The following is a 57671-nucleotide window of genomic DNA, read 5'->3' as shown; positions in this document are numbered from 1 at the left end:
ACCTCGCAGCAGGCGCACCGCGCGTTCGTGCAGAGCGGCGCGTACGGGGTGTCCAAGGGCGCCCTGGAGTCGCTGGCCCGTTCGCAGGCGGAGGCGTGGTCCCCGTACGGCGTCACGGCCAACACCCTGGTCCCGGGCTTCGTGATGACCCCGCTCAACCAGCGCCTGTCCTCCGACCCGGAGAAGGTGGCCGCGCTCGCGGCCCGCACGATGGTCGGTCGCAACGGTCTCGCCGAGGACTTCGCGGGCGCGGCGGTCTTCCTGGCGAGCGCCTCCTCCGCGTACGTGACGGGCCAGTCCCTCTTCGTGGACGGCGGCTTCTCCGTCCACTGACCGGCACTGTCAGCGCGCCGGTGCGGCCTGCGACGTCGCCCAGTCGGCGAGGGCCCGGGCGCAGGTGTCCAGGGTCTTCGCCGTGGGGTCGAAGGACGCGGACAGGCCGGCCGACAGGGTCAGGGCGGGGCCCTCGGCCGAACCGCCCACCGTCACGGCGCACTCCACCGTGGCCGACGGCCCTTCCGTACCGGAGGGGACGGGAACCGTGAGCACCAGCTCGCAGCCGCCCGCGCGCACGCCCGCGGCGTCGAGCCGGGCGGTCATGGCCTCCGTCAGCGGTTCCGCGTTGCTCTCCAACGACCCCCGTCCCAGCGGGAATTCCTCGTCCACCGCGACGACTCCGATCCCCCGCAGGGTCGTCGCCCGCAGGTGCACACGGCGGGCGCCGAACACACCCGAGCTGTGCAGGACGAACACGGCGACGAGCACGGCCCGTACGGCCGCGCCGAGGTCGGCGGGACGAGCAGGGAGCGGGAAGCGCCACCGGGGAGCCCGGAGCCGCACCGGCGCGGTCCCGGTGGCGAGCGCCGAGAGACCCTCGTGGACCGTCTCTCCGAGGAGCCAGGGACCGCCGGGGCCGAGCATGAGGAGCCGGCCGTGCGCGTCGACCGCGAGCGGCGCGTCGGTGTCCGTACGGCCGAAGGGGAAGAGCCGTACGCCGAGGGAGCCGGCGAGCCGGTTCAGGGAGGGGACGTCGAGGCGGGCCTCGCGGGGGTCGACGACGCTGCCGATCGCGGCGACCTCCCGGCCGCCGTCGGCGGCGGGGTGGACGCGCAGGCCGTGGAACTCGCGCAGGGCCCGTTCGGCGGCCGCGAACAGCTCCGCGCCGACCGTCACCGTGACGAGGGCGGCCAGCATGGCGTCGTCCCCCGCGTCACGGCCGGGCCGCCACCCCGCCTCCGTCAGCACGCCCGTCATGTCTGGTCGTGGAGGATCGCGATGGCCAGCCGGTCGAGGAGCGCCGAGCACGAACGGCAGACGTCGGCCTCCGTGCCGTGCTCGGGGTCGCCGTGCGGGCGGATCTTGCGGGCGACGAGCGCGGCGCCCGCGAAGTGCGGTGCCGCCTCGTCCAGCGTGACCGTCCGTCCGTCGCCCCGCTGCCGGTCGAGGCCGAAGAGCTCGTCGGAGACGAGGGCGGACTCGGCGCAGTAGCCGATGAAGGGCTCGCGCAGGGCGGGCGGGAGTCCGTCGAAGAACTCCTGGACGGCGGGGTGGAGCTGCGGCTCGCCGTCTCCTGTGAGGTTGGTGTGGCTGGTGATGGCCCCGTGGATGAGCAGCGAGGCCGCCGTACCGGGAATCAGGTCAGACATAGAAATCCTCCGCGTCCTTCATGGGGCTGTGGAAGAGGGAGATCATGGCCTCGTGCTTGTCGGCGCCCATGTAGTAGTTGCCGGTGTGGTGCATGAAGAAGAACCGGCCCTGCTCGTCCACGACCATCACCTCGCCCTCCGAGGAGTCCCAGCCCACCGGGAAGAGCCGCACGCCCAGGTGGCGGCTCAGCTCCGCGATCTCCTCGGACGTACCGTCCCAGACGATGACCGGCGTGAAGTGCAGGTACTCCTCGCGCCGTGCGTCGAGGGTCAGGCGGAGCCCCGCGTGCTCGGCGATGAAGTCCGTGGCGGCGGCGAACGGCTCCATCGGGAACCCGTCGTTCCGGCTCTCCTCGGTGATCTCCGCAACGATGGCGGGCACCTGGTCGGCGACGTTCCGGCCGGGGTACCAGCCGTACTCGGCGAACCAGGCGTCGACGTCCGCGGGGACGTTGAGGTGGGGCACAGGGGGGGCTCCTAACCGGTGTAGGCCGTGACGCCGGCCATGTCCAGGGCGATCTCGCACGAGCGACACGGCGGCTTGTACTCGTTGTGCGCGAAGTTCCCACGCCGGTCCGGGCCGATCTGCACGGTGTACATATGCGCACCGTCCATCGCCTGGCGTACGTGGTCACGCGTGCTGATGGACGTGCCGGACGGATCGAGCTGGCGCAGCCGGTCCGAGAGGAGCATGGCCTCCGCGCACTGGCCGTGGCCTCCACCCACGTTCCGGCCTTCCCCTTCGATCACGGCGCGTACCTGATCGTAGATGTCCTGCGCGGCCGGATGCAGGTCGGGCTTGTCGTGGCCCTCCCACTTGGTCGCGCTGGAGTGGCTGGTGACCACACCGTCGTGGAGCAGCCCGCCGGAGCAGGCACCGTTGTTGAGCAGGTGCTCGCCCGTGGGGAACCGTGTCCTGGCCATGTCGATCTGGTGCTTGGGGTCGTCCGGATTGTTCGGGTCGGCCTTCCTCGCCCGGTCGGCGAGGTCCCGGGCCTCCTGGACGAGGGCTTCACGTTGCTGCTCGGGGGTGAGGCGGCTGACGTCGAGCGGGTCCGTCCGGTGGTGCTTCATCCCGCCGGCGGAGCTGCCGTGCCACGGCGGGGCCGGGGTGATGCGGTTGCCACCGGGGTTGTTGCCGGAGCCGCCGTTTCCTCCGCCACCACCTCCACCGCCACCACCTCCACCGCCGCCGCCCTTGCCGCCGTCGTTGTCGTGGTCGCCCTTGCGCTGGCGGGCGAAGCGGTCACGGAGGTCGTCGTCGGTGCTCTTGTGGTCGGCCGAGATCTGCTTGACGGCCTTGGGGAGGGTCTGGCCGACGTGGTCGCCCATGTTCTTGGCGGCCTTGGTGAGGGCTTCGAGCGCCTTGTCGGCGATCGGGTCGATCGCGTCCGCGATCGAGTCCCGGCCCCGGGTGCGACCGTGCGCGGTCTTCGCCTTCGTCAGCTTCCCCGCCGTCTTGCCGTGGATGCCCGCGCTGACGGTGTTGAGCTGGGTGGAGGCGTGGGTGTGCTCGGCGTGCTCGATGTGCAGGTTCTTCAGCCCACCGCCCTTCGAACCGCCGCCCCCGCCGGCCGAGGCCAGGTTCATGGCCTCCTTGCCCGACTGCACCCCGTCCTTGAAACCGTCCTTGCCCGCGTCCTTCGTCTGGTCGAGGTCGACGCCGTCCTGCAGACCGATCGCCACCGCGCCCAGCTGCACGACCAGATCGGCCGCCATGCCCTCGAGGGCCGCCACCGCCGGCTCGGTCATCGCCGCGACGACATACCCGACGGCCTCCTCCACACACTCCTTGATCAGCCGCTTGATCACCTCCTGCGTGGCCCGCATCGCCCCCGCGCCGATCAACGCCGACAGACCACCCGTCACCGGGATCAGGGAGATCGCGATACCCGCCTCTGCGGCCAGGTAGCCGAGCTGCACCACCGCGGCGAGCTTCATGCCCTCGATCGCACCGGCCGCCGTGTCCAGACCACCCGCGATCGTCCGCGCCGCACCGGAGATGTCCTTGATGTGCTTGGACTTGATCTTCGACCAGTGCTCGTTGAGCGCGTCCATCGACTCGCCCTGCCCCGAGGACAGCAGCCGCTCGAAGTGGTTGTTCGCGAGCTGACCGTCGTCCTCCAGATCCTCCGCGAACTCCCGGAGCGCGTCCGCCATCTCGCGATACGCGTCCTCGTCGACGTTCGGCCACGCGACCCCGATCAGATCGAGCAGCGTGTCGGCCCAGTCCGGCACCGTGACAGCCACGGTTCCCCACCCCCGTAGGTGACTCTTTGCAATGCGGAACAGTCCTATCACAGAGGACGTCTGACGGTGAGTCCGAGGTTCCGCGGTGGAACAGCACGACGGCGGCAGGGGAGAGTTCCCCTGCCGCCGTCGCTCCGCTCGGCCGGTCAGCTCTCGCCGGGCTCCAGCCGCAGCGAGATCGAGTTGATGCAATACCGCTGGTCCGTCGGGGTGGGGTAGCCCTCGCCCTCGAAGACATGACCCAGGTGCGAGCCGCAGCGGGAGCAGCGGACCTCGGTGCGGACCATGCCGTGGGAGGTGTCCGAGATGAGCTCGACGGCCTCGCTGTCCTTCGGGTCGAAGAAGGACGGCCAGCCGCAGTGCGACTCGAACTTCTCGTTCGACGTGAACAGCTCCGCGCCACAGGCCCGGCAGGAGTACACGCCCTTGGTGGTGGTGTCCGTGTACTCACCCCGGAACGCGGGCTCCGTGCCCGCCTGGCGCAGCACCTGGTACTCCGCCGGGGTCAGCTCCGCACGCCACTGCTCGTCCGGCTTCTCGACGTCGTACGCCATGAGCTCGCTCCCTCTGCTACTTCGACAGGTGGTCCAGGATCAGCGGGCCGAGGTCCGTGACGTCGCCCGCGCCCATGGTGAGAACGAGATCGCCGGGTCCGGCCATTCCCGCCACGACCTGCGGCACCGCGGCCTTGTCGTGGACGGGCGTCACGTCGGCGCCCGCCGTGCGCGCGGCGGCGATGATCAGCTCGCTGGTGATGCCCGGGATCGGGTCCTCGCGGGCCGGGTAGATGTCGAGGACGACGGACGCGTCGGCGAGGGCCAGCGCGTCGCCCATCTCCTTGCCCAGCTCCTGGGTGCGGGAGAAGAGGTGGGGCTGGAAGACGACGAGGAGGCGGGAGGCGCCGGCGGCGCCGCGCATGGCCTCCAGGTCGGCGGTCATCTCGGTGGGGTGGTGCGCGTACGAGTCGATGACCTGGACGCCCCGCGCCTCGCCCTTGAGCTGGAGGCGGCGGCCGACGCCCGTGTAGGCGGTGAGGGCCTGGGCGAGCTCGGCCGGGTCGATGCCGACGCGGGCGCCGGCGGCGAGGGCCGCGGCGGCGTTGTGGGCGTAGTGACGGCCGGGGACGGAGACGGTGAAGGTGTGCTCGGCGCCGTCGAGGGCGACCGTCACCTCGCTCTTCATCCCGTTCGGGACGATCTTCAGGATGTGGGCGTCGGAGCCCTCGGTCTCACCGACGGTGACGATGTTCAGACCGTCGCGGTCCGCGACCCGGCGGGCCAGCTCGCGGGCGCCCGCGTGCTCGCCGACGACCAGGGTGCCGCCGGGGCGGATCTTGGCGGTGAAGGCCTCGAAGGACTCGTAGATCTCGTCCATGGAGGCGTAGTTCGCGTGGTGGTCCAGCTCGACGTTGAGGACGATCGCGACCTCGGGGTCGTACTTCTGGAAGCTGCGGTCGCTCTCGTCGGCCTCGGCGACGAAGACCTCGCCCGCGCCGTGCAGCGCGTTGGTGCCGGGGCCCGCGAGGTCGCCGCCGATGGCGTACGAGGGGTCCAGACCGAGCTCGGTGAGGGCGACGGCCAGCATGGAGGTGGTCGTCGTCTTGCCGTGCGTACCGGCGACGGCGATCGCGCGCAGGCCGTCCATGAGGGAGGCGAGCGCGTCGGAGCGGTGGACGACGGGGATGCCGAGCTCGGCGGCGCGGGCCAGCTCGGGGTTGTCGGCGCGGATGGCGCTGGAGACGACGACGGCGGAGGCGTCGTCGGCGAGGTGCTCGGCGGCGTGGCCGATGTGCACGGTGGCGCCCAGGGCGCGCAGCGACTCCGCGGTCGCGGACTCCTTGGCGTCACTGCCGGCGACCTTGGCGCCGCGCTGGGCGAGGATCTTCGCGATGCCCGACATTCCGGCACCGCCGATGCCGATGAAGTGCGGCCGTTCCATGGCGGCAGGGATGGCGGGTGCCATGCGGATCTCTCCCCGGGGTGCGTCGTGCGTGGAAGTCCCCAGCCTAGTGGCTCCGGCCGGATGGCCCCGGCGGGCGCCGGACCCGTGTCCGTGCGGCCTGCGGGAACGGGGGCGGCTCGTGTCGTACGGGGCCGGGTCCGCGCCCCCTGCACGGGGCGCGGATCCGGTCGGCCGCCTACTCGGCCGCTTCCTCGCTGTGGGCGAAGAGCTTGAGGACGGGGACCCCCACCTTGTGGCGGGCCCGGGAGGCCCAGTCCCGGTGGAAGAACTCCTCCACGTAGTGCGGGGCGGTGAGCACGATCACCTCGTCCGCCTCCGACTCGTCGACCACCGCCTTCATCTTGTCGAGCGGGTGGTCCTCGACGACCTGGCCGACCGCTTCGCAGCCGGCGTCTCTCAGGGCCCGGAGCGAGTGCTCCAGGGCCAGCTCGGCGGGGACCCTGGCCTCCTTGCCCTCCGGTTCGTCGCCCTCCCGGGCGGCTTCCTTCAGTTCGCCCATGGCGACGTCGTCGATGGCACGCAGCAGTACATCGGCCTGGTCACCACGCGGCTGCATGAGAACGATGAAGGACACGCCCTCGTCGCCGTGCAGGGTGGTGACGAATTCCACGTCGACGGACGTCAGGGGCTTCTCGATCATCAGAACGCTTGTGAACACCTCAGGAGCCCTTCTGCGGAAACCATCCTTCCCCGTGCCCGCACGGGGTCTGCGACAGTAAGTGTGCCCAGCGAACGCTAAGCGGAACGACAAATTCCGCCGATTGTCAGATCCGACGGTAGCGGGTGAAGAGGAAGCCGTCCTGCTCCAGCACGGAAGCCACGGCGAAGCGTGTCGGGACGGCCACCGAAGGGCCTCCGGCGATCCGCTGGGCGCCGCCCGCCGTCATCGTCGGCGAGACCGTCAGACACAGCTCGTCGAGCGCCTCCGCCGCCACGAACTGGCCGAGCAGCCGGGGCCCGCCCTCGGTCAGCTGCCGCCGGAGCCCGCGCTCGGCGAGCACGGCCTTCGCGCGGGCCGCCTCCACGCCCTCGCCGTCGCCCGCCGTCAGCACCTCGGCGCCCGCGGCCCGGGCGGCCCGCACGCGGTCCGGGTCCGCGGCGGCCCCCGTGAGGATCAGGGTCGGCACCAGCGGCTCGGTGAAGAGCGGAAGCGAGAAGTCCAGGTTCAGCGAGGCGCTGACCACGGCGATCACGGGGGCGGGGCCCTGGCCCGCGGCGGCGCGGCGGGCGGCGAAGGCCTCACGCGCGCGTGCGGGGCGGTAACCCTCCAGGCGTACCGTTTCCGCACCGACGACGACCACATCGGCGAGACCCCGCAGGGTGCCGAAGATCCGCATGTCCGCGTCGGAGGAGAGCGGCTGGGAGCGCCCCTCGTGCTGGCCCGCCCCGTCGAGCGAGGAGACCATGTTGGCCCGCAGCCACGCGCCCTCCCTCGCGGGGAGCCCGGGGTAGGCGTAGGCGTCGGCCAGCTCGTCGAGCGACCACTCACGGCCGGAAGCGGACGTCTGCCCGTCGGAGACCGGCACCGAGGGGTGCGACCCGGCGGCGTCCCGCCCGGCGGAGGCCGGCGCGGCGGCGGCCTCGGCCTCGGGAGCTGTCATGTCCGTCACAGGGAGCAGTCGTCGCATCCTGTGAGTCTGACATGGCGCTTACAGTGGGGAACTGTGTCGACCCGCGCCCTCTCCGAAGCCGCTTCCACCCCAGCGGCCCCGCTCTCGCTCTGCTCCCGAGAGCCCCACGTCCCCGCCGACCGCCTCGTCGCGGAGATGGTGCCGCCGCCACGCTTCGACTCCGTACGGTTCGACACGTACCTCCCGGACCCGAACCAGCCCAGCCAGACGGACGCCGTCAAGGCACTGAGCTCCTTCGCCGAGGGCCTGGGCGGAGCACACGCCTCCGGCGCCGGGAAGCGCCGCTGGTTCGCCCGGAAGCCGGCCGCCCCCACCGGGCCGCGCGGGGTCTATCTGGACGGCGGGTACGGCGTCGGCAAGACCCACCTGCTGGCCTCGCTCTGGCACGCGACCCCCGCCGAGCCCGCCCTGAAGGCCTTCGGCACCTTCGTCGAGCTGACCAATCTGGTCGGCGCACTCGGCTTCCAGCAGACGGTGAAGACCCTCGGCGAGCACCGGCTCCTCTGCATCGACGAGTTCGAGCTCGACGACCCGGGCGACACCGTCCTCGTCTCCAGCCTGCTCCGCAAGCTGGTCGAATCGGGCGTGGCGCTCGCCGCCACCTCCAACACGCTGCCCGGCAAGCTCGGCGAGGGCCGTTTCGCCGCCGTCGACTTCCTCCGCGAGATCCAGGGGCTCTCCGCCCACTTCAGGCCGCTGCGGATCGACGGCGAGGACTACCGCCACCGCGGTCTCCCCGAGGCGCCGGCCCCTTACTCCGACCAGGTCGTCACGGAGACGGCGTACGCGACGCCGGGCGCCTCCCTCGACGACTTCCCGCACCTGCTCGAACACCTGGCCAAGGTCCACCCGAGCCGTTACGGCGCGCTCACCGACGACCTCGCCGCCGTCTGCCTCACCGACGTCCAGCCCGTCCCCGACCAGTCGACCGCGCTCCGGCTCGTCGTCCTGGCCGACCGGCTGTACGACCGTGAGATACCCGTGCTCGCCTCCGGACTCCCCTTCGACCGGCTCTTCAGCGACGAGATGCTGAACGGCGGCTACCGCAAGAAGTACTTCCGGGCGATCTCCCGGCTCACCGCACTCGCCCGCGACGCCAAGGGGCTTGTGGCGCAGTAGGTTGGAGGCCGTACCCGATCGAAAGGGATCCACCATGGCCACCGTGCGTCACGCCCACACCGTCTGGCAGGGCGACCTCCTCAAGGGTTCCGGTGTCGTCACCCTCGACTCCTCCGGTCTCGGCTCGTACGACGTCTCCTGGCCGGCCCGCTCGGAGGAGCCGAACGGGAAGACCAGCCCCGAGGAGCTCATCGCCGCCGCGCACTCCTCCTGCTTCTCGATGGCCTTCTCCAACGGTCTGGCCAAGGCCGGCAACGCGCCGACCCGCCTGGAGACCAAGGCCGACGTCACCTTCCAGCCGGGTGAGGGCATCACCGGCATCCACCTCACCGTGCGCGGCGAGGTCCCGGGCCTGGACGCGGACGAGTTCCGGGCGCTCGCGGAGGACGCGAAGAAGAACTGCCCGGTCAGCCAGGCGCTCACGGGCACGACGATCACGCTGACGGCCGAGCTGGTCTGATCATCGGGGCATTCTGACCTCACGTCAGAACACGCGCCACATGAGGCAGTTGTGGCCCGCATGGTTCACGTGTCACCACAGTGCGTGGTACACACATGCGGGTCACGCGTCACACACCTGTCCGCCAGCAGGGAGTTGTTGCCTCAATGTCCGCGACACGACGTCAGATCCTGTCCCGCACCGGCGCCACCGCCGCCGGGATCGCCTTCACCGGCGCCCTCTCCGAGCTCTTCGCCGGCACCGCGAGCGCCGCGCCCGGCGGCCACACGGGACGGGCGGGCTACGGTCCCCTGGTCCCCGACCCCGATGGCCTGCTCGACCTCCCGGCCGGCTTCCGCTACAAGGTCCTCTCCCGGCAGGGCGATCCGCTCCGCTCCGGCGAGGGCCTCGTCCCCAGCAACCACGACGGCATGGGCGCCTTCGCCAGCCGCCGCGGCCGTGTGCACCTCGTCCGCAACCACGAGAACCGGGTCAGCGGGAAGATCGCCGTCCCGACCGTCCCCGGCCTGACGTACGACCCGGCCGCCAAGGGCGGCTGTACGGCCCTGGAGCTCGACGGCCGGAACAACGTCCTCGACGAGCGGGTCGCCATCGCCGGCACGGCCGTCAACTGCGCCGGCGGTCCGACCCCCTGGCGCACCTGGCTGACCTGCGAGGAGACCGAGGACAGGGCCGGGACGAACGGCTACACCAAGGACCACGGCTTCATCTTCGAGGTCGACGGGGCCGACCCGCGCCGCACCGGAGCCGTCCCGCTCACCGCGATGGGCCGGTTCCAGCACGAGGCGATCGCCGTCGACCCGGCGAGCGGGATCGTGTACGAGACGGAGGACGCCTTCGAACGGCCCTTCGGGCTCTTCTACCGCTTCCTCCCCCGCAAGCCGCTCGGCGGCACCGGCTCGCTGCGCGCGGGCGGCGACCTGGAGGCCATGCGGGTGCCGGGCGTGCCCGACCTCTCCGTCGTCCAGGAGACCGGCGCCCGGTTCGAGGGCGTCGAGTGGGTCCCCGTACCGGATCCGCAGGCGGCGGGGACGCCGATCCGGCACCAGGACTTCGGCCCCCGGGGCATCACGCACGCCCAGAAGCTGGAGGGCTGCTACTGGGGCGGCCGCGCCGTGTACTTCGTGTCGTCCTTCGCGCGCACGAACGACGGCTCGGGCGGCACCCACTTCGGCCAGGTCTGGAAGTACGAGCCGCACCGGCGCCGGCTCACCCTGGTCGTCGTCTTCGGCCCGGACACCGACATCCAGCTCCCCGGCGAGTCGCCCGACAACATCTGCCTGGCGCCGAGCGGGGGCCTGATGGTCAGCGAGGACGGCAACGGGGCGCAGCACGTCTTCGGGGTGAGCGAGAAGGGCGAGGTGTACGCGGTCGCCCGGGGCGCGCAGAACATCGGCACGCCCGAGGACCCGGAGTGGGGCGAGTTCGCGGGCGTCACCTTCTCGCCCGACCGGGGAACCATGTACATCAACTGCTACACACCGGGGACCACCTTCGCGGTGACGGGTCCGTGGTGCTGAGCTGACCGTCCCCACCCGGTCGTCCGCGCTCGCGGGCGGCCGGGTTCCGTCGCAGGATCGGGAAGGACGAGCGGCGCGGCGGAAGGGACACGTGGTGGCGGAGAGAGACGGAAAGAGGGACGAGAAGAAGGCCGGCAAGAAGGCCGGGAAGCAGGACAGGAAGAAGGACGGCAAGAGCGGACCGGAGCAGCGGAAGTCCCGGGAGAAGCCCCCGGCGCTGCGGGAGGTGCTGCTCGCCCCCGGGGGCGAGCGGATCGACCTCACCGCGTACGACGCCTCGGCGACCCCGGCGGGCCCCGCCGGCAAGGCGGCCGGGCTGGCCGCCACCGCCGCCCTCGCGCCCCGCCTCGCGGACCTCCAGGAACGCCTGTACGCGGCGAGCACGGCCGGGGACCGCCGGCGGATGCTCCTGGTCCTTCAGGGCATGGACACCAGCGGCAAGGGCGGCACGGTCAAGCACGTCATCGGCCTCTTCAACCCGTCCGGCTGCCGGATCCGCGCCTTCAAGGCGCCGACCCAGGAGGAACGGAACCACCCCTTCCTCTGGCGGATCATGAAGGCGCTCCCCCGGCCGGGCGAGATCGGCATCTTCGACCGCTCGCACTACGAGGACGTCCTCATCGCGCGCGTACGGGAGCTGGTCCCGCGCGCACAGCTCGACCGCCGCTACAGCCAGATCGACCGCTTCGAGAAGTCTCTCGCCGACGACGGCGTGACGGTCGTCAAGGTCTTCCTCCACATCTCGTACGAGGAGCAGCGCAGCCGCCTTCTGGAGCGCCTGGACAACCCGGAGAAGCACTGGAAGTTCAACGTGGGCGACATCGAGGAACGCGCGCTGTGGCCGGCGTACCGGGAGGCGTACGAGATCGCCCTGGAACGCTGCTCGACGGACGAGGCCCCCTGGTACCTGGTCCCGGCGGACCGCAAGTGGTACCGCAACTGGGCGATCAGCAAGCTGCTCCTCGAACACCTGGAGGCGATGTCCCCGGCGTACCCGCCGGCCGCCTTCGACGTGGAGGAGTGCCGGCGGAGGCTCCTGGCGACGTGAGCGGCCCCGCCGGTCCCCGGCGGCGGCCCCGGCCCTGCCCTGCCCTGCCCTGCCCCCCGATGGCGCGTCAGCTCCGTGCGTGGACGCGGGTGCTGCCGCTGTCGAGTCGCGAGCGTAAGACACTTTGATCGGTTAACTTCCGATCGTGAACATTTCTGTACGAAACTTGGCGGCACTCGGTCTTCTGGGCGCCGTCCTCGTCGGCTGCGGCCGGGACGCCGTCGAGAGCTCACCAGCCAAGGAGCCGACCGTCCCCCGCAGCACCGCGCCCCGTGCGAGCGCGTCGCCCGGCGCCGCGGCCGGGCCCGGGCCCGCGGCCGAACCCGCCGCGCCCCCCACCATGGCACCGGGGCCCGGCGGCCTCACCCCCGTGTACACCCGCCGGGCCAGGACCGCGGAGAAGGTCGTCGCGCTCACCTTCGACGCCGACATGACGGCCGACCAGGGCCCCCGGGCCGCGCGCGGCGAACGCTTCGACAACCCGGAGCTCGTCACGACCCTGCGCCGGCTCAAGGTGGACGCCACCGTGTTCATGACGGGCCGCTGGGCGGAGGAGTACCCGGACCAGGCGAAGTCCATCGGCGGCGACCCGCGCTTCGAGATCGCGAACCACTCCTACAGCCACTACGCCTTCGCGTCCCCCTGCTACGGCCTCCCGACCGTCGCCGGACCCGACATGGCGGCCGACGTGCAGCGGGCCTTCGACGCCTTCCGCGACGCCGGGGCCGTCAACGTCGTCCCCTACTTCCGCTTCCCCGGCGGCTGCTACGACGACGCGGCACTGCGCGCGCTCGGCCCCGCCGGGGTGACGGCGGTCCAGTGGGACGTGGTCAGCGGGGACGCCTTCGCGAAGGACGCGGACGCGGTGGCCGAACAGGTCCTCGACGGGGTGAGGCCCGGCTCCCTGGTGGTCATGCACTGCACCCGCAGCGCGGCCCCCGTCACGGAGCGGGCGATCCGCCGGATCGTCCCGGAACTCCGCGCCCGCGGCTACCGCTTCGTGAAGGTCTCGGAACTCATGCGCGGCTGAACCGGCGTTCCCCGGTCCAGGCGGACGCGCGGCCGAACCGGCGTTCCCTAGCCCGAGCAGGCCGTGCGCTGGGCCTCCTGCCATTCGCAGACCGGGCACAGGGTGATGCCCTTCGTGGACTCCGGGTACTCCGTCGGCTCCTGGCACAGCACGCACGCGGCGAACGGGCCCTCGGTCGCCGTCGGGGGCTTCGGGGCGGGCTCCGGGGCGCAGTACGACGTGGACTCGCTCATGGATTCGAGCCTACTCACTCCAGGCGCGCCGTGGCACGGCACGCGAGAATCCCCGTCGCCGCCGCGAGGAGCACCGCACCGGCGCAGGCGAGCCACGGCGGGTCCGCGGTCGCCGTGCGGGCGCCGGCGACCAGCGCGGTCATCGCGTGCTTCGCCGGGGAGCCGGTGGTCACCAGGGCGAGGAGCGAGCCGAGGACGAGGGCCGCGAGGGACCAGCCGGGCGCCCGGACGAAGGGGCGGGAGGCCAGCGCGCCGACGACGGCGCCCGTCAGGGAGCAGGCGAGGGCCGCCAGGAGCCCCGTCGTCGTGGCGGCGGGCGCGGTGACGCCGCGCCGGTCGGCGGTCGCCGTCACCGCGAGGACGGCCACCGCGCCGACGAGGGCGGGCAGGGCGGTCCCCGTGACGAGCGCCGCGAGATGCGCCCGGCCCCGGCCGGCCGCCGCCGCGACCACGTTCCGTGCGGCGGGCGGCTCCTGCGTCACGCAGATCCGTACGGACCAGGCGGTCACCGGGAGGAGCGCGGCGGCGGTGAGGCCGAGCGCGCCGAGTACGGGCTCACCCACGTTCACGCCGACGCCGAGGACGGCCGCGTACAGGAGCAGTGGTGCGAGCCAGCGCTGGGAGCGGAGCAGCAGACCTGTCTGGTAGCGCAGGAGCGCCGTCATACCCGTACGCCTTCGGAGCAGAGGTGGTGGATGTGCCAGGAGGCGGAGAGGAGCGCCCCCAGAAGGTCGTCGGAGTGCTTCGCGTCGACGGTGAGGACGGTGAGGACCGCGCCGTCGTCGCCGTCGGGGCCGGGTGCGGGCGCGATGACGGGGTCGCCGGGGAGCCGGCCGGGGAGCGGGCGGTGTCCGCCGGAGACCGTGATCCGGACGCGCGGCGCCGCAGCGGGTCCCGTGAGGGCCGGTGCCGGGGCCTCCCGCCGCTCGCTGCCCGCGGCCTGTTCCGCGGCCTTCCGCACCCCTCCCGATCCCACCTCGTACACCGCGTCCGACTCCCCCGCCAGCCGTCGCGGGTCGTGGTCGACGAAGACGACCGTCGCACCCGCCGCGCGGCGTTCGCGGACCGCCGCGTCGAGTTCCGCGCGGGCCCCCGTGTCGAGGCCGGTCCAGGCCTCGTCGAGGACGAGCAGGGACGGGTCGGCGAGGAGGGCCTGGGCCACGGCGACCTTCTGGCTCGTGCCCTTGGAGAGCTCCGCCATCTCCGTACGGGCGTGCTCGGCGGCCCCGAAGCGCTCCAGCCACTCCCCCGCCCGGGCCCGCGCCGCCGTCCGGCCGAGGCCCTGGATCCGGCCCAGGTGGACCAGATAGTCGACGGCGGTGAAGGGGAGCGCGACCGGGAAGCGTTCGGGGACGTACGCGGTGCGGGGCGGTCGGCCCGTGACGCGGCCCTCGGTGGGCGCGTCGACACCGGCGAGGAGCCGGAGCAGGGTCGACTTGCCGGTGCCGTTGGTGCCGATGATCCGGACGAGGGTCCCGGCGGGCAGCTCGAGGCCGACCTCGCGGAGGACCCAGGGCCCCCGGAGGCCGTGGCGACGCCCGACCCGCTCCAGCCTCAATTCGAGGTCTTCTGCGGGGTCAGCTCGCTGGGACGGACGACCACGAAGCCCTGGCCCTCCAGCTTCAGCTGCACCGCCTCGCCGGAGCCGCCGCGGATCATCGAGCCGACGGACTGGGAGCGGTGCAGCGAGGTCCGCAGCTGCTCGCTCCAGCCGACGACGGCGTCGGTGTCGACGAAGACCGGGGCCCGGGGGCTGACGGGGATGACGATCGGGGTGCCCTCGCAGATCAGGGCGACCTTGCCGTATCCGGAGAAGACGGAGTTGAAGAGGCCGCCGCCGGTCATGCCGGCGCCCTTCACGGTCTTGATCTCGTAGTGGAGGGTGGGGTCGAAGCAGAGCACGTTGCGGCCGTTGACCGAGAAGGCGTCGCCCTGCTCGATCTCGACGATGAAGCAGTTCTGCGCCTCGTGCGCGAACCACACCTCGCCCTGGCCGCGGACGGCCATCAGGGCCAGGCCCTCGCCGGTGACGGCGCGCTTGAGCAGGCCGCCGATGCCCTGGCCCTTGCGCTCGAACTGCAGATCACCGCGGAAGGCGATCATGGAACCCTGACGGGCGTGCATCTCGCCGTTGACGGTGTACTTGACCGATTTGGCGTTCTGGAGGGTCATCCCCGGGAAATCCGCGGTCTCGGCGAGGTGTTCGCCGGTGAAAAGATCACTCTTCATGAGGGGCATCCTGTCCCGGAAGCTCTCCTTCCTACAAGAATCACTTGTGACGGCAGTGGCAGACTTGCCCGGTGAGCAGCAACGAGACCGATCTTCGCGATGAAAAGCCCCAGTTCGTCCTGCCGTTGGTCGTACGGATCGAGCGGGACGCTCCTCCCTCCCGTACCGACGCCCTGGAGACCGCGGCCCGCGCCGTCCTGGAGATCCTCACCGACGACCGCTCCCTCGGCGAGGGCGAGTGGGCCCGGGTGATGACCGACTGGCAGGACGCCCGGATCCGCAAGGTCGTGCGCCGGGCGCGCGGCGCGGAGTGGCGGCGCGCGAGCGCGCTCCCCGGGATCACCGTCACCGGTGAGGAGGCGGAGGTACGGGTCTTCCCGCCGGTCCCGCTCGACGGCTGGCCCAAGGAGCTGGCCAAGCTCCAGGTCTCGGGCACCGACCTCGACGACCCGGCCGCGCCCGGTCCGGTGCCGGACGGTGCCGCCGTGCTGTGGCTCAGCCCCGAGCTGGACATGTCGGCGGGCAAGGCGATGGCACAGGCCGGACACGGCGCGCAGCTGCTGTGGTGGGCGATGACGGACGCCGACCGGACGGCCTGGCGGGAAGCGGGCTTCCCCCTCGTGGTCCGGACCGCGACGGCCGGGGACTGGCCCGGCCTCACGACGAGCGGGCTTCCGGTGGTGCGGGACGCGGGGTTCACGGAGATCGCCCCGGGCTCGTGCACGGTGGTGTCCGCGTTCCCCCTCCCTGCCGTGTCCGGAACGGAACCTCAAATCAACCTCTGAACGTCCCCCTGTCGGGGTTCGAACGTTTCCCCCGGGGTCATCAGGTGGGTGACTGAGGACCGAAGGAGGGGGACATGACGGAACTCGGCATCGGCATCGGCTGGCGTCCCGAGATCGCTGAGGCGATCGAGGGGCTGTCCGGCGTCGACTGGGTGGAGGTCGTCGCGGAGAACATCTGCGCCGGCCATCTGCCCGACTCGCTGATCCGGCTGCGCGAGCGCGGCGTCACGGTCGTGCCGCACGGCGTCTCGCTCGGGCTCGGGGGCGCGGACCGGCCCGACCCGGCGCGGCTGGCCGCGCTCGGCGAGAAGGCGGTGGCGCTCGGGGCGCCGCTGGTCACGGAGCACATCGCGTTCGTACGGGCCGGGGGGCCGCTGACCGCGACCCCGCAGCTCGAAGCGGGCCATCTGCTTCCCGTGCCCAGGACCCGGGACGCGCTCGACGTGCTCTGCGAGAACGTACGGATCGCCCAGGAGGCGCTGCCCGTGCCGCTCGCCCTGGAGAACATCGCGGCACTGATCTCCTGGCCCGGCGAGGAGATGTCGGAGGGGCGGTTCCTGGCGGAACTGGTGGAGCGCACGGGGGTACGGCTCCTCATCGACGTCGCCAATCTGCACACCAATCACGTCAACCGGGGCGAGGACCCGGCACGGGCCCTGTCGGAGCTGCCGGTCGAGGCGATCGCGTACGTGCACGTGGCGGGAGGCGTGGAGCGGGACGGGGTCTGGCACGACACGCACGCGCATCCCGTGCCGCGCGCGGTCCTCGATGTTCTGGCGGATCTGGCCTCCCGGGTCGCACCGCCGGGCGTCCTGCTGGAGCGGGACGACGACTTTCCGGCGGCGGCGGAGCTGGGGGACGAGCTGAGCGCGATCCGGGCGACGTTGACCGGGGCCTCGGCCGGGCGTCGTGGTGGCGCGGGTCATGGGGTCAGGGCGCCGCGCGGTGGGGCCGTGCCCGCGCGTTCCGCCCCGGCGGCCCGCCCGGTGGAGGCGGCGCAGCCGCTGCTCATCGGGGCCGGTGCGCGGGTCTCCGGCGGACCGATGCCGAGTCCCGCCGCCGTCACGCCCTTCGGACCCGCCACACCCGCCGCACCCGAACCGACGCCGTCGCCCGCACCGACGTCGACGCAGGCTCCGGCCTCTCCTTCGGCTACGGCTCCGGCTCCGGCTCCGGCTTCCGCTCCGGCTCCGGCTCCGGCGCCTGAGGCCGGTGCCCGGCAGCGGGTCGCCGTCGCCCAGGCCGCTCTCCTGTCGGCGCTCGTCGCCGGGACGCCCGTGCCCGAGGGGTTCGACAGCCGGCGGCTCGGGGTGCAGAGCCGGGCGCTCGCGGCCAAGCGGGCCGGGGTGGTCGCCAAGGTCGCGCCCGAGCTGCCGGAGATCCTCGGCAAGGGCTTCCGGCCCGCGTTCCTCGCGTACGCCAGGTCCCGTCCCATGGCCGGCGGCTACCGCCGGGACGCGCTCGACTTCGCCGAGCATCTGCTGGTCGCCGGACGGCCGGAGGATCCGGCGGCACGACGGCGGCTCACGGAGTGGTGGCAGGACCGTTCCGGCAGCCGCCCGCCGGGCCTCGCCACCCGGTTCGCACGGGCCGCCCGTCACGCCCTGGTAAGGAGATGAGGTGCCCGTGAACGTCCTCACCACGCTGTACTACCTCGCCGGCGTCACCGGCATCACGCTGCTGATCGTGCGGGTCGCCCGCACCCGCGGGGGACCCGGCGGGCCCGTCCACGACCGGTACGAGGCCGCCTTCCTCAACGGCGGCCCCGCCAGGGTCGTCGACAGCGCCCTCGCCGCCCTCCAGGCGGACGGCAGGCTGGCCGTCGGCGGCCCCGGCATCGTGGCCGTCGTCCGCCCCACCGCGTACGACCCGGTGGAGCGCGCCGTGCTCCAGGCGCACGCCGCCGCCCCGCACGGGGCACTGCACCACCTGCGGACGGCCGTGATGCGGCACCCGGCGGTCCAGGAGATCGGGGACGGACTCGCGGCGCGCGGGCTCGTCGTCGACCCGGCGACCCGGCGCACCACCCTCCGGTGGTGCGGCGCGCTCGGCGTCGTCGCGCTCTTCCTCTTCCCGGTCTCCGCCCTCCTCACCGTCGTCGACTTCGCCGCCTCCGACGCGGTGTCGGTCCCGTTCGTCCTCAAGGTGGCGCCGGTGCTGCTCGCGGCCGGTGTCACGGCGATGGTCTGCGGCTCGCTCTCCGCCGGGCAGGTCACCTCGGCGGGCCGGCAGGCGGTCTCCGCGTTCGGGCGGGGGCACGCCCACCTCGCGGACGCGGGGCTGCTGGTGGCCCTGCACGGGCTTCGGGCGCTGCCGGACCCCGTCCTGCGGGAGCAGCTCCTCGCCGCCGCCCGGATCTACGGACCGCCCCGGCGGACCCGCGGCCATCGCGGCGGCCGTCCGGCGCACTACACGTCGCCCGTCGCGGACACGCACGACGACTTCGGAGCGGCCGTCGTGTGGTGTGCCGGAACCAGCGCCTGCGGCGGCGGTGGGGGCGGAGGCGGGGGCGGCAGCTCCTGCTCCGGTGGCGGATCGGGGTCGTCCTGCTCGTCCGGGTCCTGTTCGTCCGGGTCCTGTTCCGGGGGCGGCTCCAGCTGTGGCGGGGGCGGCGGCAGCTCGTGCTCCAGTTCGAGCTCGAGTTCGTGCTCCAGCTCCAGCGGGAGTTCCTGCTCCAGCTCCAGCAGCTGATCACCCGTTCGGGTGGCGGGCGCGCCCGGCCTGTCGTACAACTCGGGCATGGTCTGGGTTCCGTTGCTGCTCGTGGCGTGTGTCGTGGCCGGTGTCGGCTGTGCGCGGCTGTGCCGCGCGACGCTCGCCGCGGCCCGGCCCGGCCGCGGTGACACGTCCGGCGGCACCGCGCCGGAGCTCACCGTCGGCGAGGCGGCCTACCTCGCCGGCGGGCCGCTGCGGGTCACCGATCTGACCCTGGTGTCGATGCACCGGGAGCGTCGGCTGCTGCTGGCCCACACCGGCTGGGCGACGGTCGTGGACACCTCCGGACACCCGGGCGACGCCTTGGAGCGGGCCGTGATCGGCGCCATCGGGGCCGGTGGGCAGTCGCCGATTCCCGTCGTACGTCCGGTGGTCGCCGCCACGGACCCCGTACGCCTGCTCGCGGAGCACCTCGTCGAACGGGGGCTCGCCGTGTCCGCGGCGGGCCGCCGGGAGATCGAGGCCGGGGCGCGGACGGTGCGGACCGGTTTCCTGCTGAGTCTCGCCCTGGGAACGGTGTCGGCGCTGCTGGTGCCCGCCGCCGAACGGGCCCCGGTCCTCGCCGGGTTCGCCCTGCCGCTGCTCGCCTCGGGGCTCTGTCTGCTGATCGGGCGGATCGAGGTGTACCCGTACACCCGCTGGGCCTCTCCGGCGGGACAACGACTGCTCGCGGGTCTCTCGCCGGCCGATCCCCTGACCGCTCTCGCGACACGCGGGCCGGGAGTGCTCGAACCGGAGCTGCGCGCGGCGCTGCGCAGCCGGAGCAGGGGGGCCGAGGGGCTGCCGGGCTGAGCCGTCGAGGGGCCGAAGGGCCGCACGGCCGACGGGCTGCCGAACCGAGGGATCGCGGGGCCGAAGGTGGAAAGGCCCCGGAAATGACGCCGGTGCGGCGCGCGTCACGCGCGCCGCACCCGGAGCCGGATCCGGTGTCGCTGGAGTGGCAGGCGATGTTCCCGCCCGCCCTCTGATCTTCCGGATCGAGGGGTGACGCGCCCGGCCGGGAGCCGGGCCGCCACCGGGTTTCGTACGGCCGTCAGGCCAGGCCCGCCACCAGGTCGGCGACGCTCCTGCGGCGACCGGTGTAGAACGGGACCTCTTCGCGGACGTGCATCCGCGCCTCGGAGGCGCGCAGGTGACGCATGAGGTCCACGATGCGGTGCAGCTCGTCGGCCTCGAAGGCGAGGAGCCACTCGTAGTCGCCGAGCGAGAAGGAGGCGACCGTGTTGGCGCGGACGTCCGGGTAGCCACGGGCCATCTTGCCGTGGTCGGCGAGCATCCGGCGGCGGTCCTCGTCCGGCAGCAGGTACCAGTCGTAGGAGCGCACGAACGGGTACACCGAGACGTAGTCGCGCGGGTTCTCGTCGGCCAGGAAGGCCGGGATGTGCGACTTGTTGAACTCGGCGGGGCGGTGCAGCGCCATGTTCGACCAGACCGGCTCCAGGGCGCGGCCCAGGCGGGTGCGGCGGAAGAGGTTGTACGCCTCCTGGAGCTCGTCGCTCGTCTCGGCGTGCCACCAGATCATGACGTCGGCGTCGGCGCGCAGACCGGACAGGTCGTACGTGCCGCGGATCGTGATGTCCTTGGCCGCGAGCTGGTCGAACAGCTCCTGGACCTCGTCGGCGTAGCCGACGCGGTCCTCGGGGAGAACGTCGCGCAGCTTGAAGACGGACCACAGGGTGTAGCGGATGACCTCGTTGAGGTCCTTCGCCTTCTTACCGGCGTTCGGGATCTTTTCGGGCGCACTCATACGCCTATTCTCGCCCGTCACAGGGAGTGCCCCGCACCGGGGTCGGTCCTTTTCGACGTGGCGATGATCTCGTCGGCCGCCCGGTGGGCCGAGGCGATGCAGGCGGGGATGCCGACGCCGTCGTACGCGGCGCCCGCGACCCGCAGTCCGGGCAGGGCGGCGACGGCCTCGCGGACCCGGGCGACCCGGGCGAGATGGCCGACGGGGTACTGGGGCAGACCGCCGGTCCAGCGGGTGACCGTGGTCGCCACGGGACGGGCGGCGAGCCCGGTGGCGGCCGCCAGGTCCTTGAGCGAGGCGGCGACGAGGTCGGTGTCCTCGCGGTCGACCTGCTCCTCCTCGCCGTGGCGGCCCACGGAGGTACGCAGGACGAAGAGGTCGGAGGCGCCGTCGGCGACCCACCGCCACTTCTGCGAGGAGAAGGTGGAGGCCTTGATCGTGTGCCCGTCGACGGGCGGCACGAGGAAGCCGGAGCCCGCCAGGACGGGCATGTCGGTGCGGCGGAAGGCGAGGGTGACCAGGGCCATGGAGGCGTACGCGACCGAGTCGAGCCCCGCCGCGGCGGCGGGCGCGTGCGGGGCGAGCAGCGCCGCGGCGGGCCCGGCGGGGGTGGCGAGGACGACGGCGTCCGCGGTGAGGACCCGGTCGCGGCTCACGACCTGCCAGCCGGTGGCCCCGGTGCGGCGCAGCCCGGTCACGGGGGCGTCGGTGAGGATCTCTCCGCCGGCGGCCCGGATCGCCTCGGCGACGGCCCCGGGCAGGGTGCCGACACCGCCCTCGACGCCGAGGAAGACGGAACCCCCGAGGCCGGTGGCGGCACCCGCGGCGTCGGCGGGGACGGCGGCGCCCGCCCGCTGGACGGCGCGGACGGCGGCGGTGAGCGTGGGGTGGGCGCGGGCGGCCTCGAGGAGGGCGGGGACGGCGGCCTTCATCGAGATGCGGTAGGCGTCACCGGCGTACACCCCGCCGAGGAGGGGTTCCACGAGCCTGTCGACGACCTCGTGGCCCATCCGGGCGGCGACGTACGCGCCGATGGCGATGTCCTCGCCGATCTCGGTCGGGGGCAGCTCGGCGTCGAGGCCGATCCGGCGCACGCCCTCCGCGGAGAGGAGGCCCTCGACCGCGTGGGCGTCGCCGGGGACGCCCATGACGTGCCCCTTGGGCATGGGGACGAGCTCGCCCCGGGACCAGACGGACGCGGTCGTGGTGGCGGGGACCTGGAGCCGGTCGCCCAGACCGACGGCCCGGGCGAGGGCGACCGCCTCGGGGCGGCGGGCGAGCAGCGACTCGGCACCGAGGTCCACGGGGGCGCCCGCGATCTCCCCGGCGAGCAGCTTGCCGCCGAGCCGCGTCCCCGCTTCGAGGAGGGTCACCCGGTGGCCGGCGACGGCCAGCCGGTGGGCGGCCGCGAGTCCGGCGATACCGCCTCCGGCGACGACGACATGGGGTCCCGTGGAGTCCGCGTTCATGGGACCACTCTCTCAAATCGCCCACGGGCTCCCGCTCCGAGGCCGCCTCGCCCCCGCCGCTCCCGTTCCGAAGCCGGACCGTGACCGCATCGCTACCGCGGGAGGGCAACCCGTTCCCGGGCCTCGTACGTCGAAGAGGCGTCGAAGCGGCAACACACTCACCACCCTCGGGGGGACACGATGCGGAGCGCACGGACGACGGCGAGAAGGCGGGCGGCAGCGGCCGCGGCACTGCTGACGGCGGCACTGGTCCTGACCGGCTGCGGCGCGGGCGGCAGCGACATGGGCTCGGACGGCAAGGCGGCCGGCAAGGGGGACATGGGCGCGGCGAAGCCCGCCGACGCGCAGGCGGGCGCCGCCGACGGCTACGCGGGCGCCGAGAAGGCCCCGTCGGAGCCTTCGAAGGCCCCCGCCCGGCAGCAGCAGTACGTGATCCGTACCGCCTCGCTCTCGGTTGAGGTCGGCGACGTGACGAAGGCACTGGTCACGGTCCGCGGCGCGGCGGCGGACGCGGGCGGGCGCGTCGAGAACGAGTCGACGGAGCGGGTCGACGACGGATACGTCACCTCACGCATCGTGCTGCGGGTGCCGCAGGAGCGGTACGACTCGGTCCTCACCGAGCTCGCGGGCACGGGGAAGCTGCTGGCCCGCAAGGCCGACGCCAAGGACGTCACCGAGGAGGTGGTGGACGTGGAGAGCCGGATCGCCACCCAGCGCGCGAGCGTGGCGCGGGTGCGGGCGCTGATGCAGCGGGCGGAGAGGCTGGCCGACGTGGTGACCCTGGAGGGCGAGCTGAGCCGCCGTCAGTCGGACCTGGAGTCGCTGCTGGCCCAGCAGTCCTCGCTCAAGGACCGTACGTCGCTCGCGACCATCACCCTCCAGCTGACGGAGAAGGAGAAGCCGAGGGCCGAGGAGCACGAGGAGGAGGGCCGCCCCGGTTTCGGTGACGCCCTGAGCGGCGGCTGGAACTCCCTGGCCGGCGCGGTGGCCTGGGCGGGTGTCGTCCTGGCGGCCCTGGCCCCGTGGCTCGCGGTGGCCCTGATCGGCTACCTCGTGTGGCGTCACGTCGTCCGCCCGCGACGCGCCGGGCGCGCCACGACCCGCCCGGCGCCCCTGCCGGAGCCCCGGCCGGCGCGGAACGCGGCGGGAGCCGCCATGACCTCCGGGAGTGCCGGGAGTGCCGGGGCTCCGCCGACCGGTACGTCCGCCGGCGCCGACGAGTGAGCCGAAGGGCCGCGGGCGCTGTGAGCCCGGATTGAGTCCCCCCGAGGCGAACCGGGCCTGAAAATAGGGGGATGAGCGAACGACTGGTGGTCATCGGTGGCGACGCGGCGGGGATGTCCGCCGCGTCGCAGGCACGCAGGCTCAAGGGGCCCGGGGAACTGGAGATCGTCGCCTTCGAGCGCGGGCACTTCTCCTCCTACTCGGCCTGCGGCATCCCGTACTGGGTCGGTGGCGACGTCGCCACCCGCGACGAGCTGATCGCGCGCTCCCCCGAGGAGCACCGGGAGCGTGCCATCGATCTGCGGATGCGGACCGAGGTGACGGCGGTCGACGTGTCCGGCCGGCGGGTCCTCGCCCGGGACCTGGAGGCGGGCACGGAGGCCTGGACCGGGTTCGACAAGCTGGTGATCGCGACGGGGGCCCGGCCGAAGCGCCCGCCCCTGCCGGGGATCGACGCGCCCGGGGTGCACGGGGTGCAGACCCTGGACGACGGGCAGGCGCTGCTCGACTCGCTGGACGGGACGCCCGGCCGGCGGGCGGTCGTGGTCGGCGCGGGCTACATCGGTGTGGAGATGGCCGAGGCGCTGCTGAACCGGGGCTACGAGGTGACGCTCCTGCACCGGGGCGAGCAGCCGATGGCGACCCTCGATCCGGACATGGGCCGTCTGGTGCACCGGGCGATGGACGGTCTCGGCATCACGACGGTCGCCTCGGCGGCGGCCACGAAGATCCTGACCGGCGAGGACGGCCGGGTCCGGGCGGTGGCGACGGACGAGCGGGAGTACCCGGCGGACGTGGTGGTCCTCGGCATGGGCGTGGTGCCGGAGACCTCGCTGGCTCGGGCGGCGGGGCTGCCGATCGGGGCGCACGGCGGGCTGCTCACGGATCTGGCGATGCGGGTCCGGGGCCACGAGGACATCTGGGCGGGCGGCGACTGCGTGGAGGTCCTTGACCTGGTCTCGGGCCGGGAGCGGCACGTGCCGCTGGGGACGCACGCGAACAAGCAGGGCCAGGTCATCGGGGCGAACGCGGGCGGCGGCTACGCGACCTTCCCCGGGGTGGTGGGCACGGCGGTGTCGAAGGTCTGTGACCTGGAGATCGCGCGGACCGGCCTGCGGGAGAAGGACGCCCGGGAGGTGGGGCTGCGGTACGTGACGGTGACGGTGGAGTCGACGAGCCGGGCGGGGTACTACCCGGGGGCCGCGCCGATGACGGTGAAGATGCTGGCCGAGCGGCGTACCGGCCGGCTGCTCGGGGTGCAGATCGTGGGCCGGGAGGGTGCGGGGAAGCGGGTGGACATCGCGGCCGTGGCGCTGACGGCGGGGATGACGGTGGAGGCGATGACGGCCCTGGACCTGGGGTACGCGCCGCCGTTCTCGCCGGTCTGGGACCCGGTGCTGGTCGCGGCCCGCAAGGCGACGGCGGCGGTCCGCGCGGCGGGCTGACCCCCACCCGTGTGACGGCGACGCCGCCGCGCGAGGAAACGGCGACGCCTCCGCCCGGTGGAGCGGAGGCGTCGGCCGGAAGCGGGCGGGCGTCAGACGGCCGTCCGGGTGTGGACGTACTCGACGAGACGGCTCAGGGCGTCCGGGTCCATGGACGGCATGACGCCGTGTCCGAGGTTGAAGACGTGCCCCTCCAGGCCCTTCGCGGCGGCCAGGACCTCGTCCGCCTTGGCCTCCACGACCTCCGGGGAGGCGAACAGCACGGCCGGGTCCAGGTTGCCCTGGAGGGCCTTGCCGGGGCCGACGCGGCGGGCGGCCTCGTCGAGCGGGACGCGCCAGTCGACGCCGACGACGTCCGCGCCGGCCTCGCCCATGAGGCCGAGGAGCTCGCCCGTACCGACGCCGAAGTGGATGCGCGGGACGCCGTAGCCGGCGACCGCGTCGAACACCTTCACGGAGGCGGGCATCACCGAGCGGCGGTAGTCGGCCGGGGCGAGGGCGCCGACCCAGGAGTCGAAGAGCTGGACGGCGGAGGCCCCGGCCTCGATCTGGACCTTGAGGAAGGCCGAGGTGATCTCAGCGAGGCGGTCGAGGAGGTCGGCCCAGAGCTGCGGGTCGCCGTACATCATCGCCTTGGTGCGCTCGTGGCTGCGCGAGGGACCGCCCTCGACGAGGTAGCTCGCGAGGGTGAAAGGCGCGCCCGCGAAGCCGATGAGCGGGGTGTCGCCCAGCTCGCCGGTGAGCATCCCGATGGCCTCGGTGACGTAGTGGACGTCCTCGGGGGTCAGGTCGCGCAGCCGGTCCAGGTCGGCGCGGGTGCGGATCGGGTCGGCGACGACCGGGCCGACGCCGGGCTTGATGTCGAGGTCGAGGCCGATGGCCTTGAGGGGGACGACGATGTCGCTGAAGTAGATGGCGGCGTCGACCTTGTGGCGGCGGACCGGCTGCAGCGTGATCTCGGTGACCAGCTCGGGCCGCATGCACGACTCGAGCATGGGGATGCCCTCGCGCACCTTCAGGTACTCGGGGAGGGAGCGCCCGGCCTGCCGCATGAACCAGACGGGGGTGTGCGGCACGGGCTCCCGCCGGCATGCCTTGAGGAACGCGGAGTCGTAGGTCCGCGACTGCTGCTTCGTCTGCTGGCCCGTCGGGCGGTCGTTGGCGCTCACGCCCAGAATCTTCGCATGTGGCGGGAAGCCGCTCGTCCGGGCAGGGTGTCCCTCCCTGCACGGAGGCCCCGTTCCGCCTACTCTTCCCCGCATGGCTGCGGCTCAGGGACATTTTTCCGATCATTCCGACGGCGATCGAGGGACGGACGAAACGGCGGACAGTACGGAGGCGAACCCGGTGCCACCCGCGTTCCGGCGGGCGGTGGAGGCGTTGCGCTCGGCGCGGCTGCGACCCGAGATCGAGATCGACCCGACGAGGCCCCCGCAGCGCCTCGCCCCGTACGCGTACGCGGTGGAGGCGGCCGTCGTGGACGGCGAGGAGGATCTCGCGGACGGCCGACTGGTGCTGCTGCACGATCCGGACGGCCACGAGGCCTGGAAGGGAACGTTCCGGCTGGTGACGCTGGTCCGGGCGGAGCTGGAGCCGGAGATGGCGGCGGATCCGCTGCTGCCCGAGGTGTGCTGGTCCTGGCTGACCGGGGCCCTGGAGGCCCGGGGGCTCGTGTACGGGGAGGCGAGCGGGACCGTCACGATGGCGGGCTCGCACTACTTCGGCGGTCTCGCGGACCGCAGGCCGGCCACGCAGATCGAGATCCGGGCGTCCTGGACGCCGCGCGAGGGTCTGGGCGGGGTGCCGGACACGGGGGCGCATCTGGCCGCCTGGTGCGATCTGCTCTGCCAGATCGCGGGACTGCCTCCGGCGCCGGCGGATCAGGGGACGGGAGCGGCCGGGACGGTGTCCGGCGCGGGGGTCGTCTCGTTGCCCCAGCGGCGGGGGCCGCAGCAGGCCTGAGGGTCCCGGCGGCGTGGACGCGGGGCCCGGCGGGGGTCCGGCAGGGTGGGCACGGGGCCCGTCGTGGTCCCGGTGGCATGAACTCCGGCAGGTCCGAGGGGGGCCTGTGGCGGGGTGGCAGCACACCTCAGGGGCGGGATCAAGCCATTCCCGGGAGTGTCCGAACGGTGTCCGGACACTCCCTCGTGAGGGTGACGGAGCGGGGGCCGCTCGTAGGATGATCGATCACGCGTCCGAATTGCCCCAATTGTTACTCACCAAATCGTGATCATTCCCTAAAGGCGGGCGGCTCAGCTGCCGAAGGAGTCAGTGACCCCTTCACAGCACGGGTTCACCCCCGGTTTCTTCCCCGAGCCGGCTCCGTCCCGCACCCTTCCCCCCAGGAGGCCTGGTGTCCGTTCTCCTCGAGCAGCCCGCAAGCCTGGTCGCCTACCGCCCGAACAAGCCGACGGCCATGGTCGTCGTGGCCGACCCGCGCGTCCGCTCCACCGTGACCCGCCACCTGTGGGCCCTCGGAGTACGCGACGTGATCGAGGCTTCTTCCATCGCGGAGGCACGTCCCCGCGTCGGCAACCCGCGCGACATCTGCGTTGCCGACGTCCACCTGCCCGACGGCAGCGGCCTCACGCTGCTGTCCGAGACCCGCGCCGCGGGCTGGCCCAACGGCCTCGCCCTCTCGGCCGCCGATGACATCGGCGCCGTACGCAACGCCCTGGCGGGCGGCGTGAAGGGCTATGTAGTCACCGGAACCCGGACCAACATCGGTCACCCGACCCGGCCCGGCGCCGCCCCCATCGGCGCCGCGGCCGCACGCCTCGGCCACCGCCGCCCCCCGGGTGCCCCGAGCCACCCGGGCGGCTACCGCGAGCTCTCCGGCCGTGAGGTCGAGGTGCTCCGGCTCGTCGCGGAGGGCCAGTCGAACAAGGCGATCGGCGTCTCCATGGGCCTCTCGGCCCTGACCGTGAAGAGCCACCTCGCACGGATCGCCCGCAAGCTGGGCACCGGCGACCGCGCCGGCATGGTCGCGGTGGCCCTGCGGACGGGGATCATCCACTGACAGATCGGTCGACGAGAAGCCGGCGCCTGTCGACGGAACGTTCCGTCGACAGGCGCTTGCCGTTCACCGATACCCTTGACAGGTGACCGACGCCCAAGAGACCGCAGCAGACACAGCACTGCGCACCACCGGGGGCGGCCCCCCGGACGACGATGTCCCTGCGAATGGGCTTCCGATCCCGTTGCTGGAGCCCCGCGAGGGGATTCCGCCCGTCGTCGAGACCGAGGACGCCCTCGCCGAGGTGATCGCCGCCTTCGCCGCGGGCCGCGGCCCCGTGGCCGTGGACGCCGAGCGCGCCTCCGGCTACCGCTACGGCCAGCGCGCCTACCTCGTACAGCTCCGCCGCGAGGGCGCGGGCACCGCGCTCGTCGACCCGGTGGGCTGCCCCGACCTCTCGGGGCTCGGCGAGGCGCTCGCCGGGACCGAGTGGATCCTGCACGCCGCGACCCAGGACCTTCCGTGCCTGCGCGACATAGGCATGCTGCCGACCTCGCTGTTCGACACGGAGCTCGCCGGACGCCTCGCGGGCTTCCCCCGGGTCGGCCTCGGCGCCATGGTCGAGTCCGTCCTCGGCTACGCCCTGGAGAAGGGCCACTCGGCCGTCGACTGGTCCACCCGTCCGCTGCCCGAGCCCTGGCTGCGGTACGCGGCGCTCGACGTGGAGCTCCTCGTCGACCTGCGGGACGCCCTGGAGAAGGAGCTCGACCGGCAGGGCAAGCTGGAGTGGGCGCACCAGGAGTTCGACGCGATCGCCTCCGCCCCGCCCGCCCCGCCGCGCAAGGACCCGTGGCGGCGGACCTCCGGCATGCACAAGGTGCGCCGCCGTCGCCAGATGGCGGTCGTACGGGAGCTGTGGACGGCCCGTGACGCGGTCGCCCAGCGGCGGGACGTCTCCCCCGGCAAGGTACTGAGCGACGCGGCGATCGTGGAGGCCTCGCTCGCGGTGCCGGTGAACGTGGCCGCGCTCACGGCACTGCCCGGTTTCGGGCACCGGATGGGCCGCCGTCAGCTGGAGCAGTGGCAGGCGGCCGTCGACCGCGCCCGCGCCCTGCCGGAGAGCGAGCTTCCCCAGCCGGGCCAGCAGGTGGCCGGCCCGCCCCCGCCGCGCGCCTGGGCGGACAAGGACCCGGTCGCGGCGGCCCGTCTGTCGGCGGCGCGCACGGCGGTCTCGGCGCTCGCGGAGGAGCTGAACCTTCCGCAGGAGAACCTGATCACCCCGGACACCGTCCGCCGGGTCTGCTGGGAGCCGCCGTCCCCGGCGGACGCCGACAGCGTCGCCGCCGCCCTGACGGGCCACGGCGCCCGCCCCTGGCAGGTCGGTCTGGTGACCCCGCTCCTGGTGACGGCGCTGGCGAACGCCCAGGGCTGACCCGGCGACAGCCGTGAGTCCCCGGCCGCACGCGCGGCCGGGGGCTTCGCCGTCCTACGGGGCCGGGCCGAGGACGCCGTTGACGTCCATGTCGAAGACGCCCAGGGTCTTGCCGTCGACCTTGTGCTGCTTGAGCCAGTGCTTGGAGAGGTTGTGCACGTTCTTGTGCTGCATCTTTCACACCACCGAATGCCCCGCGCAGGCCAGCTTGACCATCAGCTTGTGGGCGCCCGCGACGGCATCGGTGCCAGCAGGAACAGGCACTCCACCTTCTCCGGGTTCTCGACCGCGTACGGTCCCATCGTGAACGCGGCCGCGGACCAGCCGATGAAGGCGACCTTCTCCACCTTGCACTCGTCGCGGATGAAGTCCACGACGGTGTTCAGCTCGTCCCGGTCGCCGTACGAGTTGGTCAGCTGGAACGGATAGTTCGGCGGGCCCGGGGTGAATCCCGGCGGCCTCGGCGTCAGCAGGGACTGCTGGGCCGGGTTGACGTTGCGGGGGTCGTCCATCGTGGGGCGCGGGGAGCGGCCCGACCCCTGGAGGTCCATCATGAAGACGTCGTAGCCGGCTTTCGCCAGCGCCTCGGCCCAGCTGTACGACTCGTGCTGGAGGTCGAAGCCGGCCAGCACCGGGACGCTCCGGCCGTGGAGCATGAGGACCGGTGTGCGCGGCCCGGCGCCGGACGTGTTGCGCCGCTCCCGTACGAAGAGCTTGACCGGCGTGTTCGCGTTCGCTGGGACGGTGGACGTGTGGGGACTGCGTGGTCGGTGGTGACGATCGCCATGGGAGTCCTTTCCGCGGCGGGGCCGGAGCCTCGCGCCCCGGCAGGTGCCACCCGCCGCCGCCGTCGGGCGGCTGCCCCGCGACACGGCCGCCCCTCTGCGCCCATCGGGTGGCGGGACCCGCCGATCAGTCGGGCGTACGCGGGGGGCGCGCGGTCGACGCGGTGGCATCCTCGGGGTGTGACCTTCGCCGCTTGCGCCCCAGGGGCTGGGCAGCCTGGTTACCCACAAGTAGCATGGGGGAAGCAAGCGCACGCTTAGGCGTGTGCCGCAGCAGTGCCATCCCGCACCCTGGAGGAGAGCCATCGTGCCTCGTACCGTCAGGGACGTCGTCTTCGTCGACGGCGTCCGCACCCCGTTCGGCAAGGCGGGCCCGAAGGGCATCTACCACGAGACCCGCGCCGACGACCTCGTCGTCAAGGCCATCCGGGAGCTGCTGCGCCGCAACCCCGGCCTGGACCCCGCGAAGATCGACGAGGTCGCCATCGCCGCGACCACGCAGATCGGTGACCAGGGTCTGACCCTCGGCCGTACGGCGGGCATCCTCGCCGGGCTGCCGCAGTCGGTGCCGGGCTACTCCATCGACCGCATGTGTGCCGGCGCGCTGACCGCCGTCACCTCGGTCGCCGGTTCGATCGCCTTCGGCGCCTACGACGCCGTCATCGCCGGTGGCGTCGAGCACATGGGCCGCCACCCCATGGGTGAGGGCGTCGACCCGAACCCGCGCTTCGTGTCGGAGAAGCTCGTCGACGAGTCCGCCCTCTTCATGGGCATGACCGCCGAGAACCTGCACGACCGCTACCCGAGCATCACCAAGCAGCGCGCCGACGAGTACGCGGTGCGCTCGCAGGAGAAGGCCGCCAAGGCGTACGCCGACGGCAAGATCCAGCAGGACCTGGTGCCGATCTCGGTCCGCCGTACCGACGCCTCCACCGGTGAGACCGGCTGGGGCCTGGTCACCGCCGACGAGCCGATGCGTCCGGGCACCACCCTGGAGTCGCTGGCCAACCTGAAGACGCCGTTCCGCGTCCACGGCAACGTGACCGCGGGCAACGCGGCCGGTCTCAACGACGGTGCCACCGCCTCGATCATCGCCTCCGAGGACTTCGCCCGGGAGCACGACCTCCCGGTCAAGATGCGCCTCGTCTCCTACGCCTTCGCCGGCGTCGAGCCCGAGGTCATGGGCTACGGCCCCATCCCGGCGACCGAGAAGGCCCTCGCCAAGGCCGGCCTGTCCATCGAGGACATCGACCTCTTCGAGGTCAACGAGGCCTTCGCCGTCCAGGTCCTCGCCTTCCTCGAGCACTACGGCATCGCCGACGACGACGCCCGCGTCAACCAGTACGGCGGCGCCATCGCCTACGGTCACCCGCTCGCCTCCTCCGGCGTCCGCCTCATGACGCAGCTGGCCCGCCAGTTCGAGGAGAACCCGCAGGTCCGCTACGGCCTCAACACGATGTGCGTCGGCTTCGGCATGGGCGCCACGGTCATCTGGGAAAACCCCCACTGGGAGGGCAAGTGAGCACCACCGCCGAGCTTCTGAAGGGCGCCGCGGAGCTCTTCCCCGACGAGGTCGTCACCAGCGCCCACGTACGGCACTTCGAGCTGCCCGCGGGTGCGGGCCGGTTCGCCCTGATCACGCTGGACAACGGCTTCGACCACACCAAGCCGACCACCTTCGGCCCGCAGTCGCTCGCCAACCTGAACACGGCGATCGACCAGGTCGAGGCCGAGGCCGCGAACGGTGAGATCACCGGCGTCGGTATCACCGGCAAGCCGTTCATCTTCGCCGTCGGCGCCGACCTCAAGGGCGTCGAGCTGCTGAAGAAGCACGACGAGGCGCTCGCCATCGGCAAGGGCGGCCACGACGTCTTCAAGCGTCTGTCCGCGCTCGCCGTGCCGACCTTCGCGTACTACAACGGCGCGGCCATGGGCGGCGGCGTCGAGGTCGGTCTGCACTGCACCTACCGCACCGTGTCGAAGGCCCTGCCGGCCTTCTCGCTGCCCGAGGTCTTCCTCGGTCTGGTGCCCGGCTGGGGCGGCTGCGCCATCCTGCCGAACCTGATCGGTGCCGAGAAGGCCGTCTCGGTCGTCATCGAGAACTCGCTCAACCAGAACCGCCAGCTCAAGGGCAAGCAGGTCTTCGAACTCGGCATCGCCGACGCGCTGTTCGAGGGTGCCGACTTCCTGGAGCAGTCGCTGATCTGGACGGCCTCCGTCCTCAACGGCTCCGTCACCGTCGAGCGTCCCGCGATCGACCGCGGCGAGGCCTGGGACCAGGCCGTCGCCAAGGGCCGCGCCATCGCCGACTCCAAGGTGCACGGCGCCGCCCCGGCCGCCTACCGCGCCCTCGAGATCATCGAGGCCGCCAAGGACGGCGACCTGCAGAAGGGCTTCGACGCCGAGGACCAGGCCCTCGCGGACCTGATCATGGGCGGCGAGCTGCGCTCCGGCATCTACGCCTTCAACCTGGTGCAGAAGCGCGGCAAGCGCCCCGCCGGTGCCCCGGACAAGTCGCTGGCCCGCCCGGTCACCAGGGTCGGTGTCGTCGGCGCCGGTCTGATGGCCTCCCAGCTGGCCCTGCTCTTCCTGCGCCGCCTCGAGGTGCCGGTCGTCCTGACCGACATCGATCAGGAGCGCGTCGACAAGGGTGTGGGCTACGTCCACGCCGAGATCGAGAAGCTGCTCGGCAAGGGCCGGATCAACCAGGACAAGGCCAACCGTCTCAAGGGCCTGGTCTCCGGTGTCCTGGACAAGGCCGAGGGCTTCGCGGACGCGGACTTCATCATCGAGGCCGTGTTCGAGGAGATGTCCGTCAAGCAGAAGGTGTTCGCGGAGGTCGAGGCGGTCGCCCCGGCGCACGCGATCCTCGCCACCAACACCTCCTCGCTGTCCGTCTCGGAGATGGCCTCCAAGCTCCAGCACCCGGAGCGCGTGGTCGGCTTCCACTTCTTCAACCCGGTCGCGATCCTCCCGCTCCTGGAGATCGTCCGCGGCGAGAAGACGGACGACGCCTCCCTCGCCACCGCGTTCGGTGTCGCGAAGAAGCTGAAGAAGACCGCGGTCCTCACCAAGGACGCCCCGGCGTTCGTCGTGAACCGCATCCTGACCCGCTTCATGGGCGAGATCCAGAACGTCATCGACGAGGGCACCTCGGTCGAGACGGCCGAGAAGGCCATCGAGCCGCTCGGTCTGCCGATGTCCCCGCTGGTCCTCCTGGAGCTCGTCGGCCCGGCGATCGGTCTGCACGTCTCCGAGACCCTGAACCGCTCCTTCCCCGAGCGCTTCACCGTCTCGCCGAACCTCAAGCGCGTCGTCGAGGCCGGCAAGCGCGGCTTCTACGTCTACAAGGCCGAGAACGGCTTCAAGCCGGAACTCGACCCGGAGGTCGCCGCCCTCCTCGTCCAGGGCGACTCCGTCCTGACCGAGGAGCAGGTCCGCGACCGCGTCCTGGACGCGGTGGCGCAGGAGATCGGCCTGATGCTGGAGGAGGGTGTCGTCGCCGAGGCGCAGGACATCGACCTCTGCCTGATCACGGGCGCGGGCTGGCCCTTCCACCTGGGCGGCATCACGCCGTACCTGGACCGTGAGGGCGTCTCCGAGCGCGTCAACGGCAAGCCGTTCCTCGCGCAGGGCGTGGCGAGCGTCCCGGCGTAACGCCTCAGGGCGTACGCGTACGGCCCCGGCACCTTCTCCAGGTGCCGGGGCCGTTCCCGTTCTCTTCGGGGGTGCGGCCGTCAGGGGGTGACGGTCACCCTATGGACCGCCAGCTCTCCAGGAGCAGACCCTCCGCCCCGGCCTTCTGCCGGGTGGTGATCGGCGAGGCCCCGCCGACCAGGGACGCCGCGACCAGGCGCCCGTCGAGGCCGCGCGTGAGGACGGTGTCGAGCTCGTCCTGCGGCTCTCCGGTCTCCGACCACTCGATGCCCTCGCCCTCCTGCTCGCTCGGGTAGGCGGCGAGGGCGAGCCGGCCGTCCGCGGACTGCTGGGCGAGGACCGTGCAGTCGAAGCCGTCGATGAGACAGCGGGTGGCGGCGAGCCGGCCGGTGCCGACCGCCTTGCCGAGGGGGGTGGGCTCCAGGTCGCGCCCGGGCGACCAGGCGCGGACCTGTCCGGCCTTGTCGACGTAGAACAGCGTCGCGTGCCCGGAGGGGCCGGTGACGGCCGTGAGGGTGCCGAAGGTGACCTCGGCGGGCAGGACGTCCTTGCGGACGGGGCGGCCGCCGGACTCCTCCTGGACGTAGCGCAGGAGGCCCTTGTCGGTGGCCGTGAGGAGCTCGACGCGCCCCTCGCCGTTGCAGACGGCGACCGGGGAGGGGTCGGTGCTCCAGCCGTGCAGGTCCCACCAGGGGTGCCAGCCGCCGGCGTCCTTCTGGGCCCGTACGCTCAGTCCGCCGCCCCCGTTGCGGACGAAGGCGTACGCGCGGCCCTGGGCGTCCACCGCGACGGCCGGGTTGCCGGTCCACGGCCCCTTGCCGTTGGAGTGCCCGATGGGGCGCCAGGCCACCGCCGGGCGGCCCGTCTGGAACTGGACGCTGTGCACCAGTTCGACGTGCCCCTCTCCCCCGGTGGTGGGCCGCAGACCGACGAGGTGGACGTAGCGGTCGGCGCCCTGGCCGACCGCGAGGAAGGGCGTCAGACCGTCGCCGCCGAGCGAGACGGGCCCGCTCCAGCCGCCGTCCGGCTCCTCGGTCCAGCGCACCACCTCTCCGTCCCGCGGCAGGTAGGCGCTGAACCGGCCCTCCTCCCCTCTGGTCAGCCATGCGCCCTGGAGCAGAGGGGCGGCGGAGGAGCCGTGAGAACGGTCGGCGGGGGCCTGGGATCGATTCGCCATGGGGGGATCCAGCACTCCGGTCGTCGGAAGGAGTTCGGGTACGAGCCGACTTTAGTCGCCCTCCTGAACGGTCCCTTCCGCGCCTGCGGTATCTCCCTCAGTACTCGGCGTTCCGGCCCGCCTGCCCGAGCCGACTGTGACCGCGCCCGTACAGGAAGTACACGAAGATGCCGATCACCATCCACACGGCGAACCGGAACCAGGTCTCGAGAGGCAGGTTCAGCATCAGCCAGAACGAGGCGGCGATGGAGAGGATCGGCAGCACCGGCACCCAGGGGGTGCGGAAGGCGCGCGGCAGGTCGGGGCGGGAGCGGCGGAGCACCATGACGCCGACGGCCACGACGACGAAGGCGAAGAGTGTGCCGATGTTCACCAGGGTCGCGAGTTCGTTGATGCTGGTGAAGCCGGCGACGATGGCGATGATCACACCGAGCAGGATCGTCGGGCGGTACGGGGTCTTGAACCGCGGGTGCGTGACGGAGAAGAAGCGCGGCAGCAGGCCGTCACGGCTCATCGCGAAGAACACTCGGGTCTGGCCGAGGAGCAGGATCAGACAGACCGTGGTGAGGCCGACGGCGGCGCCGAAGCTGATCACGCCCGCGTAGAAGGGATGCCCGGCGGCCTTGAAGGCGTCGGCGAGCGGGGCGCTCACGGACAGCTCCGTGTAGTGCTGCATACCGGTGACGACCAGGGCGACGGCCACGTAGAGCACGGTGCAGATCAGGAGCGAGCCGAGGATACCGCGGGGCATGTCCCGCTGCGGCAGTTTGGTCTCCTCGGCGGCGGTGGCCACCACGTCGAAGCCGATGAAGGCGAAGAAGACGACCGACGCGGCGGTGAAGATGCCCATGACGCCGAAGTTGGTCGGCTCGTACCCGAAGATCAGCTGGACGAGCGGGGAGTCCCAGTTGGAACCGCCGCCCTCGGGGGTGACGGCCGGCGGGATGAAGGGCTTGTAGTTGTCGCCGACGATGAAGAACAGGCCGGCGACGATCACGATCATCACGACCGTGACCTTGATCGCGACGACGATCGCGGTGATCCGGGCGGAGAGCTTCATGCCCAGGACGAGGACGACGGTCAGCACCAGGACGAGGAGGAACGCCAGGATGTCGAAGGTGCCGCCGGACACGTCCGGTCCTTCGAGAGCCGCGGGTAGATGCCAGCCGATGTTGTCCATGAGCGAGCGGACGTAGCCGGACCAGCCGACGGCGACCACCGCCGTGCCCAGGGCGAACTCCAGGACGAGGTCCCAGCCGATGATCCAGGCGGGCAGCTCGCCGATCGAGGCGTACGCGAAGGTGTACGCCGATCCGGCCACCGGCACCGTCGAGGCGAACTCGGCGTAGCAGAGGGCGGCCAGCGCACAGACGATGCCGGCCGCGACGAAGGCGAGGGCCGTGGCCGGGCCCGCGTTCTCCTTGGCGACCTTGCCCGTCAGAACGAAGATGCCGGTGCCGATGATGACGCCGACACCGAACACCATCAGATCCCAGGCGGACAGGGATTTCCGGAGCGCGTGCTCCGGTTCCTCCGTGTCGCGGATCGACTGCTCGACCGATTTGGTCCGGAAGACTCCGGAATTGGCGCGTGGCTGCTGGTCCGTACTCACCGTCGTACCTCCCTGCCATGGGGCTGCCCGCCCTGTGGTCAGAATGCACGCGAAAGGGCCGGTCGGCACTCCGAAGAGTGAGCCGACCGGCCCAAAGGTGACGCCTGGTGACGGTGATCGTCAGTCGCGGGCGGGCTCCACGGCCTGCGCGCTGTTCTCGAAGCGACCGTCGAGACGGGACACCAGACCGGTGACCTGACGGGCGATGTCCGGGGCGGTCAGACCGATCTCGGCCAGGACCTCGCCGCGGGAGGCGTGGTCGAGGAAGCGCGGCGGGATGCCGAAGTCGCGCAGCGGCACGTCCACGCCCGCGTCGCGGAGCGCCTGGGCGACGGCCGAGCCGACGCCGCCGACGCGGCTGTTGTCCTCGACGGTGACGACGACCCGGTGGCCCTCGGCCAGCGGGGCGAGGGCCTCGTCGACGGGCTTGACCCAACGGGGGTCGACGACCGTGGTGGTGATGCCGTGCCGGTCGAGCAGGTCGGCGATCTCCAGGCACATGGGAGCCAGGGCGCCCACGGAGACCAGGAGGACGTCGGGCCGGTCCGAGCCGGGCTCACGGAGCACGTCCATGCCGCCGACGCGGCGCAGGGCCGGGACGGCCGGGCCGACCGCGCCCTTGGAGAAGCGGACCACGGTCGGGGCGTCGGTCACCTCGACGGCCTCGCGCAGCTGGGCGCGGACCTGGTCGGCGTCGCGCGGGGCGGCGAGCCGCAGGCCGGGCACGACCTGGAGGATCGACATGTCCCACATGCCGTTGTGGGAGGCGCCGTCGGTGCCGGTGACTCCGGCCCGGTCCAGGACGAAGGTGACACCGCACTTGTGCAGGGCCACGTCCATCAGGACCTGGTCGAAGGCACGGTTGAGGAAGGTCGCGTAGACCGCGAAGACCGGGTGGAGTCCGCCGGTGGCGAGGCCGGCCGCGGAGACCGCGGCGTGCTGCTCGGCGATGCCGACGTCGAAGACCCGCTCGGGGAAGGCCTTGGCGAACTTGTCGAGGCCGACGGGCTGGAGCATGGCCGCGGTGATGGCGACGATGTCCGCGCGCTCCTTGCCGAGCTTCACCATCTCCTCGCCGAAGACCGAGGTCCAGTCGGCGCCGGAGGAGGCGATGGGGAGACCGGTGTCGGGGTGGATCTTGCCGACGGCGTGGAAGCGGTCGGCCTCGTCCTGGAGGGCCGGCTGGTAGCCGCGTCCCTTCTCCGTGAGGCAGTGGACGATCACGGGGCCGCCGAAGCGCTTGGCGCGCGTCAGGGCGGATTCCAGGGCCTCGATGTCGTGGCCGTCGATGGGGCCGACGTACTTGAGGCCGAGGTCCTCGAACATGCCCTGCGGGGCGATGAAGTCCTTGAGGCCCTTCTTGGCGCCGTGCAGGGTCTCGTAGAGCGGCTTCCCGACGACGGGGGTGCGCTCCAGGATGTCCTTGCCGCGGGCCAGGAAGCGCTCGTAGCCGTCGGTGGTGCGCAGGGTCGCCAGGTGGTTGGCGAGGCCGCCGATGGTGGGCGCGTAGGAGCGCTCGTTGTCGTTGACGACGATGACGAGCGGGCGGTCCTTGGCGGCGGCGATGTTGTTCAGCGCCTCCCAGGCCATGCCTCCGGTGAGCGCACCGTCGCCGATGACGGCGACGACGTGGTCGTCCTTGCGCAGGACCTCGTTCGCCTTGGCGAGGCCGTCGGCCCAGCCGAGGACCGTCGAGGCGTGCGAGTTCTCGATGACGTCGTGCTCGGACTCGGCCTGTGAGGGGTAGCCGGAGAGGCCGCCCTTCATCTTGAGCTTCGAGAAGTCCTGGCGGCCGGTGAGCAGCTTGTGGACGTAGCTCTGGTGGCCGGTGTCCCAGAGGACCTTGTCCTTCGGGGAGTCGAACACGCGGTGCAGGGCGATGGTCAGCTCGACCACGCCGAGGTTGGGCCCGAGGTGCCCGCCGGTCTTGGAGACGGCGTCCACGAGGAACGTCCTGATCTCGTCGGCCAGCTGATCCAGCTGTTCCGGGGAGAGCCGGTCCAGATCTCGCGGTCCCCTGATACGGGTCAGCAGAGCCACCCGTGCCTCCTTGCGTTTGAGCTGGTCGAGCTTGCCGATTTGTCGAGTCTAATGTTCCGTCTTGGATCGTGGGCATCGGGCCGGGGGGTGAGGCGTCACCCTCATGGCCTACATGCCGCTGATCTGTACGGCTCTGTACAGGGCGGGGCACTGCTCCGGACGCAGCAGTGCCCGGCGCCGGTTTCACGGCGCCGGGCGGTGTGGCGAGCGTTACGCGCGCGCGTGACCCGGGTGCTGCGTGCGGGACGGGGAGGCTAGGCGCGCCCTGCCGTCTTCTGCGTCTTGCGGGAGACCGAGTCGATGATCACGGCGATGAGCAGGACCGCTCCGGTGATCATGTACTGGATCGCGTTCGAGGACAGGTTCATCTGGTTGAGGCCCTGGACGATCGACTGGATGACCAGGATGCCCAGGAGCGCCGACCAGACCTTGCCGCGTCCGCCGAACAGGGACGTACCGCCGATGACCGCGGCCGCGATGCACATCATCAGCTGGTTGCCGCCGCCGAGGGAGCGGTCGGCGCCGCCGGTCGCGGAGGCGAGGAAGAGACCGCCGATCGCGCCCATCGTGCCGGAGATCATGAACACCGAGATCCGGATCCACGAGACGTTGATACCGGCGCGGCGGGCGGCCTCGATGCCACCGCCGACGGCGAAGACCTGACGGCCGTACGTGGTGCGGCGGAGCACGAAGTCGGTGACGAGCAGGATCACCAGGAAGATCACCAGGGAGAGCGGCAGGCCCTGCTCCTGGTTGAAGCCGTAGGCGGCGACGAGGACCAGGACCGCGAGGACGGCCGTGCGCAGCACGATCTCGCTCTGCGGGCGGTGCGGCAGCTCGGCGGCCTTGCGGCGGCGGGCGTCGCGCAGCTGGGCGAGGTAGAAGGCGGCGACGACGGCCACGGCGAGGCCGTAGGCGGCGACGACATCGGTGAAGTAGTACTTCGTGAGGTCGCCGACGAAGCTGCCGATCGGGGTGGGGATGGTGGACTTGTCCCCCATCACCCAGGTCTGGAGACCGGCCCAGCCGAGGAAGCCCGCGAGGGTGACGACGAAGGCGGGCACGCCGATCTTGGCGAAGACCAGACCGTGGAAGGCGCCGAGGAGGGTGCCGGAGAGGATGCCGAGGAGGATCGCGAGGCCGTCCGGCATGTCGGTGCCGAGGACGCCCCAGACCGAGCCGGCCAGACCCGCCACGGAGCCGACGGCGAGGTCGATCTCGCCGAGCAGCAGCACGAAGACGATGCCGACGGCCATGATGCCGGGGCCGACCGCGTACAGCGTGATCTGGTCGAGGTTGTACGAGGTGATGAAGTTGCCGGTGAGGGCCTGGAAGACGATGCCGATGACGATGAGGCCGACCACGACGGGCAGCGAGCCGATCTCACCGGAGCGGATCTTGCGCTTGAACTCCTCGACGTAACCCTTGAAGCCCTGCTCGCGGATGAGGAGGCGGGGGTCGACGGCGGGGATCGCGGCGGCGGCGGGGGCCTCGGTCACCGGGAGCTGCTCGTCCGCGGTGCGCGGCTCGGGCACGGCGGCCTCGTCGCTCGCGGTCGGAGGGGTGTTGCTCACTTCGCTACCTCCGCGTTGCGCGCCTGGCGACGGGTCACGGCGTTGTCCGTGGCACCGGTGATCGCGGCGATGATCTCTTCGTGCGTGGTGGTGGCCACCGGGAAGGTGCCGTTGTTGCGGCCCAGGCGCAGCACCGCCACGGTGTCGGCGACGGCCTTCACATCGGCCATGTTGTGGCTGATGAGGATGACGCCGAGGCCCTGCTCGCGCAGCCGCTCGACCAGGTCGAGGACCTGGGCGGTCTGCTCGACGCCGAGGGCGGCGGTCGGCTCGTCCAGGATCACGATCTTGGGGTTGCCGACCAGGGCGCGCGCGATGGCGACGACCTGCCGCTGACCGCCGGAGAGGGCGGCGACGGGGATGCGGACGCTGGGGATGCGGATGGAGAGCGTGGAGAGCAGGTCCTTGGCCCGCTTCTCCATGGCGACCTCGTCGAGGACGCCGCCCTTCTTGATCTCGCGGCCGAGGAACAGGTTGGCCACGACGTCGAGGTTGTCGCAGAGCGCGAGGTCCTGGTAGACGGTCGCGACACCGAGGTTCTGGGAGTCGTGCGGGCGCTGGATCTCGACCGGCTCGCCCTCCCACTCGATGACGCCCTCGTCGATCGGGTGCACACCGGCGATCGTCTTGACCAGCGTGGACTTTCCCGCTCCGTTGTCGCCGACGAGCGCGACGACCTCTCCTGCGTGGACTTCGAGATCGACACCGGAGAGGACCTGAACCGCTCCGAATCGCTTGAAGATCCCGCGCAACGCCAACACGGGCGTCTGGGACACGTGAACCAACTCCTTCGCCGCGCGCGGGCGGCGGCATGACGCGCCGCCGGTGCAGCGCCAAAGTTCGAGGGGGGGGCTGAGCTCGTCCGGCCCCCGGGCCGACAGCGGGGTCTGGGTCGGCCGGGGGCCGGACGGGCAGGGGGGTGACGGATCGGGTCGTCGTGCGCCGGGCGGCCGTACGGGGGGTGTTCACCCTGTGGCGGGGTGTTCACGCTCCGGAGGGGCGTTCACCCTCTGTACGGGGGGGCGGGACGGCGGGATCCGTGTCGCCGGGCCTCGGAAGGCCCGGCGGGCTCGGCTCAGGGGGTTACTTGACGCCCAGAGCCGTGCACTTGGCGGCCAGGTCCGAGGTGCACAGGTCGGCGGCCTTGTAGATGCCGTCCTGGATCACCGTGGTCTGGATGTTGGTCTTGTCGACCACGACCGGCGGGAAGAGCGTCGACGGCACGCCGTCGGTCTCGCCCTGGGCGCCGAGCTCCTTGCCCTGGAGCAGGCTCACCGCGAACTTGGCCGCCTCGGGGGCCAGCTGGAGCGGCGACTTGTAGATCGTGAAGGTCTGCGTACCGGCGATGATCCGCTGGATGCCCGCGACCTCGGCGTCCTGACCGCCGACCGGGATGTTCTTGATGCCGGCGTTCTCCAGGGAGGTGACGATGCCACCCGCCATGCCGTCGTTCGCCGAGTAGACGGCGCCGATCTTGTCCTTGCCGACCGAGGAGATCGCGGCGGACATCTTCTCGCCGGCGACCTTCGGGTCCCACTCGCCGGAGGCCTCGTAGGCGATCTTGCCGACCTTGCCGTCGAGCGCGGTGTGGGCGCCCTTCTTGAACAGCGCGGCGTTCGGGTCCTTCTCGTCGCCGTTGATCATCACGACGTTGGCGGAGGCGGCCTTGCCGCCGAGGGCGGCGAGGAGGGCCTGGCCCTGGAGCTCGCCGACCTTGTTGTTGTCGTGGCTGACGTAGGCGTCGGCACCCTTGATGGCGCGGTCGTACGCGACGACCTTGACGCCCTTGGCCTTGGCGTCCTTGACCCAGCCTTCGGCCTTGGTCGCGTCGACCGGGTCGAGGGCGATGACCTTGATGCCGTCGGCGATCAGCTGGTCGAACTGCTGCTTCTGCTTGACGACGTCGGAGACCGCGTTGTTGTACACGACCTCACAGTCGCCGCACGCGGCCTTGACGGCCTTCTCGAACTGGGGCTTGTCGAGGGCCTCGTAGCGCGAGGTCTTGTTCTCGGGAAGGAGCAGACCGATCTTGGTCGAGCTGCCCTTGTCTTCCTTGTCGCCGCCGCCCGCCTGGCCGCAAGCGGCGAGCGAGAGGGCCATCGAGACCGCGGCCGTTGCTATGACGGCACGACGCGTCACTGCGTTCATGTGGGTTGCCTCCCTGACGAGGCCGCGACGTTGCGGCCGAGGTGGCACGAAGTCAACTCGGCCGCAACGTTGCCGTCAAGAAGTAAATTCTTAACGAGATGACAACGGTGGTGTTCGTTATCTAAGTGAAGGCAAGACGGGAGGCCGGCGCGGCCGTCGGCAGCGCACTCTCCAACAGGGTCGAATCGCCCATTTCGCTCAGGACGAGGGCGAGCGCGCCGAGCACTTCGGCGCGGCCGCCCAGGGCCCCCTGGGCCAGCGAGAGCTGCCGGGCGGCACTGGGGATCGCGTACCGCGACACGGAGTCCCTGATGGGCGCCAGAACCAGCTCCCCGGCCTCCGCCAGGTCGCCGCCGAGCACCACCCGGCTCGGATTCAGAAGATTGCAGAGGTTGGCGATACCACTGCCGATGTGACGCCCGACGTCGGCGATCACCCGGCGGCAGCCGGGGTCGCCCTCCCGGGCCAGCTGGACGACCCGCTCCATGGTCAGATCGGGCCCGTGGCTGGGCTGGAGCAGCGGCAGCACGTACCGGGCGGCGGTGAAGGTCTCCAGGCAGCCCCGGTTGCCGCAGCGGCAGACCGGGCCCGACTCGTCGAGCGTGATGTGCCCGATCTCCCCCGCCGTGCCGCCGGGACCCCGGTAGACCCGGCCGTCGATGACGAGGCCGGCGCCGACACCGCTGGCCACCTTGATGTACGCCAGATCCTTGACGCCCCGCCCACTGCCCCAGACCAGTTCGCCGAGCGCGCCCAGATTGGCGTCGTTGTCGACGTGCACGGGGACGCCGAGACGGCCGGAGAGCTCCTCGGCGGGGTTGATCCCGCTCCAGCCCGGCAGGATCGAGGTCGAGCCGAGGGTCCCGGAGGAGACGTCGATCGGGCCGGGTACGCCGAGCCCGACGCCGATCACCTTGTCGGGACCGATCCCGGTGGCCAGGATCAGCCGTTTGACCAGCTGTTCCGCCCGGTCGAAGCCCTCGGCGGCGGAGGCGTCCACATCCAGCGGCTCGGCCTCCTCGGCGAGCACCTGATGGGCGAGGTTGCCGACGGCGACCCGGAGATGGGTGTGGCCGAAGTCGACGCCGATCACGATCCCCGCGTCGCCGGAGAGCGAGACGCTGCGGGCCCGGCGGCCTCCCGCGGAGGTGGGTGTGACGTCGACGGTGCCGCCGTCCTTCAACTCCCGGACGATGTTGGAGACCGTGGCGGCGGACAGGCCCGTCGCCCGGGCGATCTCCGCCTGGGTCAACGAGCCGGCCATCCGCACCGCCCGGACGACCCGTTCGAGATTGGCCCTGTGCAGAGACGTCTGCGACCCCGGAGTCTCCATCGACTCACTCACTCCCACCGTTTTCTCCAACATGTGAACTCTAAGGGGACGCTTTCGGCTTGCTCCCCGTCAAGACCTTGAGATGCGGAGGGTCTGTGTCACACCGTGGCCGGGGCCGCTCTCCCCCGGCGTCGCGCAGCGGGAAGGGCCCCCGGCGCGCGGTGCGCCGGGGGCCCTTCGGGGGTCGGGAGGAGGGGCCGGAGAGGCCCCGGGATCACTTCACGGCGCCGGCGGTCAGACCGGCCACCACCTGCCGCTGGAAGATGATGTACGCGGCGAGCACCGGGAGCATCGCCATCACCAGACCGGCGAAGAGACCGGACCAGTCGCCCTTGTAGCCCTGGCTGACGGCGAGCTGGACGAGCCCCTGCGAGAGCACCTTCTTCTCCGGCTCGGTGTTGAGCACCGTCGGCAGCAGGTACTGGTTCCACTGACCGAGGAAGTTGAAGATACCGACGCTGATGAGGCCCGGCTTGGCCATCGGCAGCATCACCTGGAAGAAGGTCCGGGTGTGCGAGGCGCCGTCGACGAAGGCCGCTTCCGCGACCGAGCTCGGCAGCGTGCGGAAGAAGGCGGTGAGGAAGAAGACGGTGAACGGCAGCGAGTACGCGATGTAGACCAGGATCAGGCCGTGCAGGGTGTTGAGCAGGGCCATGTTCTGCATCACGTAGAACAGCGGCACGAGCGCCAGGATGATCGGGAAGCTCATCCCTCCGATGAAGAGGAAGTAGATGAAGCGGTTGCCCGGGAAGTCGAAGCGGGCCAGGACGTAGGCCGCCATCGAGCCGAGGAGCAGCGTGCCGAACAGCGAGCCGCCGACCACCAGGATCGTGTTCAGGAAGTAGTCGCTCATGTGCGCCTCTGTCCAGGCGCGCGACCAGTTCTCGAAGTGCAGCTTGTCGGGCAGCGCCCACGGCGAGGTGAAGATCGCCTTGTCGGTCTTGAACGAGGTCATGACCGCCCAGAGCAGCGGCATGACGACCATGATCGCCCAGATGATCAGAACGCCGTGCGAGAAGACGTTGAGGGTCGCGCCCTCGCTCTTGGACCGCTTGCGGGGCGGGGTCACCGTCGCCTTGGTGACCACGGGCCCCGAGCCGCCCGGGGAGCCGGGGCTCTCGACGCCGGTGGGGGCAGTGTCGGTCGTCTTCATCAGAACTCCAGCCGCTCGCGCCGGCCCAGCTTCATCACGACGGCCGCGAAGGCCAGCGTGACGAGGAGGAGCGCGACACCGATGGTCGTTGCGTAGGCGGCCTGACCGTCCCGGAACGCCTTCTGGTACACGTACAGCGGAAGGACGATGGTCGAGTAGTCGGGCCCGCCGCCGCTGGGGCCGACGGTCATGATCTGGACGACGGCGAAGGATTCCGCGCCGAGCGCCAGGATGCCCATGTAGATCCAGCCCGACTGCACGGTGTCCCAGAGCAGCGGCAGCGTGATCTTGAAGAACGTGGTGAAGCGGTTCGCGCCGTCCAGCAGGGCCGCCTCGTAGAAGTCCCGCGGAATGGACGCCATGCCGGCCGAGAAGAGGACGACGAAGAATCCGACGGTGGACCAGACGAGGACGATCATCACGCAGATGAGGGCGAGGTCCGGATCGCCGAGCCAGTCGGGCTGGACACTGCCGAGACCGACGCCCTTCAAAACGGAATTGATCGCTCCGCTATTCGGGTTGTACGCGAACTGGAAGAGCAGCGCCACGATCGCGATCGACAGCACCTGCGGGAAGAAATAGACAATCTTGTAGAAAGACGATCCACGCACACCCGCGATGGCCGCGCCCCTACGGCGCCGACCGCCGACATTGAGCATGAAGGCGAAGAACAGCGCGAGTCCGACGGTCACCAGCGGCAGCACCACCGCGAAGGTCAGACTGTGCTGGAACGACTTCCAGAAGACCTCGTCGTCCAGCATTCTGCTGTAGTTGTCGAATCCGACCATCCCGAATTCGGGACTCAGCCCGGTCCAGTCCGTGAACGAGTAGTAGATGGACTGGATGAACGGCCAGACGACGAAGAGCGCGTAGAGCGCGAGGGGGGCCGCCAGGAACCCCACGATGAAACGGTACTTGCCGTGTTGCATTCCTACCGACCCCGATCTTCCCGCGGAGGCGCGCCGCTGGTGCCACGCGCTAAGGGGCCGGGGCCCGCTCCCGGTCGGCGGGAAGGGGCCCCGGCACTGCTCACTGGTGCTTGTAGTGCTTGATCGAGGAGTCCTTGGCCGCCTCGTCGGCGTACTTCTGGATCTTCTTGATCGTCTCGGCCGGGGTCGCGCGGCCTGCCATCAGCTCACCGATGCCGGCGACACCGATCTTCTCCTTCTGGAGGGCGACGTACCAGTCCTGGAGGCGCGGGTTGACGACGTTCTGGCCGGCCTTCTCCAGCGCCGCGACGCCGGACTTGAGGCCCGGGGAGAGCTCGATGCCGTCGGTGCCGCCGTTGAGGGCCGTCAGGGACTTCACCGACTGGGTGAAGTTCTTGGAGGAGGCCTCGCTGAGCATGATGCGCAGCTGCTCCATGCCGCCCTCGGGGTTCGCCGCCTTCGCCGGGACGATGAAGGGCTCGCCGCCGGCCGCCCAGATGGTGCCGAACGGCATCTTGTCCGAGGCGTCGATGCCGGTCGGACCGGAGACGGCCAGACCGAAGTCGGCCGGCATGGTCTTCGCGGCCTCGTTCTCGACCCAGGAGCCGTTCGGGATGAACAGCGCCTTGCCCTCGGTCCAGGCGGTCTGCGACTGGATGTGGTCGAGGCCGGGGGTGCCCTTGAGGATGTATCCCTTCCGGACGAGCTCGTAGTACGCCTCGAAACAGGCCTTGACCGCGGGGTGCTCCCAGGCCTTCGGCTCCAGGTTGTCGATGGCGTCCAGGACCTCGCGGCCGCCGACCTTGCCGATCATCGGGTAGAGCGAGAAGGGGACGTAGTACGGGTGCTTGCCCGCGTACGTCCAGGCGGCGATGCCCTTCTTCTTCGCCTTCTCGCAGACGTCGATCATCTCGTCCCAGGTCTCCGGGTACTTCGCGTCGAGCGAGTCCAGGAGCTTCTGCGAGTACCAGACGCCGTAGACCGTGTAGGCGTAGTTCAGGATCCAGCAGGGCTGGCCGTCGAACTGACCCATCTCGACGATGCCGGGCCGCAGGGTGTCACGGACCTTCTTGGCGGGGTCGTCGACGGACGGCGCGTCCAGGAGCGGGGTGAGGTCCGCGAGCTGCTTCTGACCGACGAGGACACCCATGTCCATCTGCTCGGCGCCGGAGTTGTCGATGAGGTCCGGCGGGTTGCCGCCGTTGAAGCGCGGCTGCAGCGTGGTGGTGATCTTCTGGGTCGGAGTGAACTTGACCTTCGCCTTCGGGTAATTGGTCTCGTAGATCTTGACCGCGTCCTTGGCGTACTCCTGTCCGAATCCACCGTCGAAGAGGACGAAATCGAGCGGTGCCGACTCGTTCACCGCGAGCGGGTTCTTTTCGGACTTCGTGCCCTTCTCGACCTTTCCGTTGCCACCGCTGTCACTGCTCGCACAGGCGGAGAGGAAGCCCATCGTCGGTACGGAGATCAGACCGATAGCGGCAGAACGCTTGATCAGATCGCGACGGCCAAGGCCCTCATTGGTGTGTGCGGAGGTGGATCCCATGCTCAAGTCCTCGCCTTCATTCAGGACTCAGGCGGTGTACCGGTCGCCCGTACTCTCGCCACAGGCGAAGGGCCCCGCCACCGCGGTCATTTGCAGCCGGGTCGTGCAGGCGTCGGGCCGTCGCGTGATGAAAACGACTGGCTGGACGCCGACAGGTATAGTCCACTTCCCTTCGCCTGAGCAAGATCGAAAGCAGGTTTCAACGGCCATCTTTCCCGAGTTGAGACCTCCGGGATAAGCGGGCGCGATCTGCGGCGTTTCGTCCAACCATTCGTCCGCCAATGCCCTTGACACTGCCTCAGACCTACCCGTACTGGGGGGACGTGGCGGGGGCGTCGGCGGCGCCGGCCGGATGTGTGCACACAAAGGGGACATATGACCGGGATCGAAACAGTTGTGTCACAGACCCACCTCCCGGTGAAGGTCTTGTAAGGACGATCCGGGATCATAGAGGTCCCGCCGTGTACGGCCGTCGCGTACGGCCGGAGGCGGGAACCTGCCTTTTTTCCTCTCTGATCTGGAGTACTACGTGGCCAACTCTTCTGGCCTGAACCGCACGGGCGTCCTGTCCCGTATCACCGTGGCCGCGATCACGGCGGCTCTCGTGGGCACCACCACGGCCGCGGTCGCGGCGGAGACGCCGGAGGCGTCCGCCAAGGCCGTCAGCACCACCCAGGCGGCGCCTCGCGCCACCACCTTCGGCGCGACCGCGGCTGCCGCGGTCACCCCGGTCAACGCCCTGTACGGCGTCAACAGCGCCGGTGACATCTACGGCTACGGCCTCACCGGCAACGGCGGCCTCACGGCCTCCGAGAAGACGGGCTACGGCTTCCAGTACAAGAAGTTCGTCACCCAGGCGGACGTCGACAGCGACGGCGAGTCGAACGGCGTCTGGTTCGTCGAGAACAACCGCCTGTACTACGGCCCCTGGAGCCAGGACCGGCGTGACCTCGGCGGTGGCTGGGGCATCTACAACCGTGTCTTCTCCCCCTCGAACGCGGGCGGCGCTGGCGCGGACGACCTGCTCGCCCGGGACAACTACGGCGTGCTGTGGCTGTACCTCGGCTACAACAACGGCGGCATCGCGCCGCGCGTCAGGGTCGGCGGCGGCTGGGGCGCCTACACCCAGATCACCGGCAAGGGCGACCTGACGGGTGACGGCAAGGCCGACATCGTCGCGCGCGACGGTTCGGGCGTGCTGTGGCTGTACAAGGGCACCGGCAACTACAAGGCGCCCTACTCCGCCCGTACGCGTATCGGCGGCGGCTGGAACACGTTCAACAACCTGCTGTCCACCGGCGACATGAACTACGACGGCATCGCGGACCTGGTGGCCCGTGACAGCGCGGGCGCCCTGTGGCTGTACAAGGGCACGGGCAACGCGTCCTCGCCGTTCCACGCCAAGGTCAAGATCGGCACCAACGGCTGGAACGGCTTCCGTCTGATGTTCTGATCCTCGGATCGGAACATGTGACGAACGAAAGGGCCCCGCTCCTCTTCCGAGGAGCGGGGCCCTTTGCGTACGACCCGATCAGATCATCGGCCGAAGCTGCGTTCAGCCACGGATCAGGTTGCGCAGCACGTACTGCATGATGCCACCGTTGCGGTAGTAGTCCGCCTCGCCGGGGGTGTCGATGCGGACGACCGCGTCGAAGTCGACACCGGTGTCGGTGGTGACCTTCACCGTGCGCGGGGTCGTGCCGTTGTTGAGCTCCTCGACGCCGGTGAAGGAGAAGGTCTCCTCGCCGGTCAGGCCCAGGGTCTCGGCCGACTGGCCCTCCGGGAACTGGAGGGGCAGGACGCCCATGCCGATGAGGTTCGAGCGGTGGATGCGCTCGTACGACTCGGCGATGACGGCCTTGACGCCGAGCAGCGCGGTGCCCTTGGCGGCCCAGTCGCGGGACGAGCCGGAGCCGTACTCCTTGCCCGCCAGGATCGCGAGCGGGGTGCCCTGCTCGATGTAGTTGCGGGAGGCGTCGTAGATGAACGCCACCGGCGCGTCGGCCTGGGTGAAGTCGCGGGTGAAGCCGCCCTCGGTGCCCGGCGCGATCTGGTTGCGCAGGCGGATGTTGGCGAACGTGCCGCGGATCATGACCTCGTGGTTGCCACGGCGCGATCCGTAGGAGTTGAAGTCACGACGCTCCACACCGTGCTCGGTGAGGTACTTGCCGGCCGGGGTGTCGGCCTTGATGGCGCCGGCCGGGGAGATGTGGTCGGTGGTGACCGAGTCGCCCAGCTTGGCCAGGACGCGGGCGCCGACGATGTCGGTGACCGGGGTGGTCTCCATCGTCATGCCCTCGAAGTACGGGGGCTTGCGGACGTAGGTGGACTCGGTGTCCCACTCGAAGGTGTTGCCGGTCGGGATCGGCAGCGCCTGCCACTGGGCATCGCCCGCGAAGACGTCCTGGTAGGACTTGTTGAACATGTCCTCGCCGATGGCGTTGGCGACGACGTCGTTGACCTCGGCCTCCGTCGGCCAGATGTCGGCCAGGTAGACGGGCTTGCCGTCCTGGTCGACGCCGAGGGCGTCCTTGGTGATGTCCACCTTCATGGAACCCGCGAGGGCGTACGCGACGACCAGCGGCGGGGAGGCCAGGTAGTTCATCTTGACGTCGGGGTTGATGCGGCCCTCGAAGTTGCGGTTGCCCGAGAGCACCGAGGTGACCGCCAGGTCGTGCTCGTTGACGGCCTTGGAGACCTCCTCCGGCAGCGGGCCGGAGTTGCCGATGCAGGTGGTGCAGCCGTAGCCGACGAGGTTGAAGCCGACCTTGTCGAGGTACGGGGTGAGACCCGCCTTGTCGAAGTAGTCGGTGACGACCTTCGAGCCCGGGGCGAGGGTGGTCTTGACCCACGGCTTGCGGGTCAGGCCCTTCTCCACGGCCTTCTTCGCGACGAGCGCGGCGGCGACCATGACGTACGGGTTCGACGTGTTGGTGCAGGAGGTGATCGCGGCGACGGTGACGGCGCCGTGGTCGATCTCGTACGTCGTGCCGTCGGGGGCGGTCACCTGGACCGGCTTCGACGGGGCGCCGTTCGGGTGGTTCGCCGGGGCGTCGGAGGCCGGGAAGGACTCCTTGCCCGCCTCGTCGGCCTCGTCGACGTAGTTGCGGACGTCCTGGGCGAACTGCACGGCGGCGTTCGCGAGGACGATGCGGTCCTGCGGGCGCTTCGGGCCGGCGATGGAGGGGACGACCGTGGAGAGGTCGAGCTCCAGCTTCTCGGAGAAGTCGGGCTCGGCGGCCGGGTCGAGCCAGAGGCCCTGTTCCTTGGCGTACGCCTCGACGAGGGCGACCTGCTGGGCGTCGCGGCCGGTGAGGCGCAGGTACTTCAGCGTCTCGTCGTCGATCGGGAAGATCGCGGCGGTGGAGCCGAACTCCGGCGACATGTTGCCGATGGTGGCGCGGTTCGCGAGGGAGGTCGCGGCGACGCCCTCGCCGTAGAACTCGACGAACTTGCCGACGACGCCGTGCTTGCGCAGCATCTCGGTGATCGTGAGGACCAGGTCGGTGGCGGTGGTGCCGGCCGGGAGCTCGCCGGTCAGCTTGAAGCCGACGACGCGCGGGATGAGCATGGAGACCGGCTGGCCGAGCATCGCGGCCTCGGCCTCGATGCCGCCGACGCCCCAGCCCAGCACGCCGAGGCCGTTGACCATGGTGGTGTGCGAGTCGGTGCCGACGAGGGTGTCGGGGTACGCCTGGCCGTTGCGGACCATGACCGTACGGGCCAGGTGCTCGATGTTCACCTGGTGGACGATGCCGGTGCCCGGGGGGACGACCTTGAAGTCGTCGAAGGCGGTCTGGCCCCAGCGCAGGAACTGGTAGCGCTCCTTGTTGCGGCCGTACTCCAGCTCGACGTTCTGGCCGAAGGCGTCCTTCGTGCCGAACTTGTCGGCGATGACGGAGTGGTCGATGACCAGCTCGGCCGGGGAGAGCGGGTTGACCTTCGCCGGGTCGCCGCCGAGCTCCTTCACGGCCTCACGCATGGTGGCGAGGTCCACCACACACGGGACGCCGGTGAAGTCCTGCATGATCACGCGGGCCGGCGTGAACTGGATCTCCTGGCTCGGCTGGGCCTGCGAGTCCCAGCCGCCGAGGGCCCGGATGTGGTCGGCGGTGATGTTCGCGCCGTCCTCGGTACGGAGGAGGTTCTCCAGGAGGACCTTCAGGCTGTAAGGGAGGCGCGCGGAGCCCTCGACCTTGTCCAGCTTGAAGATCTCGTACGACTCGTCGCCCACGTGCAGCGTGCTGCGGGCGTCGAAGCTGTTCGCCGACACGACAGTCTCCTTCATCAATGTGCGCGTATTACCGCCATGCTGCCGCCACGACTCCACGCCGATCCGTTAAGGTAAGGCTTAGTTAGGTAACCCTTACCGGGTGGGCGGCCACGGTGCGCCGTAAGCAGTTATCTCGATGTCGAGATAACTCTAGTGCATCCCCGCCGCCGGGTCATGCCCGGCTGCCCGTGACCGCCTCCGTGGCGTCGCGGCCGCCGCGGCTCAGGCGAACATCTCGCCGAGCAGCTCCGGACCGATGGCGATCGGGGCCGGGCGGTAGGCGGGGGGCGTCGCGCCCATCAGCTCGCGCACCAGGAAGTCCCAGCAGCGGGTGCGGACGAAGGACAGACAGTCGAGGAACGTGTGCTCGGCGCCGGGCACGACGAGCAGCTCGAAGTCCTTGCCGGCCGCGAGGAGCCGTTCGGCCAGCCGCAGGGTGTGCTGCGGGTGGACCTGGTCGTCCATCTCTCCGTGGACGAGCAGCAGCCTGCCCGCGAGCCGGTCCGCGAGGCCCACGTTGGAGGTACGGGCCCAGGCCTCGGGATCGTCCGCCCCGTCGTACGTCTCCACGAAGCCCGGGTTGAAGCAGCCGGCGTCGTGCGAGCCGGAGAGCGCGACCCCGGTCCGGTACGTCCCGGGGAAGTCGAGCATCGCCCGCGCCGCGGCGAAACCGCCCCCGGAGTGGCCGAACACGCCCACTCGGTCCAGGTCCATCCACGGCCGGTCCTGAGCCAGCTGCCCCAGCGCCGCGACATGGTCGGCCAGCGAGCCCGCGTCGGCCAGACGGCCGTAGGAGGCGTCGTGGAAGGACTTGCTCCGCCCCGGGGTGCCCCGCCCGTCCAGCGCCACCACCACGAAGCCCAGTGCCGCGAGCGGCTCCGCGTCCATGCCCATGCCGCCGGGGTCGAAGCACGGGGCGACCCGGTTGACCTGCGGTCCCGGGTAGAGGTTGTCCACCACCGGGTAGCGTTCGGCCGGGTCGAAGCCCCGCGGCCGGTACAGCACCCCGTAGAGGTCCGTCACGCCGTCGGCCGCCTTGACGCGGAACCGCTCGGGCGCCGTCCAGCCCGTAGCGGTGAGCTTCCCGATGTCGGCACGCTCCAACTCGACGAGCACCCGTCCGGTCCAGTCGCGGACGCGGGTCACCGGCGGGGTGTCGACGGTGGAGGCGGAGTCGAGGAAGTACTCCTGCCCGTCCGGGTACTCCCGGCCGTCCGCCACGGTGACGACATGGTCCAGCGCGTCGTCCGTGATCCTGGCGAAGCCGGAGCCGTCCAGACCGACCCGGCACACCGAGCGCCGGTAGGGGTCCTCGTCGACCAGACCGGAGGCCGTGAAGTAGACCACCCGCTCGGCCTCGTCGACGCGCAGGATCTGCCGGACCGCCCACGGACCGGAGGTGACCTGTCCGAGCAGCGCGCCGGTGCGCAGGTCGTACCGGTACAGATGGCCCCAGTCGTCCCGCTGGGAGTACCACAGCACCTCGTCGGCGAGGACCCGCACGATCGGGGGCTCCGTCATGAACTGGTTGGGCTCCACGCGGGTGTCCCCGGTCTCCGTGAGCACCTCGGTGACCTCGCCGGTGGACGGGTCGAGGCGGTACAGGGTGAGCGTGCGCAGGTCGCGGGGCCGACCGAGGTAGTACACCGCCGAGCCGTCCGGCGCCCACCAGGCCCACCGGGCCGCTATCGGCGAGAACACCGGCATGAGCAGCGGTTCGGCCTGCGCGCGGACCACCGTGCCCCCGGTGACGTCGAGGACGACCAGCTCGGCCAGCGGAATGTTCTCGTCCCCGGTGTGGGCGTACCGCTGGGAGTGCAGGCGGGGCGCGCCGCCGTCGGCGGGCGCTGCCTCCACGAGGTGGGCCTGGCGTACGGCCCGCTCGTCGGTCCGGTGCGTGAGGACCTTCGTCGAGTCGGGCGACCAGGCCACCGAGGGAGGAAGGTGAGGCAGGCCGATCTTGCGCAGCAGGGTGCCGTTGCCCGTGGAGGCCGGACCGGAGCCGTAACCGTGGTCGGGTGCGCCGTCGGTGGTCAGCGCCCACTCGCGGCCGTCGGACAGCGAGCGCGCCCACAGGTCGTGCCCTCGCAGGGACACCGCGACCTTCTTGTCGGGCGAGGGGACTTCCAGCGGGTTGCCCGGCGGCGTGAACTCGGCCCGCTCGCAGCTGTAGTCGTCCAGACGGCAGCGCCAGTACTCGGCGAACGCGACGAACTCCACGGCGTTCCCGGCCGTTTCGACGGCCGTGAACGGCAGGGCCTCGGGGTCGACCGGCTGCCCGGAGGCGGCGGCGAGCGCGGCGGCCAGCCGGGGGTGGTCGAAGGCCGGCTCGCGGGTACCCGCCGCCGGGTCGACCTGTACGAACCGCCTGCCGGCCCCGGTGCTCACCGCGTACCGGAAGCGGGCGCCGCCGTCGGTCCACTGCGGCCTGACCTTGTCGCCGACGACGAGCTCGCCGGGGCGGGCGGGTCGGCGGAGGAGCTGCTCTGCGGCCTGGTAGTCCTGAGTGGTGCTCATTCTTTCGACCTTCCTCGGTGATGCTGGCGGGGGGGGTGACGGTGGTGGTGCCGCGGAGGGGCGCCGCGGTTCAGAGACTGCGGGCGGTGATGTCGCCGTAGGCGGTGGTGGCGTGGATGGTGAGGGCGGTGGCGGGGCCTTCGGTGTTGTTGAGGGTGTTGTGGATGCGGCCGTAGGTGGTGCCGGCGTCGAGGGAGGCGGAGACGCCGCGGGCGGCGTCGACGGTGATGGAGCCGGCCTCGGTGCGCAGGGTGAGGGTGCCGCGGGTGGCCTCGGTGACGCGCAGGTCGCCCTTCTGGGTGCTGATCCGTGCGGTGCCGGACAGGCGGCCGACGGTGATGTCGCCGTCGAGGAGGGTCAGACGGGCGTCGGTGGTCTCGTCGAGCTTGACGGTGCCCTGCGCGCCGTCGAAGGTGACCTCGCCCAGGCGTCCGACGCCGCGGAGTTCTCCGGTGGCCGTCGTGGCCTCGACGCGGGAGCCGGCGGGCAGCTGGACGGTCACCTCGACCGCTCCGGAGTCGCCCAGGATCCGGTTCTTGGCGGGCGGGGCCGCGATCCGCAGGACGCCGTCGGCGTAGTCGACCGTGATCCGCTCCGCGGCCTTCACATCGCCGCTCTTCGCGGCGTTGGCGGGCAGGACCTCGACCGTGACGTCGGACCGGTCGGCGGCGATGAGCCGCAGGTGGCCGGCGGGGATGTCCAGGACGGCGGCGACCGGGGCGGCGGTGGCGAACTTCCGCATCGTTCTTCTCCTTCGTCAGCGGGCGGGCCCCTTGTCGGCCCGCCCCTTTTCCGATGAACGAAAAGCTACGTTGCATTCACAGAACCCACAACATACACGTTGCACGCGAGAGCCATAATCACAGGTCAGAGCAGGGAAATCGTTGCGGTGAGCCTGGCACCTAACGCAACAACCCTCACTCGGATCGTTGCAATGAAATGAAGGCGAACGCTATGATGAGCCCTCACGGACCACGAAGGAGAGCCGATGCCCGGAGGCAGACTCACCCAGCCCGAACGTCAGCAGATCGCGCTGGGGCTGGCCGACGGCCTCGCCTACGCCGAGATCGCCAGGCGCCTGGAGCGCCCGACCTCGACGATCACCCGCGAGGTGATGCGCAACGGCGGCCCCACCGGATACCGCGCCGACCTCGCCCACCGCGCCACCGAACGTCGCGCCCACCGCAGCAGGCAGACCGCACCCCGGGGGACACAGACACCCCCGCAGGCCCACGGGCGCGACGCCGAGGCCGTGCGCGAGTACGAGGAGGTCTTCACCACCGTCCTCATCCAGTCGGGCATGCCCAAGATGATGGCCCGGGTGATGGCCTGCATCTGCCTCACGGACTCGGGCAGCCTCACCGCGGCCGAACTCGTCCAGCGCCTCCAGGTCAGCCCGGCATCCGTCTCCAAGGCGATCGCGTTCCTGGAGAGCCAGGACCTGATCCGCCGGGAACGCGACGAGAACCGCCGCGACCGCTACGTCGTCGACGCCGACGTCTGGTACCAGTCGATGATGGCCAGCGCCCGCGCCACCGCCCACATAGTGGAGATCACACGGCAGGGCGTCGGCGTCCTGGGCTCCGACACCCCGGCCGGCAACCGCCTCGAGAACATCGCCCGCTTCCTCGACTTCGTCGCCGAGAGCACCGCCCGCGCCGCCGCGCAGGCCCGCGAGATCCTCCACACGAAGCCGGAGTCGACCCCCGACAGCAGCGCCTGAGCCACGCCGCGACCCCGGTTCCGGCCGGCGGCGCCACCCGGACACCCACACGCCCCCGGCACCCGTACGGCCTTCCGCGGATTGCCGGGGGGCCGGGGGCGGCCGAGGATCGGGGCATGTTCAGTGGCGCGCATGTGATCCTCTACACGCGGGACGCGGAGGCCGACCGGGCCTTCCTCAAGGACGTCTTCGGCTTCGCGCACGTGGACGCCGGGGGTGGCTGGCTCATCTTCGAGCTGCCGCCGTCCGAGGTGGCCGTGCACCCCACGGAGGACGAGCCGAAGCACGAGCTCTATCTCATGTGCGAGGACCTCACCCGGACCCTGACCGAGATCGAGGACCGGGGCGCCGAGATCTCACGGGCCATCAGCGACCAGGGCTGGGGCCTGCTCGCCGCGGTGCGGCTGCCGAGCGGAACCGAACTCCCCCTGTACGAACCGCGCCACCCGACCGCGCACGGCCTGTCACCCTGATGGCCCACCCCGACGACAGGGGTCATCTCATATTTGAGATAACGTGACGCCATGGCAGACGACTACCTCGTACGCATCGGCAAGCTCATCCGTGACGCCCGTCAGCACCGTGGCTGGACACAGACGCAGCTCGCCGAAGCACTGGCCACGAGCCAGAGCGCCGTCAACCGGATCGAGCGCGGCAACCAGAACATCAGCCTTGAGATGATCGCCCGGATCGGCGAAGCCCTCGACAGCGAGATCGTGTCCCTGGGCTACGCGGGACCGATGCACCTCCGGGTCGTCGGCCGCCGCCGGCTCTCCGGCGCCATCGACGTCAAGACGAGCAAGAACGCCTGTGTCGCGCTGCTCTGCGCCTCCCTCCTCAACAAGGGCCGCACGGTGCTGCGCCGGGTCGCCCGCATCGAAGAGGTCTTCCGGCTCCTCGAAGTCCTCAACTCCATCGGAGTGCGCACCCGCTGGATCAACGGCGGCGTCGACCTGGAGATCGTGCCGCCCGCGGAACTGGACATGGAGTCCATCGACGCCGAGGCCGCGATCCGCACCCGCTCGATCATCATGTTCTTCGGCCCGCTGCTGCACCGCATGGACCGCTTCAAACTGCCGTACGCGGGGGGCTGCGACCTCGGTACGCGCACGATCGAACCGCACATGATCGCGCTGCGCCGCTTCGGCCTCGACATCACCGCGACCGAGGGCATCTACCACGCCCAGGTCGAGCGCTCCGTCTCCCCCGACCGCCCGATCGTGCTGACCGAACGCGGGGACACGGTCACCGAGAACGCCCTCCTCGCGGCCGCCCGCCACGACGGCGTGACCGTCATCCGCAACGCCTCCTCCAACTACATGGTCCAGGACCTCTGCTTCTTCCTGGAGGCCCTGGGCGTACGGGTGGACGGCATCGGCACCACCACCCTCACCGTGCACGGTGTGCCGCAGATCGACGTGGACGTCGACTACTCCCCCTCCGAGGACCCGGTCGAGGCGATGAGCCTCCTCGCCGCGGCGGTCGTCACGGAATCCGAACTGACCATCCGCCGGGTCCCGATCGAGTTCATGGAGATCGAGCTCGCCGTCCTGGAGGAGATGGGCCTCGACCACGACCGTTCGCCCGAGTACCCGGCGGACAACGGCCGGACGCGCCTGGTCGACCTGACGGTCCGCCCCTCCAAGCTGGAGGCGCCGATCGACAAGATCCACCCGATGCCGTTCCCGGGCCTGAACATCGACAACGTCCCCTTCTTCGCGGCGATCGCGGCGACGGCGCAGGGCAAGACGCTGATCCATGACTGGGTCTACGACAACCGCGCCATCTACCTCACGGACCTCAACCGCCTCGGCGGCCGCCTCCAACTCCTCGACCCCCACCGCGTCCTGGTCGAAGGCCCCACCCGCTGGCGCGCCGCCGAAATGATGTGCCCCCCGGCCCTGCGCCCGGCGGTGGTCGTCCTCCTGGCGATGATGGCGGCCGAGGGCACGTCGGTCCTCCGGAACGTGTACGTCATCAACCGCGGCTACGAGGACCTGGCGGAGCGCCTGAACTCGATCGGCGCGCAGATCGAGATCTTCCGGGACATCTGAGCGCTGAACAGGGAAGGCCCCGCCAGGTGCTGGCGGGGCCTTCCGCTTTGTCGACGCTCACGCGAGGGCCTCATGCCGGGGCAGCGGGAGCCCTGAGGAATCGGCCTCTCCCTAGAACCGAAGAGCCTGGCCTCCCCGCACCCTGAGCAGCACGACCGAAATTGCTCGACTGGGTACGGGCGAGTTTGCCTGGGGGGGGGGGGGGGGGGGGGGGGGGGGGGGGGGGGGGGGGGGGGGGGGGGGGGTACG

At 71.3% G+C, this 57671-nt stretch carries 49 protein-coding genes and 1 pseudogene (1 of these 50 only partly in view); 21 read left to right on the top strand and 29 right to left on the bottom strand.

The window, feature by feature from the left end:
• Window positions 1-333 carry the end of an SDR family NAD(P)-dependent oxidoreductase gene (locus tag ACH4MY_RS23865; protein WP_398005748.1) on the top strand. The gene continues 453 nt to the left of window position 1, outside the view, so only the last 333 of its 786 coding nucleotides appear in the window; its start codon lies beyond the left edge, outside the window; it ends in the stop codon at window positions 331-333.
• Window positions 334-342: 9 nt separating this feature from the next.
• Here the strand turns inward: ACH4MY_RS23865 and ACH4MY_RS23860 are convergent, their stop codons facing one another.
• The 8 genes and pseudogenes from ACH4MY_RS23860 to ACH4MY_RS23825 all read right to left on the bottom strand — a co-directional run bounded on the left by ACH4MY_RS23860 (window position 343) and on the right by ACH4MY_RS23825 (window position 7486).
• The gene (locus ACH4MY_RS23860; RefSeq protein ID WP_398005747.1) at window positions 343-1254 is read right to left on the bottom strand and encodes an SUKH-3 domain-containing protein; all 912 of its coding nucleotides are present in this window, start codon (window positions 1252-1254) and stop codon (window positions 343-345) included.
• Window positions 1251-1646, bottom strand: coding sequence for a YwqJ-related putative deaminase (locus tag ACH4MY_RS23855; RefSeq protein WP_398005746.1), 396 nt, complete (start codon window positions 1644-1646; stop codon window positions 1251-1253). The genes ACH4MY_RS23860 and ACH4MY_RS23855 overlap by 4 nt, the downstream gene beginning before the upstream one ends.
• Complete coding sequence (locus tag ACH4MY_RS23850; RefSeq protein WP_398005745.1) at window positions 1639-2112, bottom strand: SUKH-3 domain-containing protein; 474 nt, start codon at window positions 2110-2112, stop codon at window positions 1639-1641. The genes ACH4MY_RS23855 and ACH4MY_RS23850 overlap by 8 nt, the downstream gene beginning before the upstream one ends.
• A gap of 53 nt (window positions 2113-2165) precedes the next feature.
• A pseudogene (locus ACH4MY_RS23845) lies at window positions 2166-3896 on the bottom strand (YwqJ-related putative deaminase); the annotation flags it as partial.
• 146 nt (window positions 3897-4042) lie between these two features.
• On the bottom strand, window positions 4043-4450 hold the full coding sequence (msrB, locus tag ACH4MY_RS23840) for a peptide-methionine (R)-S-oxide reductase MsrB (RefSeq protein WP_398005744.1): 408 nt from the start codon (window positions 4448-4450) through the stop codon (window positions 4043-4045).
• A 16-nt stretch (window positions 4451-4466) separates the two neighbouring features.
• Complete coding sequence (gene murC / locus ACH4MY_RS23835; protein ID WP_398005743.1) at window positions 4467-5858, bottom strand: UDP-N-acetylmuramate--L-alanine ligase; 1392 nt, start codon at window positions 5856-5858, stop codon at window positions 4467-4469.
• A gap of 175 nt (window positions 5859-6033) precedes the next feature.
• Complete coding sequence (locus ACH4MY_RS23830) at window positions 6034-6516, bottom strand: indole-3-glycerol phosphate synthase (protein ID WP_398005742.1); 483 nt, start codon at window positions 6514-6516, stop codon at window positions 6034-6036.
• Between the two features lie 106 nt (window positions 6517-6622).
• The gene (locus tag ACH4MY_RS23825; protein ID WP_398005741.1) at window positions 6623-7486 is read right to left on the bottom strand and encodes a pyrimidine reductase family protein; all 864 of its coding nucleotides are present in this window, start codon (window positions 7484-7486) and stop codon (window positions 6623-6625) included.
• 36 nt (window positions 7487-7522) lie between these two features.
• On the opposite strand from ACH4MY_RS23825, the gene zapE reads away from it, so the two are divergent.
• From zapE to ACH4MY_RS23800, 5 genes are all read left to right on the top strand, one after another.
• Window positions 7523-8608 (top strand): cell division protein ZapE, encoded by a 1086-nt coding sequence (gene zapE / locus ACH4MY_RS23820; protein ID WP_398005740.1) that lies wholly within the window; start codon window positions 7523-7525, stop codon window positions 8606-8608.
• Between the two features lie 34 nt (window positions 8609-8642).
• Complete coding sequence (locus ACH4MY_RS23815) at window positions 8643-9068, top strand: OsmC family protein (RefSeq protein ID WP_398005739.1); 426 nt, start codon at window positions 8643-8645, stop codon at window positions 9066-9068.
• 146 nt (window positions 9069-9214) lie between these two features.
• Window positions 9215-10588: an alkaline phosphatase PhoX gene (locus ACH4MY_RS23810; protein WP_398005738.1), complete on the top strand. Its 1374-nt coding sequence runs from the start codon at window positions 9215-9217 to the stop codon at window positions 10586-10588.
• A 217-nt stretch (window positions 10589-10805) separates the two neighbouring features.
• Entirely contained in the window at window positions 10806-11636 is an 831-nt protein-coding gene (locus ACH4MY_RS23805; protein ID WP_398005833.1) for a PPK2 family polyphosphate kinase, read from the top strand.
• Window positions 11637-11781: 145 nt separating this feature from the next.
• Window positions 11782-12666 (top strand): polysaccharide deacetylase family protein, encoded by an 885-nt coding sequence (locus ACH4MY_RS23800; RefSeq protein ID WP_398005737.1) that lies wholly within the window; start codon window positions 11782-11784, stop codon window positions 12664-12666.
• Between the two features lie 47 nt (window positions 12667-12713).
• Here the strand turns inward: ACH4MY_RS23800 and ACH4MY_RS23795 are convergent, their stop codons facing one another.
• The 4 genes from ACH4MY_RS23795 to ACH4MY_RS23780 are packed head-to-tail and all read right to left on the bottom strand — an operon-like array spanning window position 12714 to window position 15128.
• Window positions 12714-12899 carry a hypothetical protein gene (locus tag ACH4MY_RS23795; protein WP_398005736.1) on the bottom strand — a complete coding sequence of 62 codons (186 nt, stop codon included), beginning with the start codon at window positions 12897-12899 and terminating at the stop codon, window positions 12714-12716.
• A gap of 14 nt (window positions 12900-12913) precedes the next feature.
• Window positions 12914-13564: an ABC transporter gene (locus tag ACH4MY_RS23790; RefSeq protein WP_398005735.1), complete on the bottom strand. Its 651-nt coding sequence runs from the start codon at window positions 13562-13564 to the stop codon at window positions 12914-12916.
• Entirely contained in the window at window positions 13561-14457 is an 897-nt protein-coding gene (locus ACH4MY_RS23785) for an ATP-binding cassette domain-containing protein (RefSeq protein WP_398005734.1), read from the bottom strand. Before ACH4MY_RS23785 ends, ACH4MY_RS23790 begins: the two co-directional genes overlap by 4 nt.
• Entirely contained in the window at window positions 14454-15128 is a 675-nt protein-coding gene (locus ACH4MY_RS23780) for an AIM24 family protein (protein WP_398005733.1), read from the bottom strand. Before ACH4MY_RS23780 ends, ACH4MY_RS23785 begins: the two co-directional genes overlap by 4 nt.
• 71 nt (window positions 15129-15199) lie before the next feature.
• Between ACH4MY_RS23780 and ACH4MY_RS23775 the strand changes: the two genes are divergently transcribed.
• The 4 genes from ACH4MY_RS23775 to ACH4MY_RS23760 all read left to right on the top strand — a co-directional run bounded on the left by ACH4MY_RS23775 (window position 15200) and on the right by ACH4MY_RS23760 (window position 19420).
• Window positions 15200-15913: an aminoacyl-tRNA hydrolase gene (locus tag ACH4MY_RS23775; RefSeq protein ID WP_398005732.1), complete on the top strand. Its 714-nt coding sequence runs from the start codon at window positions 15200-15202 to the stop codon at window positions 15911-15913.
• Between the two features lie 74 nt (window positions 15914-15987).
• Window positions 15988-17532: a DUF692 family multinuclear iron-containing protein gene (locus ACH4MY_RS23770; protein ID WP_398005731.1), complete on the top strand. Its 1545-nt coding sequence runs from the start codon at window positions 15988-15990 to the stop codon at window positions 17530-17532.
• 7 nt (window positions 17533-17539) lie between these two features.
• Entirely contained in the window at window positions 17540-18604 is a 1065-nt protein-coding gene (locus tag ACH4MY_RS23765) for a TIGR04222 domain-containing membrane protein (protein ID WP_398005832.1), read from the top strand.
• A gap of 48 nt (window positions 18605-18652) precedes the next feature.
• The gene (locus ACH4MY_RS23760) at window positions 18653-19420 is read left to right on the top strand and encodes a TIGR04222 domain-containing membrane protein (RefSeq protein WP_398005730.1); all 768 of its coding nucleotides are present in this window, start codon (window positions 18653-18655) and stop codon (window positions 19418-19420) included.
• 241 nt (window positions 19421-19661) lie between these two features.
• Here the strand turns inward: ACH4MY_RS23760 and hemQ are convergent, their stop codons facing one another.
• Together hemQ and hemG are read right to left on the bottom strand one after the other, a co-directional pair.
• A complete protein-coding gene (gene hemQ / locus ACH4MY_RS23755; protein WP_398005729.1) occupies window positions 19662-20375 on the bottom strand; it encodes a hydrogen peroxide-dependent heme synthase in 714 nt (237 codons plus the stop codon).
• Between the two features lie 17 nt (window positions 20376-20392).
• A complete protein-coding gene (hemG, locus tag ACH4MY_RS23750) occupies window positions 20393-21844 on the bottom strand; it encodes a protoporphyrinogen oxidase (protein ID WP_398005728.1) in 1452 nt (483 codons plus the stop codon).
• Window positions 21845-22024: 180 nt separating this feature from the next.
• Here hemG and ACH4MY_RS23745 point away from each other — a divergent pair, with 180 nt between their 5' ends.
• Complete coding sequence (locus ACH4MY_RS23745; protein WP_398005727.1) at window positions 22025-23068, top strand: DUF4349 domain-containing protein; 1044 nt, start codon at window positions 22025-22027, stop codon at window positions 23066-23068.
• A 71-nt stretch (window positions 23069-23139) separates the two neighbouring features.
• Window positions 23140-24513 (top strand): FAD-dependent oxidoreductase, encoded by a 1374-nt coding sequence (locus tag ACH4MY_RS23740; RefSeq protein ID WP_398005726.1) that lies wholly within the window; start codon window positions 23140-23142, stop codon window positions 24511-24513.
• Between the two features lie 92 nt (window positions 24514-24605).
• On the opposite strand, the gene hemE is transcribed toward ACH4MY_RS23740, so the two are convergent.
• Window positions 24606-25682, bottom strand: coding sequence for a uroporphyrinogen decarboxylase (gene hemE / locus ACH4MY_RS23735; protein ID WP_398005725.1), 1077 nt, complete (start codon window positions 25680-25682; stop codon window positions 24606-24608).
• Between the two features lie 91 nt (window positions 25683-25773).
• Here hemE and ACH4MY_RS23730 point away from each other — a divergent pair, with 91 nt between their 5' ends.
• From ACH4MY_RS23730 to ACH4MY_RS23720, 3 genes are all read left to right on the top strand, one after another.
• Window positions 25774-26475: a DUF3000 domain-containing protein gene (locus tag ACH4MY_RS23730; protein ID WP_398005724.1), complete on the top strand. Its 702-nt coding sequence runs from the start codon at window positions 25774-25776 to the stop codon at window positions 26473-26475.
• Window positions 26476-26866: 391 nt separating this feature from the next.
• Entirely contained in the window at window positions 26867-27532 is a 666-nt protein-coding gene (locus ACH4MY_RS23725; RefSeq protein ID WP_015037008.1) for a response regulator transcription factor, read from the top strand.
• Between the two features lie 82 nt (window positions 27533-27614).
• On the top strand, window positions 27615-28901 hold the full coding sequence (locus tag ACH4MY_RS23720) for a ribonuclease D (protein ID WP_398005723.1): 1287 nt from the start codon (window positions 27615-27617) through the stop codon (window positions 28899-28901).
• Window positions 28902-29116: 215 nt separating this feature from the next.
• Here ACH4MY_RS23720 and ACH4MY_RS23715 read toward each other — a convergent pair whose 3' ends face one another.
• Window positions 29117-29557, bottom strand: a complete 441-nt coding sequence (locus ACH4MY_RS23715; RefSeq protein ID WP_398005722.1) for an alpha/beta fold hydrolase — start codon at window positions 29555-29557, stop codon at window positions 29117-29119.
• A gap of 436 nt (window positions 29558-29993) precedes the next feature.
• Here ACH4MY_RS23715 and ACH4MY_RS23710 point away from each other — a divergent pair, with 436 nt between their 5' ends.
• Both ACH4MY_RS23710 and ACH4MY_RS23705 read left to right on the top strand, forming a co-directional pair.
• Window positions 29994-31208 carry an acetyl-CoA C-acyltransferase gene (locus ACH4MY_RS23710; protein WP_189835818.1) on the top strand — a complete coding sequence of 405 codons (1215 nt, stop codon included), beginning with the start codon at window positions 29994-29996 and terminating at the stop codon, window positions 31206-31208.
• Window positions 31205-33343, top strand: a complete 2139-nt coding sequence (locus ACH4MY_RS23705; protein WP_398005721.1) for a 3-hydroxyacyl-CoA dehydrogenase NAD-binding domain-containing protein — start codon at window positions 31205-31207, stop codon at window positions 33341-33343. The genes ACH4MY_RS23710 and ACH4MY_RS23705 overlap by 4 nt, the downstream gene beginning before the upstream one ends.
• A 94-nt stretch (window positions 33344-33437) precedes the next feature.
• Here the strand turns inward: ACH4MY_RS23705 and ACH4MY_RS23700 are convergent, their stop codons facing one another.
• The 10 genes from ACH4MY_RS23700 to ngcE form a co-directional block, all read right to left on the bottom strand.
• The gene (locus ACH4MY_RS23700; protein WP_398005720.1) at window positions 33438-34520 is read right to left on the bottom strand and encodes a hypothetical protein; all 1083 of its coding nucleotides are present in this window, start codon (window positions 34518-34520) and stop codon (window positions 33438-33440) included.
• A gap of 97 nt (window positions 34521-34617) precedes the next feature.
• Complete coding sequence (locus ACH4MY_RS23695) at window positions 34618-36132, bottom strand: amino acid permease (RefSeq protein WP_398005719.1); 1515 nt, start codon at window positions 36130-36132, stop codon at window positions 34618-34620.
• Window positions 36133-36252: 120 nt separating this feature from the next.
• The gene (dxs, locus tag ACH4MY_RS23690; RefSeq protein ID WP_398005718.1) at window positions 36253-38172 is read right to left on the bottom strand and encodes a 1-deoxy-D-xylulose-5-phosphate synthase; all 1920 of its coding nucleotides are present in this window, start codon (window positions 38170-38172) and stop codon (window positions 36253-36255) included.
• Between the two features lie 254 nt (window positions 38173-38426).
• A complete protein-coding gene (locus ACH4MY_RS23685) occupies window positions 38427-39746 on the bottom strand; it encodes a sugar ABC transporter permease (RefSeq protein WP_398005717.1) in 1320 nt (439 codons plus the stop codon).
• Window positions 39743-40531, bottom strand: coding sequence for an ATP-binding cassette domain-containing protein (locus tag ACH4MY_RS23680; RefSeq protein ID WP_398005716.1), 789 nt, complete (start codon window positions 40529-40531; stop codon window positions 39743-39745). The genes ACH4MY_RS23685 and ACH4MY_RS23680 overlap by 4 nt, the downstream gene beginning before the upstream one ends.
• Before the next feature lie 298 nt (window positions 40532-40829).
• Window positions 40830-41894, bottom strand: a complete 1065-nt coding sequence (locus ACH4MY_RS23675; RefSeq protein WP_398005715.1) for a sugar ABC transporter substrate-binding protein — start codon at window positions 41892-41894, stop codon at window positions 40830-40832.
• Between the two features lie 121 nt (window positions 41895-42015).
• Complete coding sequence (locus ACH4MY_RS23670; RefSeq protein ID WP_229313060.1) at window positions 42016-43227, bottom strand: ROK family transcriptional regulator; 1212 nt, start codon at window positions 43225-43227, stop codon at window positions 42016-42018.
• Window positions 43228-43441: 214 nt separating this feature from the next.
• Window positions 43442-44380, bottom strand: coding sequence for a carbohydrate ABC transporter permease (locus ACH4MY_RS23665; RefSeq protein ID WP_398005714.1), 939 nt, complete (start codon window positions 44378-44380; stop codon window positions 43442-43444).
• Window positions 44380-45309, bottom strand: coding sequence for a carbohydrate ABC transporter permease (locus ACH4MY_RS23660; protein ID WP_189835825.1), 930 nt, complete (start codon window positions 45307-45309; stop codon window positions 44380-44382). The genes ACH4MY_RS23665 and ACH4MY_RS23660 overlap by 1 nt, the downstream gene beginning before the upstream one ends.
• Before the next feature lie 100 nt (window positions 45310-45409).
• Entirely contained in the window at window positions 45410-46855 is a 1446-nt protein-coding gene (ngcE, locus tag ACH4MY_RS23655; protein WP_398005713.1) for an N-acetylglucosamine/diacetylchitobiose ABC transporter substrate-binding protein, read from the bottom strand.
• Between the two features lie 529 nt (window positions 46856-47384).
• On the opposite strand from ngcE, the gene ACH4MY_RS23650 reads away from it, so the two are divergent.
• A complete protein-coding gene (locus ACH4MY_RS23650; protein ID WP_398005712.1) occupies window positions 47385-48308 on the top strand; it encodes an FG-GAP repeat domain-containing protein in 924 nt (307 codons plus the stop codon).
• Window positions 48309-48410: 102 nt separating this feature from the next.
• Here ACH4MY_RS23650 and acnA read toward each other — a convergent pair whose 3' ends face one another.
• The 3 genes from acnA to ACH4MY_RS23635 all read right to left on the bottom strand — a co-directional run bounded on the left by acnA (window position 48411) and on the right by ACH4MY_RS23635 (window position 54387).
• The gene (gene acnA, locus ACH4MY_RS23645; protein WP_398005711.1) at window positions 48411-51128 is read right to left on the bottom strand and encodes an aconitate hydratase AcnA; all 2718 of its coding nucleotides are present in this window, start codon (window positions 51126-51128) and stop codon (window positions 48411-48413) included.
• Window positions 51129-51350: 222 nt separating this feature from the next.
• Window positions 51351-53645 carry a DPP IV N-terminal domain-containing protein gene (locus tag ACH4MY_RS23640; protein WP_398005710.1) on the bottom strand — a complete coding sequence of 765 codons (2295 nt, stop codon included), beginning with the start codon at window positions 53643-53645 and terminating at the stop codon, window positions 51351-51353.
• A gap of 70 nt (window positions 53646-53715) precedes the next feature.
• The gene (locus tag ACH4MY_RS23635; RefSeq protein ID WP_398005709.1) at window positions 53716-54387 is read right to left on the bottom strand and encodes a DUF4097 family beta strand repeat-containing protein; all 672 of its coding nucleotides are present in this window, start codon (window positions 54385-54387) and stop codon (window positions 53716-53718) included.
• Between the two features lie 246 nt (window positions 54388-54633).
• On the opposite strand from ACH4MY_RS23635, the gene ACH4MY_RS23630 reads away from it, so the two are divergent.
• From ACH4MY_RS23630 to ACH4MY_RS23620, 3 genes are all read left to right on the top strand, one after another.
• Window positions 54634-55368 (top strand): helix-turn-helix domain-containing protein, encoded by a 735-nt coding sequence (locus tag ACH4MY_RS23630; RefSeq protein WP_398005708.1) that lies wholly within the window; start codon window positions 54634-54636, stop codon window positions 55366-55368.
• A gap of 116 nt (window positions 55369-55484) precedes the next feature.
• Complete coding sequence (locus ACH4MY_RS23625) at window positions 55485-55841, top strand: VOC family protein (protein WP_398005707.1); 357 nt, start codon at window positions 55485-55487, stop codon at window positions 55839-55841.
• A gap of 51 nt (window positions 55842-55892) precedes the next feature.
• Window positions 55893-57422 carry a helix-turn-helix domain-containing protein gene (locus ACH4MY_RS23620; protein WP_398005706.1) on the top strand — a complete coding sequence of 510 codons (1530 nt, stop codon included), beginning with the start codon at window positions 55893-55895 and terminating at the stop codon, window positions 57420-57422.
• The last annotated feature ends 249 nt before the right edge of the window (window positions 57423-57671 follow it).

It is taken from the genome of Streptomyces sp. NPDC017246 (assembly GCF_044331325.1).
Classification (GTDB): Bacteria; Actinomycetota; Actinomycetes; order Streptomycetales; family Streptomycetaceae; genus Streptomyces.
The sequence above is the reverse complement of the archived record's forward strand: the minus strand, read 5'-3'. Positions and strand labels throughout refer to the sequence as shown.

Bases quoted from the DNA above. Each gene is read 5' to 3' on its own strand.
- ACH4MY_RS23860 (WP_398005747.1), bottom strand. From the start codon at position 1,254: ATGACGGGCGTGCTGACGGAGGCGGGGTGGCGGCCCGGCCGTGACGCG.
- ACH4MY_RS23855 (WP_398005746.1), bottom strand. From the start codon at position 1,646: ATGTCTGACCTGATTCCCGGTACGGCGGCCTCGCTGCTCATCCACGGG.
- msrB (WP_398005744.1), bottom strand. From the start codon at position 4,450: ATGGCGTACGACGTCGAGAAGCCGGACGAGCAGTGGCGTGCGGAGCTG.
- murC (WP_398005743.1), bottom strand. From the start codon at position 5,858: ATGGCACCCGCCATCCCTGCCGCCATGGAACGGCCGCACTTCATCGGC.
- ACH4MY_RS23825 (WP_398005741.1), bottom strand. From the start codon at position 7,486: ATGCGACGACTGCTCCCTGTGACGGACATGACAGCTCCCGAGGCCGAG.
- ACH4MY_RS23815 (WP_398005739.1), top strand. From the start codon at position 8,643: ATGGCCACCGTGCGTCACGCCCACACCGTCTGGCAGGGCGACCTCCTC.
- ACH4MY_RS23810 (WP_398005738.1), top strand. From the start codon at position 9,215: ATGTCCGCGACACGACGTCAGATCCTGTCCCGCACCGGCGCCACCGCC.
- ACH4MY_RS23795 (WP_398005736.1), bottom strand. From the start codon at position 12,899: ATGAGCGAGTCCACGTCGTACTGCGCCCCGGAGCCCGCCCCGAAGCCC.
- ACH4MY_RS23790 (WP_398005735.1), bottom strand. From the start codon at position 13,564: ATGACGGCGCTCCTGCGCTACCAGACAGGTCTGCTGCTCCGCTCCCAG.
- ACH4MY_RS23780 (WP_398005733.1), bottom strand. From the start codon at position 15,128: ATGAAGAGTGATCTTTTCACCGGCGAACACCTCGCCGAGACCGCGGAT.
- ACH4MY_RS23770 (WP_398005731.1), top strand. From the start codon at position 15,988: ATGACGGAACTCGGCATCGGCATCGGCTGGCGTCCCGAGATCGCTGAG.
- ACH4MY_RS23760 (WP_398005730.1), top strand. From the start codon at position 18,653: ATGGTCTGGGTTCCGTTGCTGCTCGTGGCGTGTGTCGTGGCCGGTGTC.
- hemQ (WP_398005729.1), bottom strand. From the start codon at position 20,375: ATGAGTGCGCCCGAAAAGATCCCGAACGCCGGTAAGAAGGCGAAGGAC.
- hemG (WP_398005728.1), bottom strand. From the start codon at position 21,844: ATGAACGCGGACTCCACGGGACCCCATGTCGTCGTCGCCGGAGGCGGT.
- ACH4MY_RS23745 (WP_398005727.1), top strand. From the start codon at position 22,025: ATGCGGAGCGCACGGACGACGGCGAGAAGGCGGGCGGCAGCGGCCGCG.
- ACH4MY_RS23740 (WP_398005726.1), top strand. From the start codon at position 23,140: ATGAGCGAACGACTGGTGGTCATCGGTGGCGACGCGGCGGGGATGTCC.
- ACH4MY_RS23730 (WP_398005724.1), top strand. From the start codon at position 25,774: ATGGCTGCGGCTCAGGGACATTTTTCCGATCATTCCGACGGCGATCGA.
- ACH4MY_RS23715 (WP_398005722.1), bottom strand. From the start codon at position 29,557: ATGCTCCACGGCCGGAGCGTCCCGGTGCTGGCCGGCTTCGACCTCCAG.
- ACH4MY_RS23700 (WP_398005720.1), bottom strand. From the start codon at position 34,520: ATGGCGAATCGATCCCAGGCCCCCGCCGACCGTTCTCACGGCTCCTCC.
- ACH4MY_RS23675 (WP_398005715.1), bottom strand. From the start codon at position 41,894: ATGAACGCAGTGACGCGTCGTGCCGTCATAGCAACGGCCGCGGTCTCG.
- ACH4MY_RS23670 (WP_229313060.1), bottom strand. From the start codon at position 43,227: ATGGAGACTCCGGGGTCGCAGACGTCTCTGCACAGGGCCAATCTCGAA.
- ACH4MY_RS23665 (WP_398005714.1), bottom strand. From the start codon at position 44,380: ATGAAGACGACCGACACTGCCCCCACCGGCGTCGAGAGCCCCGGCTCC.
- ACH4MY_RS23660 (WP_189835825.1), bottom strand. From the start codon at position 45,309: ATGCAACACGGCAAGTACCGTTTCATCGTGGGGTTCCTGGCGGCCCCC.
- ngcE (WP_398005713.1), bottom strand. From the start codon at position 46,855: ATGGGATCCACCTCCGCACACACCAATGAGGGCCTTGGCCGTCGCGAT.
- ACH4MY_RS23640 (WP_398005710.1), bottom strand. From the start codon at position 53,645: ATGAGCACCACTCAGGACTACCAGGCCGCAGAGCAGCTCCTCCGCCGA.
- ACH4MY_RS23635 (WP_398005709.1), bottom strand. From the start codon at position 54,387: ATGCGGAAGTTCGCCACCGCCGCCCCGGTCGCCGCCGTCCTGGACATC.
- ACH4MY_RS23630 (WP_398005708.1), top strand. From the start codon at position 54,634: ATGCCCGGAGGCAGACTCACCCAGCCCGAACGTCAGCAGATCGCGCTG.
- ACH4MY_RS23625 (WP_398005707.1), top strand. From the start codon at position 55,485: ATGTTCAGTGGCGCGCATGTGATCCTCTACACGCGGGACGCGGAGGCC.
- ACH4MY_RS23620 (WP_398005706.1), top strand. From the start codon at position 55,893: ATGGCAGACGACTACCTCGTACGCATCGGCAAGCTCATCCGTGACGCC.